Origin of the sequence: Pseudomonas sp. RL_5y_Pfl2_69 (assembly GCF_963970465.1) — a bacterium.
Classification (GTDB): Bacteria; Pseudomonadota; Gammaproteobacteria; order Pseudomonadales; family Pseudomonadaceae; genus Aquipseudomonas.
Map to the genome: position 1 here is coordinate 112,322 of NZ_CAXAOU010000013.1, position 55,378 is coordinate 167,699.

The 55,378-nt window shown below is 58.6% G+C and carries 56 protein-coding genes, 2 tRNA genes and 1 pseudogene (2 of these 59 cut by a window edge); 27 read left to right on the forward strand and 32 right to left on the reverse strand.

Features of this window, described 5'->3' with window-relative positions:
- The 3 genes from AACY07_RS20230 to AACY07_RS20240 all read right to left on the reverse strand — a co-directional run.
- Positions 1–329: the start of a TonB-dependent siderophore receptor gene (locus tag AACY07_RS20230; RefSeq protein ID WP_339477097.1), read on the reverse strand. The gene continues 2,110 nt to the left of window position 1, outside the view; only the first 329 of its 2,439 coding nucleotides appear in the window; the start codon lies at positions 327–329; its stop codon lies off the left edge, out of view.
- Positions 330–441: 112 nt separating this feature from the next.
- The gene (locus AACY07_RS20235) at positions 442–1,389 is read right to left on the reverse strand and encodes a FecR domain-containing protein (RefSeq protein WP_339477100.1); all 948 of its coding nucleotides are present in this window, start codon (positions 1,387–1,389) and stop codon (positions 442–444) included.
- Positions 1,389–1,889: a sigma-70 family RNA polymerase sigma factor gene (locus tag AACY07_RS20240; protein WP_339477102.1), complete on the reverse strand. Its 501-nt coding sequence runs from the start codon at positions 1,887–1,889 to the stop codon at positions 1,389–1,391. The genes AACY07_RS20235 and AACY07_RS20240 overlap by 1 nt, the downstream gene beginning before the upstream one ends.
- A 277-nt stretch (positions 1,890–2,166) precedes the next feature.
- Between AACY07_RS20240 and AACY07_RS20245 the strand changes: the two genes are divergently transcribed.
- Positions 2,167–2,364 carry a type II toxin-antitoxin system HicA family toxin gene (locus AACY07_RS20245; RefSeq protein ID WP_219262563.1) on the forward strand — a complete coding sequence of 66 codons (198 nt, stop codon included), beginning with the start codon at positions 2,167–2,169 and terminating at the stop codon, positions 2,362–2,364.
- Complete coding sequence (locus AACY07_RS20250; protein WP_219262562.1) at positions 2,361–2,771, forward strand: type II toxin-antitoxin system HicB family antitoxin; 411 nt, start codon at positions 2,361–2,363, stop codon at positions 2,769–2,771. The genes AACY07_RS20245 and AACY07_RS20250 overlap by 4 nt, the downstream gene beginning before the upstream one ends.
- 86 nt (positions 2,772–2,857) lie before the next feature.
- On the opposite strand, the gene AACY07_RS20255 is transcribed toward AACY07_RS20250, so the two are convergent.
- Positions 2,858–2,933, reverse strand: a tRNA-Thr gene (locus tag AACY07_RS20255).
- 61 nt (positions 2,934–2,994) lie between these two features.
- Entirely contained in the window at positions 2,995–3,921 is a 927-nt protein-coding gene (locus AACY07_RS20260; RefSeq protein ID WP_339477105.1) for a LysR substrate-binding domain-containing protein, read from the reverse strand.
- 75 nt (positions 3,922–3,996) lie between these two features.
- Between AACY07_RS20260 and AACY07_RS20265 the strand changes: the two genes are divergently transcribed.
- Positions 3,997–5,082 carry a tartrate dehydrogenase gene (locus AACY07_RS20265; protein ID WP_219262561.1) on the forward strand — a complete coding sequence of 362 codons (1,086 nt, stop codon included), beginning with the start codon at positions 3,997–3,999 and terminating at the stop codon, positions 5,080–5,082.
- A 140-nt stretch (positions 5,083–5,222) separates the two neighbouring features.
- On the opposite strand, the gene AACY07_RS20270 is transcribed toward AACY07_RS20265, so the two are convergent.
- Positions 5,223–6,587, reverse strand: coding sequence for a heavy metal sensor histidine kinase (locus AACY07_RS20270; RefSeq protein WP_339477108.1), 1,365 nt, complete (start codon positions 6,585–6,587; stop codon positions 5,223–5,225).
- Entirely contained in the window at positions 6,580–7,254 is a 675-nt protein-coding gene (locus tag AACY07_RS20275) for a heavy metal response regulator transcription factor (RefSeq protein ID WP_133079103.1), read from the reverse strand. Before AACY07_RS20275 ends, AACY07_RS20270 begins: the two co-directional genes overlap by 8 nt.
- Positions 7,255–7,389: 135 nt before the next feature.
- On the opposite strand from AACY07_RS20275, the gene AACY07_RS20280 reads away from it, so the two are divergent.
- Together AACY07_RS20280 and uraH are read left to right on the forward strand one after the other, a co-directional pair.
- Entirely contained in the window at positions 7,390–7,869 is a 480-nt protein-coding gene (locus tag AACY07_RS20280) for a GlcG/HbpS family heme-binding protein (RefSeq protein ID WP_339477110.1), read from the forward strand.
- 36 nt (positions 7,870–7,905) lie between these two features.
- Positions 7,906–8,316, forward strand: coding sequence for a hydroxyisourate hydrolase (gene uraH / locus AACY07_RS20285; RefSeq protein ID WP_019824778.1), 411 nt, complete (start codon positions 7,906–7,908; stop codon positions 8,314–8,316).
- Positions 8,317–8,421: 105 nt separating this feature from the next.
- Here uraH and AACY07_RS20290 read toward each other — a convergent pair whose 3' ends face one another.
- The 5 genes from AACY07_RS20290 to AACY07_RS20310 are packed head-to-tail and all read right to left on the reverse strand — an operon-like array spanning position 8,422 to position 12,607.
- On the reverse strand, positions 8,422–9,645 hold the full coding sequence (locus AACY07_RS20290; protein ID WP_339477114.1) for a methyltransferase: 1,224 nt from the start codon (positions 9,643–9,645) through the stop codon (positions 8,422–8,424).
- Positions 9,626–10,315, reverse strand: coding sequence for an ABC transporter permease (locus AACY07_RS20295; RefSeq protein ID WP_046810328.1), 690 nt, complete (start codon positions 10,313–10,315; stop codon positions 9,626–9,628). Before AACY07_RS20295 ends, AACY07_RS20290 begins: the two co-directional genes overlap by 20 nt.
- Entirely contained in the window at positions 10,315–11,007 is a 693-nt protein-coding gene (locus AACY07_RS20300) for an ABC transporter permease (protein WP_339477116.1), read from the reverse strand. The genes AACY07_RS20295 and AACY07_RS20300 overlap by 1 nt, the downstream gene beginning before the upstream one ends.
- A gap of 57 nt (positions 11,008–11,064) precedes the next feature.
- The gene (locus tag AACY07_RS20305; protein ID WP_019824783.1) at positions 11,065–11,820 is read right to left on the reverse strand and encodes an ABC transporter substrate-binding protein; all 756 of its coding nucleotides are present in this window, start codon (positions 11,818–11,820) and stop codon (positions 11,065–11,067) included.
- 13 nt (positions 11,821–11,833) lie between these two features.
- The gene (locus AACY07_RS20310; RefSeq protein ID WP_133079108.1) at positions 11,834–12,607 is read right to left on the reverse strand and encodes an ABC transporter ATP-binding protein; all 774 of its coding nucleotides are present in this window, start codon (positions 12,605–12,607) and stop codon (positions 11,834–11,836) included.
- Positions 12,608–13,150: 543 nt separating this feature from the next.
- Between AACY07_RS20310 and gabP the strand changes: the two genes are divergently transcribed.
- Positions 13,151–14,542: a GABA permease gene (gene gabP / locus AACY07_RS20315; protein ID WP_133079109.1), complete on the forward strand. Its 1,392-nt coding sequence runs from the start codon at positions 13,151–13,153 to the stop codon at positions 14,540–14,542.
- 92 nt (positions 14,543–14,634) lie between these two features.
- On the opposite strand, the gene AACY07_RS20320 is transcribed toward gabP, so the two are convergent.
- From AACY07_RS20320 to AACY07_RS20330, 3 genes and pseudogenes are all read right to left on the reverse strand, one after another.
- The gene (locus AACY07_RS20320; RefSeq protein WP_339477121.1) at positions 14,635–16,872 is read right to left on the reverse strand and encodes an ATP-binding protein; all 2,238 of its coding nucleotides are present in this window, start codon (positions 16,870–16,872) and stop codon (positions 14,635–14,637) included.
- A complete protein-coding gene (locus AACY07_RS20325; RefSeq protein ID WP_339477184.1) occupies positions 16,869–17,474 on the reverse strand; it encodes a biliverdin-producing heme oxygenase in 606 nt (201 codons plus the stop codon). Before AACY07_RS20325 ends, AACY07_RS20320 begins: the two co-directional genes overlap by 4 nt.
- A gap of 93 nt (positions 17,475–17,567) precedes the next feature.
- Positions 17,568–17,822, reverse strand: a pseudogene (locus tag AACY07_RS20330) (DUF1016 N-terminal domain-containing protein); the annotation flags it as partial.
- Positions 17,823–17,938: 116 nt separating this feature from the next.
- Here AACY07_RS20330 and AACY07_RS20335 point away from each other — a divergent pair.
- Positions 17,939–18,184 carry a DUF1272 domain-containing protein gene (locus tag AACY07_RS20335; protein ID WP_133079111.1) on the forward strand — a complete coding sequence of 82 codons (246 nt, stop codon included), beginning with the start codon at positions 17,939–17,941 and terminating at the stop codon, positions 18,182–18,184.
- Between the two features lie 153 nt (positions 18,185–18,337).
- Here the strand turns inward: AACY07_RS20335 and AACY07_RS20340 are convergent, their stop codons facing one another.
- Both AACY07_RS20340 and AACY07_RS20345 read right to left on the reverse strand, forming a co-directional pair.
- The gene (locus AACY07_RS20340; protein WP_339477185.1) at positions 18,338–19,261 is read right to left on the reverse strand and encodes an alpha/beta hydrolase family protein; all 924 of its coding nucleotides are present in this window, start codon (positions 19,259–19,261) and stop codon (positions 18,338–18,340) included.
- Complete coding sequence (locus AACY07_RS20345; RefSeq protein WP_133079113.1) at positions 19,258–19,728, reverse strand: hypothetical protein; 471 nt, start codon at positions 19,726–19,728, stop codon at positions 19,258–19,260. Before AACY07_RS20345 ends, AACY07_RS20340 begins: the two co-directional genes overlap by 4 nt.
- A gap of 176 nt (positions 19,729–19,904) precedes the next feature.
- Between AACY07_RS20345 and AACY07_RS20350 the strand changes: the two genes are divergently transcribed.
- Positions 19,905–20,231 (forward strand): hypothetical protein, encoded by a 327-nt coding sequence (locus tag AACY07_RS20350; RefSeq protein WP_133079114.1) that lies wholly within the window; start codon positions 19,905–19,907, stop codon positions 20,229–20,231.
- 141 nt (positions 20,232–20,372) lie between these two features.
- On the opposite strand, the gene AACY07_RS20355 is transcribed toward AACY07_RS20350, so the two are convergent.
- From AACY07_RS20355 to AACY07_RS20370, 4 genes are all read right to left on the reverse strand, one after another.
- Positions 20,373–20,448 (reverse strand) — tRNA-Phe (locus tag AACY07_RS20355).
- A 103-nt stretch (positions 20,449–20,551) separates the two neighbouring features.
- Positions 20,552–20,824, reverse strand: a complete 273-nt coding sequence (locus tag AACY07_RS20360; protein ID WP_003438557.1) for an oxidative damage protection protein — start codon at positions 20,822–20,824, stop codon at positions 20,552–20,554.
- Positions 20,821–21,888: an A/G-specific adenine glycosylase gene (gene mutY, locus AACY07_RS20365; RefSeq protein WP_339477126.1), complete on the reverse strand. Its 1,068-nt coding sequence runs from the start codon at positions 21,886–21,888 to the stop codon at positions 20,821–20,823. The genes AACY07_RS20360 and mutY overlap by 4 nt, the downstream gene beginning before the upstream one ends.
- A complete protein-coding gene (locus tag AACY07_RS20370; RefSeq protein WP_339477129.1) occupies positions 21,885–24,098 on the reverse strand; it encodes an AsmA family protein in 2,214 nt (737 codons plus the stop codon). The genes mutY and AACY07_RS20370 overlap by 4 nt, the downstream gene beginning before the upstream one ends.
- A gap of 288 nt (positions 24,099–24,386) precedes the next feature.
- Between AACY07_RS20370 and AACY07_RS20375 the strand changes: the two genes are divergently transcribed.
- From AACY07_RS20375 to AACY07_RS20405, 7 genes are all read left to right on the forward strand, one after another.
- The gene (locus AACY07_RS20375) at positions 24,387–26,048 is read left to right on the forward strand and encodes an OFA family MFS transporter (RefSeq protein ID WP_339477131.1); all 1,662 of its coding nucleotides are present in this window, start codon (positions 24,387–24,389) and stop codon (positions 26,046–26,048) included.
- Between the two features lie 229 nt (positions 26,049–26,277).
- Entirely contained in the window at positions 26,278–26,871 is a 594-nt protein-coding gene (gene hisB / locus AACY07_RS20380; protein WP_016783108.1) for an imidazoleglycerol-phosphate dehydratase HisB, read from the forward strand.
- Positions 26,871–27,509, forward strand: a complete 639-nt coding sequence (gene hisH, locus AACY07_RS20385) for an imidazole glycerol phosphate synthase subunit HisH (protein ID WP_339477133.1) — start codon at positions 26,871–26,873, stop codon at positions 27,507–27,509. The genes hisB and hisH overlap by 1 nt, the downstream gene beginning before the upstream one ends.
- The gene (locus AACY07_RS20390; RefSeq protein ID WP_219262553.1) at positions 27,509–27,766 is read left to right on the forward strand and encodes a DUF2164 domain-containing protein; all 258 of its coding nucleotides are present in this window, start codon (positions 27,509–27,511) and stop codon (positions 27,764–27,766) included. Before hisH ends, AACY07_RS20390 begins: the two co-directional genes overlap by 1 nt.
- A 39-nt stretch (positions 27,767–27,805) precedes the next feature.
- Positions 27,806–28,543 carry a 1-(5-phosphoribosyl)-5-[(5-phosphoribosylamino)methylideneamino]imidazole-4-carboxamide isomerase gene (gene hisA / locus AACY07_RS20395; protein WP_133079119.1) on the forward strand — a complete coding sequence of 246 codons (738 nt, stop codon included), beginning with the start codon at positions 27,806–27,808 and terminating at the stop codon, positions 28,541–28,543.
- Between the two features lie 10 nt (positions 28,544–28,553).
- A complete protein-coding gene (gene hisF, locus AACY07_RS20400; RefSeq protein ID WP_048400703.1) occupies positions 28,554–29,324 on the forward strand; it encodes an imidazole glycerol phosphate synthase subunit HisF in 771 nt (256 codons plus the stop codon).
- A 72-nt stretch (positions 29,325–29,396) separates the two neighbouring features.
- Positions 29,397–30,152, forward strand: a complete 756-nt coding sequence (locus tag AACY07_RS20405; protein WP_339477136.1) for a substrate-binding periplasmic protein — start codon at positions 29,397–29,399, stop codon at positions 30,150–30,152.
- Between the two features lie 43 nt (positions 30,153–30,195).
- Here AACY07_RS20405 and AACY07_RS20410 read toward each other — a convergent pair whose 3' ends face one another.
- The 4 genes from AACY07_RS20410 to gpmI form a co-directional block, all read right to left on the reverse strand.
- Positions 30,196–30,978 carry a divergent polysaccharide deacetylase family protein gene (locus AACY07_RS20410; RefSeq protein WP_339477137.1) on the reverse strand — a complete coding sequence of 261 codons (783 nt, stop codon included), beginning with the start codon at positions 30,976–30,978 and terminating at the stop codon, positions 30,196–30,198.
- A gap of 1 nt (position 30,979) precedes the next feature.
- Positions 30,980–32,296 carry a S41 family peptidase gene (locus tag AACY07_RS20415; RefSeq protein ID WP_219262549.1) on the reverse strand — a complete coding sequence of 439 codons (1,317 nt, stop codon included), beginning with the start codon at positions 32,294–32,296 and terminating at the stop codon, positions 30,980–30,982.
- Positions 32,297–32,331: 35 nt separating this feature from the next.
- Positions 32,332–33,618, reverse strand: coding sequence for a murein hydrolase activator EnvC family protein (locus AACY07_RS20420; RefSeq protein WP_339477140.1), 1,287 nt, complete (start codon positions 33,616–33,618; stop codon positions 32,332–32,334).
- Positions 33,619–33,813: 195 nt separating this feature from the next.
- Positions 33,814–35,349 (reverse strand): 2,3-bisphosphoglycerate-independent phosphoglycerate mutase, encoded by a 1,536-nt coding sequence (gpmI, locus tag AACY07_RS20425; protein WP_339477142.1) that lies wholly within the window; start codon positions 35,347–35,349, stop codon positions 33,814–33,816.
- A 148-nt stretch (positions 35,350–35,497) separates the two neighbouring features.
- Between gpmI and AACY07_RS20430 the strand changes: the two genes are divergently transcribed.
- Genes AACY07_RS20430 through secB form a run of 3 tightly spaced genes read left to right on the forward strand, consistent with a single transcriptional unit; the run spans position 35,498 to position 36,695 of the window.
- Positions 35,498–35,911 (forward strand): rhodanese-like domain-containing protein, encoded by a 414-nt coding sequence (locus AACY07_RS20430; RefSeq protein ID WP_133079126.1) that lies wholly within the window; start codon positions 35,498–35,500, stop codon positions 35,909–35,911.
- A 2-nt stretch (positions 35,912–35,913) separates the two neighbouring features.
- A complete protein-coding gene (grxC, locus tag AACY07_RS20435; RefSeq protein WP_133079127.1) occupies positions 35,914–36,168 on the forward strand; it encodes a glutaredoxin 3 in 255 nt (84 codons plus the stop codon).
- A gap of 41 nt (positions 36,169–36,209) precedes the next feature.
- A complete protein-coding gene (gene secB / locus AACY07_RS20440; protein WP_003438592.1) occupies positions 36,210–36,695 on the forward strand; it encodes a protein-export chaperone SecB in 486 nt (161 codons plus the stop codon).
- A gap of 58 nt (positions 36,696–36,753) precedes the next feature.
- Here the strand turns inward: secB and trmL are convergent, their stop codons facing one another.
- Positions 36,754–37,209 carry a tRNA (uridine(34)/cytosine(34)/5-carboxymethylaminomethyluridine(34)-2'-O)-methyltransferase TrmL gene (gene trmL, locus AACY07_RS20445; protein ID WP_133079128.1) on the reverse strand — a complete coding sequence of 152 codons (456 nt, stop codon included), beginning with the start codon at positions 37,207–37,209 and terminating at the stop codon, positions 36,754–36,756.
- Between trmL and AACY07_RS20450 the strand changes: the two genes are divergently transcribed.
- On the forward strand, positions 37,208–37,645 hold the full coding sequence (locus AACY07_RS20450; protein WP_133079129.1) for a hypothetical protein: 438 nt from the start codon (positions 37,208–37,210) through the stop codon (positions 37,643–37,645). The genes trmL and AACY07_RS20450 overlap by 2 nt on opposite strands.
- Positions 37,646–37,974: 329 nt before the next feature.
- On the opposite strand, the gene ntrC is transcribed toward AACY07_RS20450, so the two are convergent.
- The 4 genes from ntrC to glnA form a co-directional block, all read right to left on the reverse strand.
- Positions 37,975–39,408, reverse strand: a complete 1,434-nt coding sequence (gene ntrC / locus AACY07_RS20455; protein ID WP_133079130.1) for a nitrogen regulation protein NR(I) — start codon at positions 39,406–39,408, stop codon at positions 37,975–37,977.
- Positions 39,405–40,490, reverse strand: a complete 1,086-nt coding sequence (gene glnL / locus AACY07_RS20460; protein WP_339477147.1) for a nitrogen regulation protein NR(II) — start codon at positions 40,488–40,490, stop codon at positions 39,405–39,407. The genes ntrC and glnL overlap by 4 nt, the downstream gene beginning before the upstream one ends.
- Positions 40,491–40,871: 381 nt before the next feature.
- Positions 40,872–41,288 carry a cupin domain-containing protein gene (locus tag AACY07_RS20465; protein ID WP_339477149.1) on the reverse strand — a complete coding sequence of 139 codons (417 nt, stop codon included), beginning with the start codon at positions 41,286–41,288 and terminating at the stop codon, positions 40,872–40,874.
- Between the two features lie 175 nt (positions 41,289–41,463).
- On the reverse strand, positions 41,464–42,870 hold the full coding sequence (gene glnA / locus AACY07_RS20470) for a glutamate--ammonia ligase (protein WP_095035246.1): 1,407 nt from the start codon (positions 42,868–42,870) through the stop codon (positions 41,464–41,466).
- Positions 42,871–43,202: 332 nt separating this feature from the next.
- Here glnA and thiI point away from each other — a divergent pair, with 332 nt between their 5' ends.
- Positions 43,203–44,657, forward strand: a complete 1,455-nt coding sequence (thiI, locus tag AACY07_RS20475) for a tRNA uracil 4-sulfurtransferase ThiI (protein WP_133079133.1) — start codon at positions 43,203–43,205, stop codon at positions 44,655–44,657.
- A gap of 140 nt (positions 44,658–44,797) precedes the next feature.
- On the forward strand, positions 44,798–46,621 hold the full coding sequence (typA, locus tag AACY07_RS20480; protein ID WP_133079134.1) for a translational GTPase TypA: 1,824 nt from the start codon (positions 44,798–44,800) through the stop codon (positions 46,619–46,621).
- Positions 46,622–46,740: 119 nt separating this feature from the next.
- Here typA and AACY07_RS20485 read toward each other — a convergent pair whose 3' ends face one another.
- Positions 46,741–47,178, reverse strand: coding sequence for a YkgJ family cysteine cluster protein (locus AACY07_RS20485; protein WP_037031547.1), 438 nt, complete (start codon positions 47,176–47,178; stop codon positions 46,741–46,743).
- 266 nt (positions 47,179–47,444) lie between these two features.
- On the opposite strand from AACY07_RS20485, the gene AACY07_RS20490 reads away from it, so the two are divergent.
- The 4 genes from AACY07_RS20490 (at position 47,445) to AACY07_RS20505 (ending at position 52,220) form a co-directional block, all read left to right on the forward strand.
- Entirely contained in the window at positions 47,445–49,892 is a 2,448-nt protein-coding gene (locus AACY07_RS20490) for a glycogen/starch/alpha-glucan phosphorylase (RefSeq protein ID WP_339477153.1), read from the forward strand.
- A 224-nt stretch (positions 49,893–50,116) separates the two neighbouring features.
- A complete protein-coding gene (locus tag AACY07_RS20495) occupies positions 50,117–51,127 on the forward strand; it encodes a class 1 fructose-bisphosphatase (RefSeq protein WP_019821792.1) in 1,011 nt (336 codons plus the stop codon).
- Positions 51,128–51,374: 247 nt separating this feature from the next.
- A complete protein-coding gene (bamE, locus tag AACY07_RS20500) occupies positions 51,375–51,629 on the forward strand; it encodes an outer membrane protein assembly factor BamE domain-containing protein (protein WP_133079136.1) in 255 nt (84 codons plus the stop codon).
- A gap of 21 nt (positions 51,630–51,650) precedes the next feature.
- Positions 51,651–52,220 carry a lipocalin family protein gene (locus AACY07_RS20505; protein ID WP_339477157.1) on the forward strand — a complete coding sequence of 190 codons (570 nt, stop codon included), beginning with the start codon at positions 51,651–51,653 and terminating at the stop codon, positions 52,218–52,220.
- Positions 52,221–52,265: 45 nt separating this feature from the next.
- On the opposite strand, the gene AACY07_RS20510 is transcribed toward AACY07_RS20505, so the two are convergent.
- A complete protein-coding gene (locus AACY07_RS20510) occupies positions 52,266–53,654 on the reverse strand; it encodes a CYTH domain-containing protein (RefSeq protein WP_339477159.1) in 1,389 nt (462 codons plus the stop codon).
- Between the two features lie 156 nt (positions 53,655–53,810).
- Between AACY07_RS20510 and argE the strand changes: the two genes are divergently transcribed.
- Positions 53,811–54,953: an acetylornithine deacetylase gene (argE, locus tag AACY07_RS20515; protein WP_339477161.1), complete on the forward strand. Its 1,143-nt coding sequence runs from the start codon at positions 53,811–53,813 to the stop codon at positions 54,951–54,953.
- 134 nt (positions 54,954–55,087) lie between these two features.
- A protein-coding gene (argA, locus tag AACY07_RS20520) for an amino-acid N-acetyltransferase (protein ID WP_133079140.1) crosses the window boundary here: on the forward strand, positions 55,088–55,378 show its 5' portion. The gene runs 1,008 nt beyond the window's last position; only the first 291 of its 1,299 coding nucleotides appear in the window; its start codon is at positions 55,088–55,090; its stop codon lies beyond the right edge, outside the window.

Consider the following 55,378-nt stretch of genomic DNA (forward strand, 5'->3'; position numbering starts at 1 on the left):
CCGTTGCTCTGGCGCTGCGCTTGCAGCCCGCTGTTGGCGAGCAGGCGGTCCAGACCTTCCTCGACGCTGTATGAACCCTCAAGCCCGCCGGTGTTGAGGTGTCGGGCCTGTTCAGTGTCGAACGAAATAGTGACCCCTGCCTGTACGCCAAATTGGGTCAGTGCATTGCCCAGGGGGCCGGGGGCAATCTGATAAACCGTCTGGCTTTGCGCGCAGGCCTGAGTGGGCATCAGTGCCAGACCGGACAGGCTGGCAAGGGACGCACCCAGCACTGCCAGGCGAACAGCGCGCCTTATTTTAGGGGTGGCATGGAGGGGGAGCGGGGGCATTCGGTGATCCTTGCGTTGTCATGGCAGAATTTCGCTGTAGTCGCGACTTATGTCATTGACGGATGAGAATCGAAATCAGCAAGGTTAAAGTTCAAAACAATAGGGATTGAGCTTATGCCGGTTCGACACTGGCCCAGTAGCGAGTCAGGAAACGCACTTTCACCGGCAGGGTTTTACCTAGGTTCTCCAGTATCGTTTCGGTGTCATCGATACGAAACGCCCCCGAGATACGCAGGCCCTGAACGGACGAAGCGCAGCGCAGAACGCCCGGGCGATAACGTTCCAGCGCCTCGATAAAGTCGCCCAGGCGCCAGTCGTCCACGCTCAACATGCCCTTGACCCAGGCCGTTGAGGCAGCAGGCAAGCCCTCGATTGCATCCACGTCATCACGGTCGAAAGTGACTTGTTGCCCGGCCTCGAGGCGCACGGGCTGATCGCTGTGCCCGTGTGGACGAATCTCCACTGCCGATTGCTCTACGCCGACCCGCGTCTGTTCGGGCAACTGGCGAACACTGAACCGGGTGCCGAGGGCGCGCACGCTGCCGTCCTGGGTGTGGACGATAAATGGACGCTGGTCAGGGTCCTTGGCGGTCTGCACCAGAATTTCGCCGCGATGCAGGCGGATCAGCCGTTGTGTTGAATCGAAGTGGATATCCAGTGCGGTGTCGACGTTCAGTTCCACTTGCGAACCATCGTCCAGGCGCAGTGAGCGTCGTTCGCGGATGTGGGTGCGGTGCTCGGCAAGCATCGAGCGATACGGCACGTGCTCCGCCGCCAGCCATGAACTGCTGCCTGCGGCCAACAACAGGCCCACTATTTTCAGCACATCGCGGCGTTGAGCTTTCGCGGCATCGAGGCTAGAGAGGGCGGCTTCCTGGGGCATCATTGCCCATTGGCGCTGAAACCTTTCGAGCCGCGCCCAGGCCGCTTCATGTTGCGGGCTGGAGGTCAGCCAGGCTTGCCAGGCACGGGTGCGGGTCTCGTCGGCAGTACCGTCATTGAGCTGCACGTACCAGGTGGCAGCGGCCTCGAGCGCCTTGAGGTCCGGGGAAGGGGGCATCAACTGTCGACCAGCAACAGGCAGCGGGTCATGGCGCGAATCAAATGGTTTTTCACCGTTGTAACCGACACCATGAAGCGCTCGGCGGCGGCAACATAACTCAAGCCTTCGAGCTGCACGGCGAGGAAAATTTCCCGTGTTCTGGGGCCCAGTTCATCGAGCAGGCTGTCGATAGAAATCAGCGTTTCGATAATCGACAGGCGTATCTCGGGGGAAATATCCACAGGTTCGGGCTTGAGTGCCAGCGCCTGCAGATAGGCTTGCTCAATGGTGCGGCGACGAACCTTGTCGATCAACAGCGAGCGGGCAATCGCACTCAGATAACCACGCGGCTCACGAATGGGAATGTCATGACGTGCCGTCATGACCCGCAGGAACGTGTCCTGGGCCAGGTCACAGGCATCCGCCGTATTGCCCAGACGCACGCGCAACCAGCCCTTAAGCCAACTGTTGTGATCGCTGTACAACCGATGAAGCACTGAAGGGTCGAGCGCCGACATAATGAGGCAACCAAAATGTAATTGGTAATCGATCGCATTATTGTGATGGCAGAGTGTTTATGCAAGGGGGTTTTCTGTGGAGGGCGATGGCTGGCTGGATCCCGACTTGGTTTTACTCATTTTTCTGGGGACCCCCAAAAAATCTCCGAACAGGTGGGTTCACAACGTGTAACACCACGCCAAGGGACTTGCGCTTTTAAGTGTGTAGTGTGTGTATAAATAAATTGCACCATTGTTCGATGGTGTGTAGCGTACACACTAGTGCGGGGGTGGCTGAGTGCGAAGTCGTGAAGTTATCGAGTTGTTGGTGGCGGATGGATGGTTTGAGATAGCGGTCAAAGGAAGCCACCATCAGTTCAAGCATCCAGCCAAGGCAGGGCGGGTAACTGTTCCTCATCCCAAGTCTGAAATTGCGAAAGGGACGCTGCACAACATTCTAAAATCCGCAGGTCTCAAAGGAGAGTTACGGTCATGAAATTCCCAGTTGTAATACATAAAGATGCCGATTCCGATTTCAGCGTGACGGTACCTGATGTACCCGGCTGCTTTTCTGCGGGTGGCACTTTTTCAGAAGCGTTGGACAACGTGCAGCAGGCGCTGGCTTTGCATCTGGAAGGTGTTGTGGCGGATGGCGGCGAACTGCCCCAAGGCAAGGATGTGGATGCTCACCTTGAGAATCCGGATTATGTCGGTGGGATTTGGGCCGTGGTTGACTTCGATTTGACTCCTTATCTTGGGAAGTCGGTTCGATTCAACGCGTCATTACCTGAAAACCTGTTGCTGCGCATTGATGAGCGAGTCAGCAAGGATCACCGCTACGCATCGCGTTCGGGTTTTCTGGCCACAGCCGCATTGCGCGAGCTGAGTGTTCAGGGCTTTTGATCGTGGGAAAACGCTTTTAGCGAGCCTCCCAAATCCCGGAAACAAAAAAGGCCCACCTTTCGGTGAGCCTCTTTCGGTGTTGCGTATGGTGCCGGCACCAAGAGTCGAACTCGGGACCTACTGATTACAAGTCAGTTGCTCTACCAACTGAGCTATACCGGCGTTATGGGCGACGAGTATACCCGGATGTTTGAGCTTGTAAACCCCTGATAACAGACTATTTTCACGATTCGCGCCGAGGCTCGCTGAAGTACTGGCGCAAGTGCTCGACCGTGACCCGTACTTTCGCTGAATTGGCCAGCGGTGCAGCGTAAACGGCCCAGATATTTGCCTGTTGGCTGTAGTCCTGAAGAATGTGCACCAATTTGCCGTTTTCGAGGCTTTTGCGCACGTCCCACTGCGAGCGCAGCAAGATCCCACGACCGTCTATCCCCCATTGATGCACCACTTCACCGTGGTTGGCCGACAGGGCGCCGGTCACTTTCACGCTTTCTTCGCCCTCTGGTCCCTGCAAGCGCCAGAGCCCGAACGGATGGTCGCGCTCTTTGATGACCAGGCATTCATGGCCTGACAGTTCTGCCAACGTGCGGGGTTCGCCGTGGCGTTGCAGGTAGTCAGGGCTGGCGCAGAGCACGCGGGCGTTGTTGGCCAGCAGTTTGGCAATCAGGTTGGGCGCAATGTGGTCGCCGATTCGGATGTCCAGGTCGTAGCCTTCTTCAATCAAATCCACCAGACGGTCAAACATGTCGAAGCGGATATCCAGCGCCGGGTAGCGTTGCGACAGTGCTGAAAGCGCGGGGCCAACATGGCGTCGACCCAGCCCGAAACTGCTGACGATATGTAACTGTCCCCGAGGTTCCTGATGCAGTGCCGAGACTTCGTCGCTCATTTGCTCAACGGCATCAAAAATATGTAAAGCCCAGTGATAGACACGTTCCCCATCATCGGTGACGGCCACGCGACGGGTGGTGCGATGCAACAGGCGCACGCCAATACTGTGCTCCAGCAGTTGTATGCGCTTGCTCACATAGGCCGGTGAAACCCCTAACTCGCTGGCGGCGGCGGCAAAGCTGGAGCGCCGCGCCACGACCACGAATACCCGCAGGTCGTCGAGATTCGGCAGATTGTTCACGAATCGTGTCTTATCCATCAGCGTTTCACCTGATTATCTTTGCAGGCTCGCTTTATATCATGGGCTCACTTCTCCTCATCAAGAGTCAGCCCCATGAGCAAGACATTCAGAATTGCCGCCATCGCCGGTGACGGCATTGGTAACGAAGTACTGCCCGAAGGCCTGCGTGTTGTGGAGGCCGCCGCCAAAAAGTGGGACCTGAATCTGTCGATTGAAACCTTTGAGTGGGCCAGTTGCGATTACTACGAGCGTCACGGGCAGATGATGCCGGACAACTGGTTCGAGCAGCTCAAGGGCTTCGACGCCATCTTCTTTGGCGCCGTGGGCTGGCCGGACAAAGTGCCTGATCACATCTCGCTGTGGGGCTCGCTGCTCAAATTTCGCCGTGAGTTTGATCAATACGTGAACATTCGCCCGGTGCGGTTGTTCCCCGGCGTGGCATGCCCGCTGGCAGGGCGTGAGCCGGGTGATATCGATTTTGTAGTGATTCGCGAAAACACCGAAGGCGAATATTCCTCGGTGGGCGGGCGGATGTTTGAAGGCACTGAAAACGAATTGGTCCTGCAAGAGTCCGTGTTTACCCGACGCGGCGTAGACCGGATTCTTAAATACGCTTTCGAAGTGGCCAAGGAGCGTCCACGCAAGCACGTGACCTCGGCCACCAAATCCAACGGTATTTCCATCAGCATGCCGTACTGGGACGAACGCACTGAAGCGATGGCTGCACACTATCCACAGGTCAGCTGGGACAAGCAGCACATCGACATTCTGTGCGCCCGTTTCGTACTGCAACCCGACCGGTTTGATGTGGTGGTGGCGTCCAACCTGTTCGGCGACATCCTGTCGGACCTGGGGCCGGCCTGCGCAGGCACTATCGGTATTGCGCCTTCGGCCAACCTCAACCCGGAGCGTAACTTTCCTTCACTGTTCGAGCCGGTTCACGGTTCGGCGCCGGATATTTCCGGGCAAAACATCGCGAACCCGATCGCCATGGTCTGGTCGGGCGCACTGATGCTGGAGTTCTTGGGGAAGGGTGATGACCGTTATCAGGCTGCCCATGACGCCATTTTGCGCGCCATTGAGGATGTGATTGCCAGTGGTCCGAAGACGCCGGATCTGGGCGGCACGGCCTCGACTCAGGACGTCGGAAAAGCCATCGCCGCAGCCCTGGGCAACTGATCAGCCTGATCGCAGGGCTCAAGACTTGTGGGAGCGGGCTTGCTCGCGATGGTCTGGCGCTGGTTTACCTGACAGACCGCTGCGCTTGCATCGCGAGCAAGCCCGCTCCCACAAAAGCGTGATGTGCCCCAAAAAATCGGTTACAGGCTGAATCCCAGCTCAAACAACGTGCCGCTGGCATCGCTCACTACCCGCACCTGGCCGCCATGCAACTGCATGATCGAATGCACAATCGCCAGGCCCAGGCCGCCAGAGTCACCCGGTTGTGCCCGTGACGGGTCTGCCCGGTAAAAGCGGTCGAACAGTTTGTCGATATGTTGCGGATCGATCGCCGGGCCAAGGTTATGCACGCCAATCCAGCAAACCCCGGCCTCGTCGCGCCGTAGCAAGCGTACGGTCGAACCGGGCTGGGCATGGCGCACGGCATTGGCCAGCAGGTTGCCCAATGCCCGTTGCAGCAGTTGCTGATCGGCCATCAGCGACCCGCTGAGCTGATTGTCCAGGTGCAATTGACGATCTTCGGCCAGCGCCTCGAAATAATCACACAGCCCGTCACCCACCTCTGCAAGGTCCAGCACTTGCAGCTGCAACGGGCGCTGGCCGTGTTCGGCGCGGGCGAGAAACATCAGGTTTTCTGCCATGCGATTGAGCCGTTCATATTCTTCGATATTCGACGCCAGTACCTCCTGGTACTCGGTCGGGCTGCGTGACTGGTTCAGTGCCAGGCTGTTGCTTCCCAGCAAGTTGTGCAACGGCGTACGAATTTCATGGGCCAGGTCGGCGGAGAACTGCGACAACCGTGCAAAGCTGTCTTCCAGGCGCGCGAGCATGGCGTTGAGCGCCTGTACGGGCTCTTTGAGTTCGGCAGGTACGTTGTCAGCGGCCATGCGTTGATCAAGGCTGCGTGGGTCGATGCCAGCCATGGCGTGGGTCAGTTCGCGTAAAGGTGTGAGGCCGCGACGCAGCAGGAGCAGGCCAAGACCGAAAGCCAGCAAGGCACCCAATCCCACCGCGCCGTATAAACGCATGCGATAGCTGGCGAGCATTTGCTCACGCTCATCAAGACGCTTGCCTACGGTTACTCTCAAGGTTTCCCCGGCGGGACCTTGCGCCATCCCGGCCAGCAACACGGTAGTGCCTGCGGTTTTGATGTCCGAGCGCCGGGGAGCTTGTGCTTGAGCAATCGGCTGCACAGGGGGCAAGGCTTGTTGATGGGGGTTGATGGCAATGAGCGGGGTGCCGTCCTCGCGGTTGACCAGCAACACGCTGTCCAGGTTGCCCAGCATGTTTTGATACAGGCGGGGGCGTTCCTGCAGGGCTTCCAGGCTGTCGCTGTCATGCAACAGGGCACGGACCTGTTCAAGGCGCCCCAGCAAGGCCTGATCGTCACGAAACGCCAGTTCCGAGGCCAGTGAGCGATACAGAAACACTCCGATCACACTCAGTACCAGTGCGCAGGTCAGGGCAATCGCCAGCGCCAGACGCCAGGCGATGGATTTACTCATCGGGCGCTTCCAGCTGATACCCGACCCCGCGCACGGTGTGGATAAGTTTGGGCATATAGGGGTCGTCGACCTTGGCGCGCAACCGGCGCACGGCGACTTCGACCATATTGGTGTCGCTGTCGAAGTTGAGGTTCCAGACCTGGGAAGCGATCAAGGTGCGTGACAAGACTTCGCCCTGGCGGCTGGCCAGCAGTTGCAGGAGCGAGAACTCCTTGTTGGTCAGGCTGATGCGCTGGCCGCCCCGGCTGACGCGGCGGCGCAGCACGTCGATTTCAAGATCGGCGATGGCATACGACTCGGCTTCGCGCATGGGACCACGGCGCAGCAAGGTACGAACCCGGGCGAGCAGCTCGGCAAAAGCAAATGGCTTGAGCAGATAATCGTCTGCGCCCAATTCAAGGCCGCGCACGCGGTCTTCGATGGCATCCCGGGCGGTTAAAAACAGCACCGGCGTGGCGCCGCGCTGGCGAATCAGTTGCAGCAATTGCCAGCCATTGAGCCCCGGCAGCATCACGTCGAGGATGATCAGGTCGTATTCCTGCTGCTCGACAAAGTAACGGCCGTCCAGCCCGTTCAGTGCCACATCCACCGCAAAGCCTGACTCCTTGAGTCCCTTGGCCAGGAAATCTGCCGTCTTGGCTTCGTCTTCAACCACTAACAAACGCATCGCACACCTCGATCAATCGTCTGCACAGGCTAGGCGCCTTCGGGTGTGTTGCCTATTACAAACTTGTAATGCAACTGACGGAGTTCTGACGAGGGTCGCTGGTTAAGGTGGGCGCATTCGTACAGGAGCTAGCCAATGATGCTGAAAACCTTGTTGTTGTGGACTGCCGTTGGCGTTGCCGGCGTGGCCCAGGCAGCCCCGAATCTGGTGCGCCATGCCGATCTGGATCTGGTCACCGCCCGCCAGTTGGCGGATGCGGCCCTCAAGCACTGCACCGGTGCGCTGAGCGTGCTGGACCGTGGTGGCAACGTGCTGATGTCGATGCGTCCAGAGAGTGTTGGCCCGCACAACCTGCTGGCCAGCCAGCGCAAAGCCTACACGGCGCTGTCGACCAAAACCCCGACCCGTTTGTTTGCCGAGCGCGCACGCAGCAATCCTGAGGCGAGCAACCTTAATTCCATCGCCGAACTGTTGTTGTTGGGAGGTGGTGTGCCGCTGTTTGCCGAAGGCGAACTGGTGGGAGCCATTGGCGTGGCCGGTGCTGGCGGTGCGGAGCAGGACGAAGCCTGCGCAATAAAAGCGGCGCAACAGATTGGCCTGACGACTCAACGCTGAGTTGATTGTTTTTTAACCATTATTAGAGGATGACCGATGAAATCTTTGCGAATCACTTTGGCGGCTTTGAGCCTGAGCGCTGTGTCTAGCCTGACACTGGCCGCTGGCAACCCGTTGAGCGTACACGTGCTCAACCTTGAAAACGGCCTGCCGTCACCGGGGGTCAACGTGACCCTGGAAAAACACGTGGGTAAAGACTGGCAGCCGCTGGCTCAGGGCGTGACCAATGAACAGGGTCGTATTGGCGAACTGTTCCCGGCCAAACAAGCGTTCGAGGCGGGTGAATATCGGGTGGTGTTCAAGACCGGTGAGTACTTCAAGAAAGCTGGCCACGAGACGTTCTTCCCGGAAATTCCGGTGATTTTTGAAGTGAAAAACGCCGATCAGCATTACCACATTCCGCTGCTGCTCAGCCCGTACGGCTTCTCGACGTACCGCGGTTCGTAGGCCTGCAACAACCTGTGTGGGAGCGGGCTTGCTCGCGATGGGATCGTTGTGGTTTACCTGTCAGACCGCAGCGCCTCAATCGCGAGCAAGCCCGCTCACACAGGGTTATCCACAGCGCTGCGCAAGCACCATCAAATTACGCGGCGTCAGCTGGCTGTCGCAGAACTCGCCGACCTGTACTTCATAGCCGTTTTCCTTCAGGTACAGCGCTCGATCGAGCACCAGCCACACCTCCAGCGGGCGACGGAAAAGCCCGCGCACCAACTCCAGATTGCGCACCTGTGCCAGTCGTTTCCAGCCTGCTGCTTCCAGTGCCGACCAATCTTCCCTGCCGCTTGTGGATAAGTTCTTCAGCGCTGCCAAATCTTCGCAGTACTCGGCAAAGGGCTTGTTCAGCCAGGTACTCGGCAGCGAAGGTGTGGATAAATATTCATCGCACTGACGGTGCTGGCGCTGCCACAGATCAAAACCCAAACGCCGCGCCATCGACTCGTCGCGCAGGCGCCTAACACGGGCGCCAGCGGTCACGGTCTCGCTCATGGGCAGGCTCAGGTCCTCCAGTGACAGTTGCAAGTGCGAAGCCCTGGCGGCTGTGGATAACGGCTGATAGTGCGGCGCGCTGATGCGGTTGTAGCAGCAAGGCGACACGGCAAGTTGTCCACAGCCCGCCGCGCACGCCAGTTGCAGCAGGCGCACATGCAAATCGCCGCAGGCATGCAGCGCCACCGGGGTCATCCCGGGGGTGAGCTGCAAGGCCGCTTCGGGCGCGAGCACATCCTGTTGCACATGGCGCACGGCCAAGTGATGGCGCTGGCTGAGTTGCTGGCCGGACTCGATCAATGCCGGGTCATATTCCAGGCACGTCAGTTGTTGCCCGGGGCTTAGCACCCGACGACCCAAGTGGCCTTTGCCCGAGCACCAGTCCAGCCAGTGGGCGGGGATTTGCTTGAAGGTGAGGCTCTGGGCGAAGGCTTCAATCTGTTGCCACTTGCGTCCCGGCACGTCCACCTGCAAACGCTGGCTAGCGGGCGCAAGCGGCTGGGTGGGCAGGCGGTCAACCGAACTCAGGGCGAGGGAAGTCGCCGCCAGTTCAGGGAACGGCGCAGGGGCAGGCAAGTGTTGGGGGTGGTTGTGACTGGCTTCGGCGTCTTGCAACGAACGCTGGCGCAACCAGTGCGCCAGTTCGGGGTGTTGCGCTTCCCACGGCAGGTTCAGATGAGTGAATGGCCGTGGGCGCCACAGGTGCTGGTGGTCGTGCAAAAACCTGTCCAGCGCCTCAAAGCGGGCGAGCAGCGGCTCGCCCTCGTGGTCAGCGGCCCTGGCAGGCATCGACGCGCAACCAGCGCTCCAGCAGCTTGAACCCCTGGATCAGTACAAACGACATCAGCAGGTAGATCGCCCCTGCGGTCAGGAACATGTCCACGGTCAGGTAGTTGCGGGCGATGATGGTGCGCGTCATGCCGGTCAGTTCCAGCAGGGTCACGGTACTCGCCAGCGAGCTGGCCTTGAGCATCAGGATCACTTCGTTGCTGTATGCCGGCAGGCCGATGCGCGTGGCGCGGGGCAGGACGATATGCACCAGGGTCTTGAAGCGCGACATGCCCAGGGCCCGTGCAGCCTCGATTTCACCCGGCGGGATGGCCTGGATCGCGCCGCGCAGGATCTCGGCGATGTAGGCGGCGGTGTGCAGGGTCATGGTGATGATCGCGCACCAGAACGGACTACGCAGATACGGCCACAACGCGCTTTCACGCACCAGATCGAACTGTGCCAGGCCGTAATAGACCAGAAACAGCTGGATCAGCAGTGGCGTGCCACGGAAGAAAAAGATGTAGGCGTAAGGCAGCGAACGCACATACCAGAGTTTGGATGAGCGGGCGATGCCCAGGGGGATGGCCACGATCAGACCGGCGATCACCGAAATTGCAGTCAGCTCCAGGGTCAGTGTCGCGCCCTGCATCAGCTTGGGCAGCCATTTGAGGATTACTTCCCACTCCATTACGTCCTCCTCTCGAAGCCGCGCGCTGCGCGTTTTTCAAGCACGTGCATGGTGCCCATGGCCAGTACGGTCAGGCCCAGGTACATCACGGCTGCCACCATGTAGAAGGTGAACGGGTGTTTGGCGAAGGTCACGGCGTTTTGTGCCTGACGCATGATTTCTTCCAGACCGATGACCGACACCAGCGCGGTATCTTTCATCAGGATCATGAACAGGTTGCCCAGGCCGGGCAGGGCGATACGCCACATTTGTGGCAGAACCAGCTTGGTGAAGATCCGCGGTTTGGACAAACCCAGTGCCATGCCCGCTTCGCGGTGGCCTTTGGGGATGGCCAGAATGGCGCCGCGAAACACTTCGGTGGCATAGGCACCAAAGCACAGGCCCAAGGCGAGTACACCCGCCGCGAAGGCGCTCAGGGTGAGTTCGGGCATGCCGATGTATTCGCCGATGGCGCGCACCAGATTCACGCTGCCGAAGTAAATCAGCAACACCCAGAGCAGTTCGGGAACACCACGAACCAGGGTCGAATAGGCGCCGCCCAACCATCTAAGCGGTTTGTAGGGGGATGTTTTGGCCAAGGCACCGAGCAATCCGAGCACCAGGCCCAGACACAGCGCAGTAAGTGCCAGTTTGACGGTCATCAGCGCGCCAGCGGCAAGCGCCGGGCCGAATCCGTATAGATCGATAGTCATGGGGTAGGCAGGCTTTGCTAGGGACTGTCGCGCCCGCAGGCGCGACGGTCAGGCAGGTCAGTAGATGCTGAACGGGAAGTACTTGTCGTTGATCTTCTTGTACGTGCCGTCTTCAACGATTTGCTTGAGGGCCAGGTTCAGCTTGGCGCGCAGTTCGTTGTCGCCTTTACGCAGGGCAATGCCGACTTTGTCGTCTTCGTTGACCGGTTCACCCTTGAACTCGTAAGCCTGGCCAGCCGGGCTTTTGAGCCAGTCGTAGTTGGCGTACTTGTCTGCCAGCAAGGCATCTACACGGCCCGAAGTCAGGTCGAGGTAGGCGTTTTCCTGGGTGTCGTACAAGGAGATGGTCGCGTCGGTGCCCAGGTTGTCATCCAGCCAGGTTGCGGCCTGAGTTGAACGCTGGGTGCCCAGGGCCTTGCCCTTGAGGGACGCGATGTCGGTTTTGAAGTCGACTTTTTTCGGTGCGATGAACTGCTGCTTGTTGGAGTAGTACGGGTCGGTGAAATCGACCGCTTGCTTGCGTTCGTCAGTGATCGACAGCGAAGACACGATGAAATCGTATTTTTTGGCGTTCAGGGCCGGGATGATGCCGTCCCAGTCGGACGTGACGATCTCGCACTCGGCTTTCATCTTGGCGCACAGAGCCATCGCGATATCGGGGTCGAAGCCCACGACTTCGCCACTGGCGTTTTTGTTATTGAACGGTGGGTAAGCACCCTCAATCCCTACTTTGTACTTATCAACAGCCAGGGCGTTGGCGCTGAAAACCAGTGTGGCGGCAGCGGCCATGAGAAGCTTTTTATAGTTCTGCATTCGTGTTGCTCCGTTAGCGGTTGCTGGACATGAATTGTTTACAGCGCGCCGAAACCGGGTTGTCGAACACCTGTTCTGGCGACCCTTGCTCTTCGATCAGGCCCTGATGCAAAAACACTACTTCGCTGGACACCTGACGGGCAAAGCCCATTTCGTGGGTGACCAACAGCATAGTGCGACCTTCTTCGGCGAGCGCGCGGATCACACTAAGTACTTCTTGAACCATTTCCGGGTCAAGTGCCGATGTTGGTTCATCGAACAGAATGACTTTGGGCTGCATGGCCAGCGTGCGGGCAATTGCCGCGCGTTGTTGCTGGCCGCCGGACAATTCGGATGGATAGGCATGGCGCTTTTCGCCAATGCCGACCTTGGCCAGCAATGCTTCGGCGACTTCGATGGCCTCGGCCTTGCTCTGGCCCAGCACCCGACGCGGAGCCTCGATAATGTTGTCGAGGATGGTCATGTGCGGCCACAGGTTAAAGTTTTGAAATACAAAACCCAGTTCACTGCGCATGCGGTTGATCTGCTTGCCGTCGGCCGCGATCAGTTCGCCATTTTTGGCTTTCTTGAGTTTGAGCTCTTCACCGGCGACCAGGATCTGGCCGTCGTGGGGGTTTTCCAGCAGGTTGATGCAGCGCAACAGGGTGGATTTGCCGGAACCGGAAGAACCCAGGATCGAGATCACGTCGCCGTCGCGTGCGGTCAGCGAGATACCTTTAAGTACCTCAAGCTCGCCGTAGCGTTTGTGCAAGTTGCGGATTTCAAGCGCGGGCGTGGCCAAAGCCATGTGCGTTCCTCATTGTGTTCGGGTGCGATCCTGCTGTTGGGCGGCCTTCCTGGCGCAGGCCAAGCTAGCATAGGGTTGCAGAGGCAACCAGCCGCCCTGAAGACACAAAAGACGTGAGGGTGGCAGTTTGTCGCATCGCTACAGCAGAGTGTCGCGCCGACAACAACCGACCCCGTATTTCGCCGTTCGGCCAGACAGGTGTCGCTTAAAAAAGGTCGCGATGTTGCCAGCTTTGGCCCGGTGTTGGAAGCGCGAACCTACTAAAGGTTAAAGATGTGCACTGCTTTTGGGCCATATGGGCAATTTTGGGTATTTTTGGTGCGCCGAGAGCCTGGGAACTGAGTGTTACGGTAACAAATGGGCGAAAAGCCATTACGCTCAATGGGTTGCGGTGTGTGTTGCAAATCGTTGCAGCCCGCGGAAACCGTGCATTTGTCACATTCTGGCTCAGTTATTGCGTCAAAGATTCTAAACGCCCCGTTGGTTACTTTTTACGAAAGTCAACGCGGGTGCTCGGAATGGCTTCAATGAAAGGTAGTCCCAATGAGCAATACGCAATCCTCTAATGGTCTGGAACAAGGGCTTAAGCCACGGCATGTGACCATGCTGTCGATTGCCGGAGTCATCGGTGCCGGTTTGTTTGTCGGCTCCGGACACGCGATTGCCCAAGCAGGTCCAGCTGTGCTGCTGGCTTATGCCGCAGCAGGCACCCTGGTGGTACTGGTGATGCGCATGCTGGCCGAAATGGCCGTGGCATCCCCTGACACCGGTTCGTTCTCCACTTACGCCGACCGTGCCATCGGGCATTGGGCCGGTTTCACCATCGGCTGGCTGTACTGGTGGTTCTGGGTACTGGTTATCCCGCTGGAAGCCGTCGCCGCCGGTACCATCTTGCATGCATGGTTCCCTGACACGGCGATCTGGGTATTTACCCTGGTCATTACCCTGTTGCTGACGGTCACCAACTTGTTCAGCGTCAAGAACTACGGTGAGTTCGAGTTCTGGTTTGCCCTGGTCAAAGTGCTGGCGATCATTGGCTTCATTATCTTGGGTCTACTGGCGATTTTCGGCTTTCTGCCTACCAGTCAGGTCAGCGGTGTGGCGCATCTGTCCGATACCATCGGCTTTATGCCCAACGGCATGGGCGCCGTACTGGCTGCCATGTTGACCACCATGTTCTCGTTCATGGGGACTGAAATCGTCACCATCGCGGCGGCGGAGTCCAAGGATCCAAGCAAGCAAATCACCAAGGCCACCAACTCGGTGATCTGGCGCATTGGCTTGTTCTACCTCGTGTCGATCTTCATCGTTGTGGCCCTGGTGCCGTGGAACGACCCGGCGTTGGCACAGTTGGGCTCCTACCAGACCGTACTTGATCGCATGGGTATCCCGAATGCCAAGCTGATCGTTGATATCGTGGTATTGATCGCGGTAACCAGCTGCCTGAACTCGGCGCTCTATACCTCCTCGCGGATGCTGTACTCCCTGAGCAAGCGCGGTGACGCACCGGCTGCGGCCAAGCGCACCAATGCTGCGGGCACGCCTTACTGGGCGGTGATGATGTCCACCGGCGCAGCTTTTGTAGCGGTATTCGCCAACTACGTGGCTCCGGCTGCGGTGTTCGAGTTCCTGCTGGCCAGCTCTGGCGCCATTGCGCTGTTGGTGTACCTGGTGATTGCCGTGTCGCAACTGCGCATGCGCCAAAAGCGTACGGCTCTGGGCGAGAACATCTCTTTCAAGATGTGGCTGTTTCCGGGGCTGACCTACGCGGTGATCGTCTTCATCGTGGCTATTCTGACGATCATGTTGTTTCAGGAAGCCCATCGCGTTGAAATCATGGCTACCGGTTTGCTGAGCATTCTGGTGGTGTCGGCGGGCCTGCTGGTGGCACGTCGTCGTCGCATTGAGAAGTTGGGGGCAACGGTACTTAACTGAGGCCAGGACGGTTCTTGCGGTTGAGTCACCAAAAAAACCGCCATCCTTAGGGATGGCGGTTTTTTTATGGGCGTTGAATTTACTGAGTCCTGTCAGAGCATTCTTGACACGGTAAAGCGAAATTCGCTGCCTTCTCCCGGCGTGCTTTGCGCTACTAGCTGGCCGCCATGGGCCTTGATAATGCCCTGGGAAATGTACAGCCCCAACCCTGTGCCCAGCGCGTTGCCTTCTTTTGCTGTCCAGTATCGATCGAAGATGTGCGGCAACTGCTCGGGGGCAATACCCTTGCCTGAGTCCCGCACGCTGAAGACGATATCGTCGCCGTTGGACATGGCCACCACGCCGATTTTGCCTTGCGCCGGGGTGAACTTGATCGCATTGCCGATCAGGTTGGACAAGACCTGAAACAGACGCTCCGGGTCGGCATTGATTTTCAGGTCGGGTTCGGCGTGAAAGGTCAGCTCCACCGCTTTGTCCAGCGCCAGCGGCGCAAGCAGCGACAGTGCCTCTTCAAACATCTGGGTTACATCCAGCGGTTGCGGGCTGATGGTATAGCGCCCGGCCTCGATTTTCGAAGTGTCCAGCAGGTCATCAAGCAGCACGCTCATGCGGCTGCTGGCCTGTTGCATGGTGTCGATGGCCGACGTGATACGCCGCGAGGTGTGCGGGCCCTCGCTGCTGAAGGCCTTTTGCATCATGCCGCAGAGCATTGAAATGATGGTCATGGGGTTGCGCAGGTCGTGGGACACCACTGCCACCAGTTCGTCCCGTGCCCGTACAGCCTGTTGCTCTCGCAGCACCTGGCGCGACAGGTCGTTTTCCAGGGCCGAGCGGCGCAGGTCATTGGCGGCAAACAGATCACCGTGGCTCCATTGTGCAGAGATGCCGTCCATCTCGACCTTCCAGATTTCGAAAGAGGTGCGCGGGCTCAAGCGCAGGCCATTGCTGCCCGCTTCAAGGTTAAGCGGCTTGTTGGGGTCGCCGCTCCACTTGATGCTTTCTTTGACTTCACTTCGAAACCACAACACGGCGTTGTCCACAGGCTTGGGCAGGGTCATGGCCAGCAAGCCGCTGGCAATGTCCTTGTACTGCGCTGCCGGGGCATGGAGTGCGCTGAGGTTGTGGCTGGACAAGACTGGCTGGCCACTGTCCTTGAACCATTGGTACAGCCCGCGAATATCTTCTGAAGACGGGCACTGGCCATAACGGTGCAGCACCTTGTCTTCCAGGATGGCCACGCCGCTGGCACCGGTCAGTGCCATCAATGCTTCTGGCAGGTGCGCCAGGCCATCAAACACGGCTTCGGTGCTTTGCACCATTGCCTTGTTCAGACGCACCAGGGCATCCATTTTGGCTTCGCGTTGGCGGCTGATCTCCAGCGTCTGCAGGGCGCTGATTTGCAGGGACAGTACCTGGCCGATGGTTTGGCAGGCCATGCGCAGTTCATGGGGCACATGCAGTGTCTGGCGGTGCCCGCAACTGATCAGGCCCCACAGGCGGTCGCCGTCCATCAACGAAATGCTCATGGATGACAGCACGCCCATGTTTTTCATGTACTGGCAGTGAATCGGTGAAACGCTGCGCAATACGGCTCCGCTCAGGTCCAGCGCCTCGCCGGTGTCGGGGCGCAGTTCGGGAATCAGCGGTACTGGCTGGTAGTCGGCATTGGGAATGATGCGCAGCCAGTGGGTGCGGTAAAGCTCACGGGCTTGCTCCGGGATGTCGGAGGCCGGGAAAAACATGCCATTGAACAACTCCATCGCGGGAGAGGATGCTTCGGCAATGACCTGGCCGTGGCCTTCATCCTGGAAGCGATAGATCAGCACCCGATCGTAGCCCGTCAGCGCCTGAATTTCGCGAACGCAAATTTCATACAGCGCGGGGAGAGTCTTGGCGGATTGCAGGCGTTGCAGCATGCGGCTCAGGTTGCGCACTTTGTTCATCGTGCTGTGGATTTCTGATGCATCGGGCTTGAGCTCAAGCTCCAGCACCAGAATGCCCTGGTCGCGGTGCAGCAGGCCTTCGTATTCGCGCCCCAGCAGGCTCAAGGCCAACGGCGGCGCATCGGTCAGCGTGTCATGGGCGCCAGCCTGCTGTACCGCGTCAGCCGCTTCAGAGCCAGTAAGAGCGGCCAGTGGCAGCCCCAGCAGTGATTCGGCACTGTGGCCGAACATGGTCTGCACATTGCGACTGACTTGTTGAATGCGCAGGTCGGGCTGCGACAGTGTCACCAACAGGCCGTGGGGTTGAATGGCCCCGGGAAAGCGGATGGGTTCATCAGCACAATTGGCCAGCAAGCGTTCAAAGGCTTGAGGGTCCTGTGGATTCATAACAAAACCTCCTGTCGTTCGAGCCATTGCTCGAAGCAGCTAAACGTAGAGCAGGCGGCCTGTACGGCTTCGCCTCGCGCTTGAGCGTCGAGGGGTACGCTGCCCAGAAAATACATGAATGCCTTCCATTGCCGTCCTGTTGCTTCGCCGTAAACGTAAAGAAAAGCGCAGCCGTTGTGTGCATCAAGGCCCAGGCGTTCCGACATCTGCTTGCGCAGCACATTACCGCCCAGGGTTGCGCCTTCGAGCACATACAGCACACCCAGAACGCTGGCCGGGCTGGAGAGTGCGGGGAGGGTGTCGCACAGCGCGAGCGACTGGGTGTTGACCCCCAGAGCCTGCAGGTCCCGATGCAATGCGGGCGTCTTGAGCCGTGCATGCAGATCAAAGCCGGGTGTCATCCAGGGGCTGTGTTGCAGCCGATCTTCCAGCTCGTGATAGAACCCGTAGTAGGCGCTCAACAGGCGCTTATAGCGTTCGAGGTCGAGGGTGTCGCAGAAGAACGGCAGGCGTTTTTCAAGGGCGACATGAAGTGTTTGAGTGCCAGAACGCAGCGCGTTCAGAGCGGGCGATACCGCTGATAAAGTTTGGTCTTGTGGCATGCCTTGTAAGAGGGCTCCCTGTGTGCGCGAGAAGTCGACGCTCAAGATTGTAGGAGCTCATGGCATTAAAAAAGTGCAATTAATTTGCCGCTACAGGGCGCGGGAGGACCCGTTCAGCGTGGCGGTTTCGCTCATGTACCACTGGCGTGCAGGGTCGTTTTCAACCCGCAGCAGGGTGCGGAAATGGGTCGGGCTCAATTCGTGACGCAGTGCGTCACAGTTTGGAAGTGCCTGATAGAACAAGCGCATATACCGCAAATTTGAAGCATCAAAGCCTTTCCCGAATTCAGGCCGTCAGGGCCTTGGCCAGCGTGGCAGGAGTTGCTTGCCAAACTCGGCCCGTGCCGCGCATTGACCGGAGGGGTCAATGAGAATGTCACTGCCATTTTGTATTAGCAGTTGGTTTTTTGTGTGAAGCGTCTTAAATATAACGATGAAAACTACCGGTCCTATGTGAGGTGCTCATGCTCGAATTACGCCCCAGTTGCGAATGCTGTGATTGCGACCTGCCTCCTGATTCGGCACAAGCGCGGATTTGCTCATTTGAGTGCACCTTTTGTGCAACGTGCACGGAGCAGCATTTGGGAGGGCTGTGCCCCAATTGCGGCGGGGAGTTGATGGTGCGTCCGCGCAGGCCGGCCAACAAGCTGGCAAACAATCCGCCGTCCAGCGAGCGTGTGTTCAAGCCTGAAGGCTGTGCTGCGCGTTGATTGTCTGAAATCACTGCATCTGTCCAACTGGCAAATTGTGTCGCCTGCATCGCGGGCAAGCCGCTACCACAGGTTTTCCAATGCCCACACAACAGGGTGCTTGCTGGGTCTTCGTGGGAGCGGGCTTGCTCGCCATACAGGCGGTGCGGTCTTTCAGGGGGTGTTACTGATCACCTTTCCCGGCACATCCGTCGCCAATTCCCCTCGTTGCAACCACTGCAGGGCAATCGGCCATAAGCTGCTTTGAAAGCGGCTGTGAAAAAACGCGAAATGGCCGATGGCTGTTTCGCCGATGTCTTGCGGCTGGATGCGCAGATGCGTACGCGAGCTGGCGCTGAAGTAACCCAGCAAGCGTTCGATGGCGGCTACGGTGCCGAAGGGATCGTCACTCAGGCTGATGGCGAGGGTTTTGGCGGTAACGGAGCCAAAGGGCAGGGGTGCGAAGTTGCGCGCGCTGGGGAGGTTTTCGTAGCGTGTGCTCAAGGCGCTCCAGTCCTTGACCACGCCCGACGGGGTGTCTTCGAGCCAACCCAGGCGCTTGCCAGGGAAATAACCGCACACGCGGGTCAGCAATGGCATGACCCCGTGCCACTTGGCGAGCATCTGCCAGCGCTGTGCCGGCGCGTAGTCGCGCCAGTGAGCAAATTGCGCACCCACAGTCACCAGACGGCGAATAGCCTGCCCAGAAGCCATCAGGCCCGCTGCACAGCCGCCAAAGCTGTGGCCGACAACATCGATCGGCTGGCCGGGGTATTCACGCTGTGCACGCTTGAGGAGGGCTTCAGCGTCCAGCGCGCCCCAGTCCGACCACGTGGCTTCAAAACCGCGCAACGATCCGCTGCGCGAGGCGCCAATGCCGCGATAGTCGAACAGCATCACGTCCAGGCCGTGGTTGAACAGGTAGTGGGCAAACCGCGAGTAGTACAAGCAGCGCACCGAGGTGGCGGCGTTGATGATCACCACTGCGCGTGAAGTGTCTGGCGTGGGTTGGCGCCACTCGAAACCGCCCAGCAAGTAACCGTCAGCAGCAGGCTCGGTAAACGCCTGGCTGACAGGTTCGAGCAGGGCTGCTGTCAGTGCGCGCTCCGGGCGTTGCGCTCGGTCAGCAGGCGCGAGGCTTCGACGTAGGCTTTCTGGAATGCTGGCGTTTCGATCCAGGCCACGGCGCTGTCTTCGTCATCGCCATAGACGGCAATGCGGTACTCGATCAACAGGCCCATCAGGAAGTCAGTGGCAGGTTCTTCTTCCTCTTCCGAGATCACCAGTTCCAGTACCGGGTATTGCAGGAACACGGTGCACATCGTTTGCAGGCTGGTGGCCTCGGCGGCTTTCATGGCCTGGAACAAATCGTCGTAATCGGCGGGGTCAAAGCCGTTATCGAGGATGTCCTGGAAGTTGAACGTGCTGAGGTCGATTTTTACGTCATCGAACGGATTGTCGATCAGTGTGCCAGCCGAAGCTTTGCCCGGTTTGCCGATGCGGTTCTGCTTGGCTTTGGTCTTGGCCCGCTGCGCGTGCTTTTGCTGTTTCTTTGGCGTTGCCATGAACGTGTGTCCTTTACGGGCTAAGGGGGTATTGAACCTCAGGTTTTGGGGATCACCAAGCGAGGATCATGGATTGAACCAATTATCGGATGTGAAACCGGGCCAGCCCGGAACCTATCTCACCCGGTTCGCTCACATGTCAGACAACAAGCCAAACGTGTGGAATGCACCGAATCATGAAAATCACCTCACTGACCTTCCTGTGTCTGACCGCTTTTGCCGTTCAAGCGCACGCTTCCAGCTCCGATGCGTGGGCGACCTACGACAAGGACGTACTCGCCCGCTGCACCCACGCAAGCACCCTGAAAAAGGCGACCCCCATCGGCGCTCCTGCCCAGTTTGATGATCGGGTGGGCTACACCGCGATTCTGCTGCAGGGTCAATACCCGCAGAAACACATGAAAGGCCAGCGTGGCACTGAACTTTGCCTCTTCAACAAACAGTCCAAAGTGGCCTACGTGACCGAATGGGACTCGATCCGACCCGCCGGGAAGCCTCAGTAATGAGGGGCCGGGGTCAAGGCAAGGACGCAGTCATGGGTGAACGAACCCGGGCGCGTAGCTAAATCGCGGCCAAAAAAAAACCCGCACCAGGCGGGTTTTCTTTGTTTTGAAGTGATGTAAGCACCACATCAAAACTGAATGTGGTGCCCAGAGACGGAATCGAACCGCCGACACGGGGATTTTCAATCCCCTGCTCTACCGACTGAGCTATCTGGGCAACGGGGCGCATTAGAAGCCTTTTTCGATAACCCGTCAAACATTTTTTGAAAAATATTTAATTATTACCGTCGCTTACGGACCGAGCCCCGTAAAACCGGGGGTTATTCGGTCGGCGGAACGTAGCCTTCAGCTTGTGCATATTCTTCACCGCTGAAGAATTTATCCATTTCGCCCTGCAAATATTTTCGATCTTCAGCGTTCATCATGTTCAAGCGCTTTTCGTTGATCAGCAATGTCTGGTGTTTTTGCCAATCAGCCCAGGCCTTGGCCGAAACATGATCAAAAATGTCCTGGCCTTTGGCGCCCGGAAACGGAGCGCGCTCAAGGGCAGGCAGTTCTTCTTTGTACTTGCGGCAGATGATGGTGCGGGTCATGAGGACTCTCCAGCGTTCAATAGGTCGGCTGCGCGTTTGAGCAGCTTCTTGACCGGGGCAGCAAGGCCCAGGCGCGGCGGGGTGGCGAGGTTATACCAGAGCCAGTCGGCCTCGGCCACGTGATGGTCGGACTCCTTGACGTGGATCAGCCAGGGTTCGATGGCCAGTTGAAAATGACTAAAGGTATGGGTCAGGCCCGCCAGTGGGTGCTGCGCGCCCAGGGTCAGTGAATGTTGCAGCGCCAAATGCTCGATATCTTGAAGGTCATCGAGTTCGGGCAGGCTCCACAGTCCCCCCCACAAACCGCTCGACGGGCGACGATAAAGCAGGATCGCCCCATCGGCGTTCGCCAGCATTGGCATCAAGGTGCGCTTCAGCGGGACGGTTTTGCGCGGTTTGGGGATCGGGTAGCGCGTCTCAAGCCCCAGCAAGTGTGCCTGGCAGCCGCTTTCGAGCGGGCACAGCAAGCAACTCGGTTTGCTGCGGGTGCAGAGTGTGGCGCCCATGTCCATCATGGCCTGGGTGTAGGCGTTCACGCGATCGTGGGGGGTAAAGCGCTCGGCGGTGGCCCACAGCTGTTTGGCGACCTTGGGCTCGCCGGGGTAGCCCTCTTGCGCCGTATAGCGCGCAAGCACCCGCTTGACGTTGCCGTCGAGGATCGGTGCCCGCAGGCCCATGCTCAGGCTGGCAATCGCTCCGGCGGTGGACAAGCCGATGCCGGGCAGTTCAACCAGCTTTTCAACGTCGCGGGGGAATTCGCCGCCATGTTCGGCGACAACGATTTTGGCGGTCTTTTGCAAGTTGCGCGCACGGGTGTAATAGCCAAGGCCGGTCCACAGGTGCAGCACTTCGTCTTCCGGGGCGGCAGCCAGTGCCTGGACCGTTGGCAATGAGGCCATGAAGCGGTCGAAGTAGTTCAGCACGGTGCTGACCTGGGTTTGCTGCAACATGATTTCCGAGACCCACACCCGATACGGCGTGATGCCCTGTTGCCAGGGCAGGTCATGGCGGCCGTGGTGGTCATACCAGTCCAGTACCGCCGTTGAAAATTGCTCGTTTCTCATCGGTTGAACAGCCCCTTGAGGGCGTTTTTGAGTTCAGGGCTGACTTTGTCGCCGAGCTTCTCTTCAAGCTTTTCGCTGAGTTTGTTACCCGCCACTTTGGCGGCGACCTTGCCCAGGCCTTCTTTGTCCAGGCGGCAAGCCTTGGCGCCCAGTTCCAGCGGGCCACGGCAGCGCAATGGCAGCTCGATGCCGACAAAGTTCTTGCCGACCTGGCAGGCCGGGTCCGGCATGGCGCGGGTGTCGCCTTCGATGATGATGCCGATGCGGTAGTCCATGCCCAGAACGCGCAGGTCAATGTCGCCATCGCCTTTTACGCTCAGGCCGGGCATGCGCACGACCATGTCCGGATTGCTGGCTACGCCGTTACGGAACACCAGGCTGCCCTTGAGCTCCTTGAACGGTGTGTCTTTGCCCAGCGGTGCGCCACTCAGGGTTTTGCGATTAAGGGTGGAGATACCTTTGCACAATTGCTGTTCGAGGTTGGCATTGAGCAGTACGCCGTCATTGAGCACAAAGTTGGCCGTGCCGTTGAGGCTCGAAATCAGCGCGCTCTGGCTGTTGCCGCTGCCCGTGACGTTGCTGTTGAGGGTCAGCAGGCCGGTCACAGGTGGTTTTTGACCCTGGCTCTGCAGGATTTTTTCAACCGGGACATTGGTGATGCGGGTCTGCAGTTTGATCACCGGCAGTATCGGTTGTACGTCCAGGCTGCCGTTGGCTGCAAAGCTGCCTTTGTAGAGATTGCCGCTCAGGTTTTCGAGGGTCAGCACGCCAGCCTTGCTGTTGGCCTTGAGCGCGGCATTCTGGATGGGCAGTTTGCTGAGGGTCAGTTGGCCAAAACTGATGTCGGCATTGAGGTCCAGGGTCTTGAGGCGAGCCACTGGAATGATTTTGGTCGTGCTCCAGCCGCTTTTGGTCGGTGCGTCCGGCAGGGGTGTATCGCCCGATGCGGCCAGTGCGTTGGCTTCGCCACCCTGTACTTCAGTCTTGCGGGCGACACTGGCGCTATTGGCTTCGGCTGACGGTGGCGGCATGTAGCGATCAGCGTCGAACGTGTCGCCTTTGAGCTGGATGCGAACGGCCTGTTTGGCAAAGTCCTCAATGGCGATGAGCCCGGTGAAGGTGCTGTCATCGACTTTAAGGTTGAGTTCGTCAAAGGTCACGCTGGTCGGTGTGCCTGACAGGCGGCTGACCAGTTCGACTTTGCTCAGGCTTTCGGGAGCCATCGCAGGCAGCGGGTGCCCGATGCTGTCCAGGAATCTGGCCAGGTCAAGCTGGGCGATGGACAGGCCGCCGCTGATTTGCGGGTTGTCGCTCAGGTTGTTGACCTTGAGTTCACCCAAAGCCCGAAGTTGGTTGGCGGATAGCTTCAGGCTGCTCCATTCGGCGACGTTCGCCGCCAGATCAACCAGAATTTGCCCTTGCGCGGCAAACGTCATGGTTTTGCCTTGCAGCGGCTCACCCGAGGCTTCGCCCGTGACTTTCATGTCTTCAAACTGATAGCGCTTGAGTACGCGGTCAAAACGCAACTTGCCGTCGACTTCGGTCTTGACCCGCATCACGGGCTGGTTGGTGCCCAGGAAGGCGGTCAGTTTGACCGGGATGCTGGTGGCTTCGTGAACCGGGCCGGTGCTGAGCTGGATGCTCTCAGCGCTGAATTGTTTACCGCTTTGCTCGTCGTTGTACTCAACCCGTGCATTGTTCACGGTCAGGCTGTCGATATCGAGCTTGAGCGGCTGGCTGACGCTTTCGGGCTTGCTGGCCGGGGCGGGCTCAGTGCTGGCGGTTGCGGCGGTGTCAGGGGTCGTTGCTGGCTTGCCGATATCCTGCCAGTTGCCGTGACCGTCCTTGTTGCGGGTCAGGCGCAGGTTCAGGCCTTCGACACGCACATCGCTCATTTGCACTTCTTTGCGCAACAGCGGCAGCACACGCACGGACAAACCGAGCATTTGCAGATCGGCGAAAGGCTGGGCAGGCGCAGCCAGGGTTGCCACGGTGGCGTCGTGCAGCTCCAGACCTAGCCAGGGGAAGAGGCTCCAGCCGATGTCGCCATTGAGGGTTAGCTCAATGTGGGCTTTGTCACGGGCTATCTGGCGGATCTCGTCTTTATAGTCGTTGGGATCGAACAGATGGCTGAGGGCAAAGCCCAGGGCCACGATGATCAGCAACAATCCGAGAAGCACCAGACCCAGGATTTTGCCGAACGCTTTCATGGGCGAGTCCTTGTAAGTCTGAATGAAGGTGAGTTTTTAATTTAGCCGCAGAGTATAGCGCCACGAGCAGATGGACTGGGCGCCGATAGTGGCGGATCAGTGGGTCGGATAAAGACCGCATCAGGTTAGGCCCTGACCGGCGTTCAAGTGGTAATCTTCGCCTGTTTTCCGGGCCTTCTGCGGCGTAATGCCACATCTCGATCCAATAAGAACGACTGTTCGCCGCAAGGCGCCAAAGTCAGGGTCGAGCGTGCCCGCAAACGACTTCATTAACTGGGGGAAACACTCATGAGTACCAGCACCGCTGCGGGCAGTCCTGCTTCACAGCCTGCGTTCCTGTCCAAGGAGCGCATCATCGCCAAACCCGGCTTCAACCGTTGGCTGGTCCCGCCAGCCGCATTGGCCATTCACTTGTGCATCGGCATGGCCTATGGCTTTTCGGTGTTCTGGTTGCCGCTGTCCAAAGCCCTGGGCGTGACCGCTCCCGTAGCGTGTGCGCCGGACATGAGTTTTATCGCACAAGTATTTTCGTCGCAATGCGACTGGCCGATTTCGATGCTCGGCTGGATCTACACCCTGTTTTTCATCTTCCTCGGTTGCTCGGCAGCCGTATGGGGTGGATGGCTTGAGCATGCCGGGCCGCGCAAGGCCGGTGTGGTGTCGGCGCTGTGCTGGTGTGGTGGCTTGCTGATTTCCGCGCTGGGGATTTATACCCACCAGATCTGGCTGATGTGGCTGGGTTCGGGGGTCATTGGCGGTATTGGCCTGGGGTTGGGCTATATCTCGCCGGTGTCGACGCTGATCAAGTGGTTTCCGGACAAGCGTGGCATGGCCACGGGCATGGCGATCATGGGGTTTGGGGGCGGTGCAATGGTGGGCGCTCCCCTGGCGGCAGCGTTGATGAACCATTTTGCCGGGCCTGACGGCGTGGGCGTGTGGCAGAGCTTCGTGGCAATGGCGGCGATCTACTTCGTCTTCATGATCGGCGGTGCCTTGTCGTACCGCGTTCCGCCCACCGGCTGGAAGCCTGAGGGCTGGAAAGCTCCCGCGAAAAAGGCGGCCAACGCGATGATCACCCAGCGCCATGTGCACGTCAGCGTGGCCTGGAAAACACCGCAGTTCGCCCTGGTGTGGCTGGTGCTGTGCCTGAACGTCTCGGCCGGTATCGGTATCCTGGGCATGGCTTCGCCATTGTTGCAGGAAGTATTCGCAGGCAAGTTGTTGGGCAATGACCTGACATTCAGCCAGCTGGATGCTGGGCAGTTGGCGCAAATTGCGGCAATTGCGGCCGGCTTCACCGGTTTGTTGAGCCTGTTCAACATTGGCGGGCGATTCTTCTGGGCCTCGTTCTCGGATTACCTGGGGCGCAAAAACACCTACTTTGTGTTCTTCGCACTGGGGTTTGCGCTGTACGCGATGATCCCGAACCTCGGTCATCTGGGTAACGTTTCGCTGTTTGTGGCAGCGTTCTGCATCATCTTGTCGATGTACGGCGGCGGTTTTGCCACGGTACCAGCGTATCTGGCAGACCTGTTCGGTACGCAAATGGTCGGTGCGATCCACGGACGCCTGCTGACGGCCTGGGCGGCCGCGGGCGTGCTGGGGCCGGTGTTGGTCAACTATCTGCGCGAGTATCAGCTGAGCATCGGGGTTGAGCGTGCGGCAGCGTATGACATCACCCTGTACATCCTCGCAGGGCTGCTGGTGCTGGGCTTTATCTGCAACTTGCTGGTGCGTCCGGTGGCAGACAAATACTTCATGACCGACGCTGAACTGGCTGCTGAGCAGGCGCTGGGCCATGACAAGGGTGCGGATGCCAGCACTTCGCTTGAGTGGAAAGCGGCACCGGGTAGCCAGCCATTGGTTATCGCGGCCTGGCTGGCCGTGGGCATTCCTTTGTTGTGGGGTGTTTGGGTGACGGTGCAGAAGACGGCGGTGTTGTTTAACTGATCCAGCGGCGCCTTTGTAGTCGCTGCCGAAGGCTGCGATAAGGCCCGAAGGGCCTTCCTGCAAGCTTGCAAGCGCGAGCCCTGCGGGCTCGATCGCAGCCTCCGGCAGCGACTACAAAATCTGCAGTAGCCGTCACTCCGTCACCCCGCATCACCCTTAATGTTTCTGTTTGCCAGACCCGTGCCTATAATGGCCACCTTTTTCGCCCAATGATTTTGCGGAGCTGGTGATGGCCGAACGTAAGGCGTCAGTCGAGCGCGATACTCTGGAAACCCAGATTAAAGCCTCGATCAACTTGGATGGTACCGGTAAGGCCCGATTTGATATCGGCGTTCCTTTTCTTGAGCACATGCTCGACCAGATCGCCCGACATGGGTTGATCGACCTGGACATCGAGTGCAAAGGCGACCTGCATATCGACGATCACCATACCGTCGAGGATGTTGGCATTACCCTGGGTAAAGCCTTCAGCGAAGCAGTCGGCGATAAAAAAGGCATGACTCGCTACGGTCACGCTTATGTCCCGCTGGATGAAGCGCTGTCACGTGTGGTCATCGACTTTTCCGGTCGTCCCGGCCTGCAAATGCATGTTCCCTACACCCGCGCCACCGTCGGCGGCTTCGACGTTGATCTGTTCCAGGAGTTCTTTCAGGGCTTCGTGAACCACGCCAACGTCAGCCTGCACATCGACAACCTGCGCGGCACCAACACCCACCACCAGATCGAAACCGTGTTCAAGGCTTTTGGCCGCGCGTTGCGCATGGCTGTTGCGCTGGATGAGCGTATGGCCGGGCAAATGCCTTCTACCAAGGGCGTGCTCTGATGCAGACAGTGGCGGTTATCGATTACGGCATGGGTAACTTGCACTCGGTGGCCAAGGCGCTTGAGCATGTGGGCGCCGGTCGAGTGCTGATTACCAGCGACGCCAGCGTGATTCGCGAAGCCGACCGCGTGGTATTTCCGGGTGTGGGCGCGATTCGCGACTGCATGGCGGAAATCCGTCGCCTGGGTTTTGACTCGCTGGTGCGTGAAGTCAGCCAGGATCGTCCGTTCCTCGGCATTTGCGTGGGCATGCAAGCCTTGCTCGACAGCAGTGAAGAGAACGGCGGCGTTGACTGTATTGGCCTGTTCCCGGGTGCCGTGAAGTTCTTCGGCAAGGACCTGCATGAAGACGGCGAGCACCTCAAGGTGCCGCACATGGGCTGGAACGAGGTGCAACAAAAAGTGGATCACCCGCTGTGGCACGGCATCCCCGACCTGGCGCGTTTTTACTTTGTACACAGCTACTACATTGCGGCGGGCAATCCCCGCCAGGTAGTCGGTGGCGGGCATTACGGCGTCGATTTCGCCGCAGCGCTGGCTGAGGGCTCGCGCTTCGCGGTGCAGTTCCACCCGGAAAAAAGCCATACCCACGGCTTGCAGCTGCTGGAAAACTTCGTGGCCTGGGATGGTCGCTGGTAATGGCGCCTCGCAAGAAGCCGCCGATTCTCACGCTCACCCCCGAGCAAGAGAACGAAGCCAACAGCAAGATCAAACGCTTTATGGAAGACCGCTTCGAGCTGGACCTGGGTTCGTTCGAAGCGGCTGAAATCCTTGAGCTGTTCACCCGCGAAATCGCGCCGCATTACTACAATCGCGCGATTTTCGATGTGCAAACGCACCTCAAAGAGAGGTTCGAGAGCATCGAAAGCGACGTGTGGGCGCTCGAGAAGAACTGATTTCCGAGTCTCAGACTCCCGAATTTGAAGGTTTGCCACATGCTGATTATTCCCGCTATCGATCTTAAAGACGGTGCTTGTGTACGCCTGCGTCAGGGCCGTATGGAAGATTCCACGGTGTTCTCCGATGACCCGGTGGCCATGGCCGCCAAATGGGTAGAAGGCGGTTGCCGCCGTCTGCACCTGGTCGACCTGAACGGTGCGTTCGAAGGCCAGCCGGTCAACGGTGACGTAGTGACGGCCATTGCCCGCTTGTACCCGCAGTTGCCGATCCAGATCGGCGGCGGCATTCGCTCCCTGGAAACCATCGAGCACTACGTCAAGGCAGGCGTGAGCTACGTGATCCTGGGCACCAAGGCAGTCAAGAACCCTGAGTTCGTGGCCGAGGCGTGCCGTGCGTTCCCGGGCAAGATCATTGTCGGCATGGATGCCAAAGACGGCTTCGTGGCCACCGACGGCTGGGCTGAAGTCAGCACCGTGCAGGTCATCGACCTGGCCAAGCGTTTCGAAGCGGACGGCGTGTCGGCCATCGTTTATACCGACATCGCCAAAGACGGCATGATGCAGGGCTGTAACGTCAGCTACACCGCTGCATTGGCCGCTGCTACCAGCATCCCGGTCATCGCCTCGGGCGGTATTCACAATCTGGGTGATATCAAGGCCCTGATGGATGCCAAGGCTCCGGGCATCGTGGGTGCCATTACGGGTCGTGCAATCTATGAAGGCACGCTGGATGTGGCTGAGGCGCAAGCCTTCTGCGACAGCTACAAGGCCTGAGGAGAGACCCATGGCGCTGGCCAAACGCATCATCCCTTGCCTGGACGTGGATAACGGCCGGGTTGTAAAGGGCGTCAAGTTCGAGAACATTCGCGATGCTGGCGACCCGGTAGAAATCGCCCGTCGTTACGACGAGCAGGGTGCTGACGAGATTACCTTTCTCGACATCACCGCCAGCGTCGATGGCCGCGACACCACGCTGCATACCGTTGAGCGCATGGCCAGCCAGGTGTTCATTCCGCTGACCGTGGGCGGTGGCGTGCGCTGCATCCAGGACATTCGCAACCTGCTCAATGCCGGTGCGGACAAAGTCTCGATCAATACCGCTGCGGTGTTCAACCCGGAGTTTGTGGGCGAAGCGGCGCAGCATTTTGGTTCGCAATGCATTGTGGTCGCGATTGATGCGAAGAAAGTCTCTCAGCCGGGCGAAACCCCGCGCTGGGAAATTTTCACCCACGGCGGGCGCAAGCCTACCGGGCTCGATGCAGTCGAATGGGCCATGAAGATGGAAGGCCTGGGCGCTGGCGAGATCCTGCTGACCAGCATGGACCAGGACGGCATGAAAAACGGTTTTGACCTGGGTGTGACACGTGCCATCAGTGATGCGCTGGGTATTCCGGTGATCGCCTCGGGCGGCGTTGGCAACCTGCAGCATCTGGCCGACGGCATCCTTGAAGGTCACGCCAGTGCGGTGCTGGCGGCGAGTATTTTCCACTTTGGTGAATACACGGTGCCAGAGGCCAAGGCGTACATGGCCGAGCGCGGGATCGTGGTTCGCTAAACCCAAAGGCTACTGGACAGCATGGCGTGCCCACGGCACTCTTGAGCACGCCATGGATTTAGGTCGCCAGTCATGTTTAAACGCTTTTTGCTCGTTCTCGCCGGTTCCACCCTGTGGCTGGCGAGTACCGCTTCTGCGGCTGATGCGTCGCACTCTTCGATCGTGCTGCTGACTGAAAACTTCCCGCCGTACAACATGGCAAAAAACGGCAAAAACTTTGCGCAAAACGAAAATATTGAAGGCATCGCCGTCGATATTCTGCGTGAAACCTTCAAACGTGCCGGTATCCCCTACAACATGACCCTGCGTTTCCCTTGGGAGCGTATCTACCACCTTGCCCTCGAAAACCCCGGATACGGCGTGTTTGTCACAGCCCGCGTGCCCGAGCGTGAACAGCTCTTCAAGTGGGTCGGCCCGCTTGGCCCGGATGACTGGGTGTTGCTGGCGCGAGGGGACAGCCCGATTACCCTGACCTCGCTTGAGCAGGCTCGCCAGTACAGAGTGGGAGCTTACAAAGGTGACGCCATTGCCTTGTCCCTTGAGAAGCAGGGGTTGGCGCCGGTGATTGTGTTGCGCGATCAGGACAACGCCAAAAAGCTGCAGGCCGGGCAAATCGACCTGTGGGCCACAGGTGCCCCGGCAGGGCAATTCCTGGCGCGTCAGGTAGGCATTTCAGGGTTCAAGACGGTGTTGCGCTTCAATCAGGCCGAGCTGTTTCTGGCGTTGAACAAAGACGTGCCGGATGAGGTGGTGAGCAAGCTGCAGAAGGCGCTGGATGAGTTAAGGGCTGAAGGCGTGGTTGAGAAGATCCGCGCGAAATATCTCTAGTCCGCACCCTAATCCCTGTCGTAATTGATGTGCAGTGCGGGCTTCAGCGATAAACCCCGTCCTTCCCGTGCCCGACCATGGCCTTGTTGCTGCGTACGCCGATCATTTGCCGGATGTCGATCCAGTCAATTCCCTGGGCCTTGAGCTTGGGCAGTTCACGTTCAAGCACGGCAAGGGTTTGCGGATAAGGGTGGCCGATCATCACCGCCGAGCCTTGTTTGTGGGCCAGTTTGATGGCGGTTTCCAGTTGCGTGGTGATGGCTTGCTCGGTACGGACATCATCGAGAAAAACATCACGGGACACGCTGGCCAGCCCGATTTTCTGCGCCTCGGCTGCCGCAACGGTCTGCGCGCTGGTGCGACTGTCGACAAAGAATTTGTGGCGTTGCTGCAAGTTGCCCATCAGCCAGGCCATCGCTTGCGGCTGTGAGGTCATGCGGCTGCCCATGTGGTTATTGATGCCACTGGTGTAGGGCACGGCCTTGAACGCGGCGTTGAGGCGCTTTTCAAGTTCGTCGACAGGCAGGTCCGGGTGCCAGGCAAAGGGCCCGGTGGCCGGGTCCATGGGCATGTGCAAAATGACGATCTTGCCGGCCTTGTAGGCCTCGCGGGCAAATTCTGCCGCATGGGGGGTGTCAGGCATCACGGCCGCAGTGACCGGGCCGGGCAAGGCCAGCACGCGGCGATCCCGTGGCAGGTTTTGCCCCAGGTCATCGATGATCAGGCTCAGGTAAGCCTTGTGCGGCGCGGCTTGCTGGCTGGCCGGTGTCCCATGGGCGACACCGGCCAGGCAGCAGAGCAGGGCGAAGACTAGAGAAAGACGCACCTCAATTGCCGCGTGTAATGCTCAAACCCTTGAGCAGGCTCAGGGCCTGGCTCAGCTGGAAGTCATCATCCTGCGGCATTGGCTTGGCTTTGGGGTTGGAGCCGGACGGTTTGTCGGCGCCGCCATTGCCATTGCCAAGGTGACCTTGCAGGTCGGCTTCCTTGTAGTACTCGGTGTCTTGTTCGCGAGTGATCTTGGCGCGGCTGACTTCAATGTCCGGGACAATGCCCTGGGCCTGGATCGAGCGTCCGTTCGGGGTGAAGTACAGCGCCGTGGTGATTTTCAGCGCGCGGTCGTTGTTCAGTGGCAGCACGGTTTGCACCGAGCCTTTACCGAAGCTGGTGGTGCCCATGACCACGCCGCGTTTCTGATCTTGCAGGGCGCCGGCGACGATTTCCGATGCCGAAGCGCTGCCGCCGTTGATCAACACCACCAATGGAACGCCTTCGCTCAGGTCCTTGCCGGTGGCCGAGAAGCGCAGCTCCGAGTTCGCGATGCGGCCCTTGGTATAGACGATCAGGCCTTTGGTGATGAAGTGATCGACCACTTCAACCGCCGATTGCAGCACGCCACCCGGGTTGTTGCGCAGGTCGAGGATGATGCCCTTGAGTCGCTTGTTGCCGTTTTCCCTGCGCAGTTTGGACAGTGCCGAGGCCACTTCTTCGCCGGTCTTGACCTGGAACTGGGTGATACGGATGTAGCCGTAACCGTCTTCCAGCAGTTGGGCCTTGACGCTCTTGACCTGGATATTGGCCCGGGTAAGGGTCACGTCAAACGGCGTGCCGCCATTGCGCACCAGGGTCAGGGTGATTTTCTGACCGATCTTGCCGCGCATTTTATCTACGGCTTCGGTCATGCTCAGGCCGCGTGTGGGCTGACCATTGATCTTGACGATAAAGTCGCCCGCCTGAATGCCGGCCTTGCTGGCAGGGGTGTCGTCGATCGGTGAGACGATCTTGATGTTGCCGTCTTCGGTGCCGACTTCGATGCCCAGCCCGCCGAATTCGCCGCTGGTGCTTTCCTGCAGTTCGGCGAAATCTTCGGGGCCAAGGTACGCAGAGTGCGGGTCAAGGTTGCTGAGCATGCCTTTGATGGCATTCTCCAGCAGGGTTTTGTCGTCCACCGGCTCAACATATGCAGCCTTGATCCGATCCATGACCTCGGCAAATGTACGCAGCTCCTCCAGAGGCAGAGGCGCCTTGGCGCTGGCAGCGGCGCCGGCTGGCGCGATGGTTGGCTCGGCAGCAAATGCCATTGGCGAGCCGATCACCAGAGCGATCGTCAGGGCCAGCGAGTTGAGGCGGGACAAATGCGGCATGTTGAGCGAACTCCTACGTATTAAAGGTGATGGACTCATCCCTGAGTGCGACACCATTGTGCAGGGTCGCTTGGGCGGCCCTGCTGACGAATAGCGAAATACAGTGCTGGTGTGGCTTGCCCGCCGCTGTTGCCCACGGTGGAGATCACTTCGCCAGCTTTAACGATGTCTCCGGCAGACTTGAGCAGCGTCTGATTGTGGCCGTACAGGCTTAAGTAACCATTACCGTGGTCCAGAATGACCAGCTGGCCTGCGCCGCGCAGCCAGTCGGCAAACACCACGCGACCACCGTGAACCGCGTGCACCTGGCTGCCGGCACTGGCGCTGATCATCACGCCGTCCCACTTGGTGCGCGAATCATCGCCACGGGTTTCACCGAAGCGTGCCAGCAATCGACCATCAACTGGCCATGGAAGTTTGCCCCGGGCCTGAGAAAAAACACCGCCGTAGGAAGCACCGGCACTGGACACCAATGCGCCCGGTGTTGACTGGACCGGTTTGCGCGGGGCGTCGGTGACCACCGATTCAGCCTCGCGCTGGCGCTTCTTCTCGGCTTCCTGCTGGGCGATCAAGGCTTTTTGTCGCGCCTGTTCGGCTTCGCGGGCCTGGCGGGCGAGGGTTTCCTCGATGGTCTTGAGGACTTTAGCCAGATCGGCCTGATCCTGCTCGCGTGCCTGCAATTTTTGATCGCGGTCCTTTACGTCGGTATTGAGCTTGGCCAGAACTTGCTGGCGCTCTGCGCGGACCTTGTCGAGTTCGGCGCGCTGGGTGTCCAGGCTGCTTTTCTGAGTCAGCAACTGAGCCTGTTGCAGATTGATATCGGCTTCGACATTGGCCAGTTGGCGCAGGGTTTCGTTGAAACCCTTGAGCTGCTCCAGGCGGGCCTGGCTCAGGTAATCGTAATAGGTGAGGGTTCGGGCGAACTTCTCGGGGTTTTGCTGGTTGAGCAGCATTTTCAGGTATTCCTGACGCCCGCCCTGATAGGCGGCGCGGGCCTGAATGGCGATCAGGCGTTGCTGTTCAAGTTTTGCGCTGTGGAGTTTTTTTTTCTCGCTATCTAGGCGCAGCAGCTCGCCTTCACTCTTTTTTAGTTCTTGTTGCAGGGTTTCTACCTGCTTCTCCAGCTTGCCGATTTCGGTTTCGGTGCCGCGCAGGTCTTTCTGCACGCCGGATTTTTCTTCCTGGAGCTTGCCCAGGAGCTTTTTCAGCTCGCTGATATCCTGACGCGTGGCGTCAAGCTGCTGTTGGGTTTGCGCGCGCTCGTCGGCAAACGCCGGTTGGAGCAGGCATGCGAGGGTCAGGGCTATAAGGGCGCGAAGCATGGGGCGGGCGACACCTGGGGAACGGGACGGCCTAGTATGCCCGCCCTCGTCACCTATAAGAAATGGATGAAGGTGAAATTGTAGCCGTTGATCCTGTGGGAGCGGGCTTGCTCGCGATAGCATCACCACGCACTGCCTGATGCACCGCGTTGCCTGTATCGCGAGCAAGCCCGCTCCCACAGGCATTGCGTTGTTTTATGCGTCGACCAGAATCGATTTGCCGGTCATCTCTTGCGGCTGTGGCAGGCCCAGCAGTTTGAGCATGGTTGGCGCCACGTCGGCCAGCACGCCGCCTTCGCGAACCTTGAGCGCGCGCTTGCCGACGTAGATGAACGGGACAGGCTCGCAGGTGTGTGCGGTGTGAGCCTGGCCGGTGGTGTCATCTGACATCTGCTCCACGTTGCCGTGGTCAGCCGTGATCAGGGCTTCGCCGCCGACTTTGTCCAGGGCCTGGACAATCCGGCCTACGCAGGCATCCAGGCACTCAACCGCTTTGACGGCTGCGTCGAAGACACCGCTGTGCCCGACCATGTCGCCGTTGGCGTAGTTGACTACGATCACGTCATAACGCTGGTTCTCGATGGCATCGACGATGTGGTCGGTGACTTCGGGAGCGCTCATTTCAGGCTGCAGGTCGTAGGTGGCGACTTTTGGCGATGGCACCAGAATCCGCTCTTCACCCGGGAACGGCTCTTCACGCCCGCCCGAAAAGAAGAAAGTGACGTGGGCGTATTTTTCGGTTTCGGCAATGCGCAGCTGGGTTTTGCCGTTTTTGGCCAGGTAATCGCCGAGCACGTTTTCCAGGCTGCCGGGGGCAAATGCGCTTGGCGCCGGGATGCTGGCCGCGTATTGGGTCAGCATCACAAAGCCGGCCAGTTTTGGCTGGCGGGCGCGCTCGAACGCGTTGAAGTCGTCTTCAACGAATACGCGGGTCAGTTCCCGGGCGCGGTCGGCACGGAAGTTCATGAAGACCACGGCGTCGCCGTCTTCAACCTTCACCGGCTCGCCCAGGGTGGTGGCTTTGACGAACTCGTCGCTTTCACCACGGGCGTAAGCGGCGTCCAGACCTTCCTGGGCGGTAGCGGCGTTGAACTCGCCCTTACCGTCGACGATCAGGTTGTAGGCCTGTTCTACGCGGTCCCAGCGATTGTCGCGGTCCATGGCGAAGTAACGGCCAATCAGACTGGCGATACGGCCTTTACCCAGATCCTTGAAGGCTTCGTCCAGCAGCTCGATGGACGATGAAGCGCTTTTTGGCGGTGTGTCGCGGCCATCGAGGAAGGCGTGCAGGTAGATTTTTTCTGCGCCGCGTTTAAACGCCAGCTCGGCCATCGCGATCAGGTGGTCCTGATGGCTGTGAACGCCGCCATCCGACAACAGACCCAGAATATGCACGGCCTTGCCTGCGGCCACAGCCTTGTCGACGGCGGCGCAAAGGGTCGGGTTTTCAAAAAACTCGCCGTCACGGATCGATTTGGTGACGCGGGTGAAATCCTGATACACCACGCGGCCGGCGCCCAGGTTCATGTGGCCGACCTCGGAGTTGCCCATCTGGCCGTCTGGCAGACCGACATCCATGCCTGAACCTGAGATCAGGCCGTTCGGCATGCTCGCGCAAAGACGATCCAGCACCGGTTTCTTGGCCGAATAAACGGCGTTGTATTCGTGACTTTCACTGTGACCGAAGCCATCCAGGATGATCAGGACCAAAGGTTTAGGCGTGGTAGTCATAGATCCCACTCGTGGCTGGTTTATAAGAAGGTATGAAGAGGACGCGCAGTTTAAAGCGAAGTTCATGTGGCGTCACCGCCGGGCGGGGTTTGGCCGACCAAGGTGGCTGTGTATACTGGCCCACATTTTACGACCCTGGAACCTTCTGATGGTTGATCACCTGATTACATTTGCCACTGCTCACTACCTGCTTGTAGGCGCGTTTGTCATCCTGTTGGCGCTATTGATTGCTCACGAAATCAGCCGTGGCGGGCGCAGCATCAGCACTGGCGAACTGACCGGCCTGGTCAATCGCGACGAAGGTGTGGTGATTGATATTCGCCCGGTTAAAGACTTTGCCGCCGGCCACATCGTGGGTGCCCTGAACATCCCGCAAGACAAGCTGATGGCGCGCATTGCCGAGCTGGACAAGCACAAGGGCAAAACCATTATTCTGGTTGACGCTGCCGGTCAGCACTCGGGCTCCCACGCCCGTGAGCTGCTCAAGGCCGGTTACAACGCAGCCAAGCTGTCTGGCGGTATCTCCAGCTGGCGCGCTGACAACCTGCCAGTGGTGAAGTAAAGATGTCCAAGGTCATCGTTTACTCCAGCGACTACTGCCCTTACTGCATGCGAGCCAAGGCTCTGCTTGAGAACAAGGGCGTTGCCTTCGAAGAAATCAAGGTCGATGGCAAGCCACAGGTACGTGCCGAGATGGCTCAGAAGGCGGGTCGTACGTCGGTCCCGCAAATCTGGATTGGTGACAAGCATGTTGGCGGATGCGATGACCTGTTTGCTTTGGAGCGCGCAGGTAAATTGGATACGCTGCTGAACGTCTGACTCTCATTCTCTATAAGCCCCAAGATCAACAAGGATCTGTGATGACTGACCAACAGAACACCGCTGCTGTTAGCGATGAAGACACCGCTCCACAATTCTCCCTGCAGCGCATCTATGTGCGCGACCTGTCGTTCGAGGCCCCAAAAAGCCCGGCGATCTTCCGTCAGCAGTGGGAACCGAGCGTTGGTCTGGACCTGAACACCCGTCAAAAACCGCTGGAAGGCGACTTCCACGAAGTGGTTCTGACCTTGTCGGTTACCGTGAAAAACGGTGACGAAGTGGCCTTTATCGCTGAAGTGCAACAGGCTGGCATCTTCCTGATCAAAAACCTTGATCCGGCGTCGATGAACCACACCCTTGGCGCGTTTTGCCCGAACATCCTGTTCCCGTATGCCCGTGAAACCCTGGACAGCCTGGTAACTCGCGGCTCGTTCCCTGCGTTGATGCTGGCTCCGGTGAACTTCGATGCCCTGTACGCGCAAGAATTGCAGCGCATGCAGGAAGAAGGCAGCCCGACTGTTCAATAAACAGCCGATGCCAAAAAAAAGCGCCTGAGGGCGCTTTTTTTGTGTGTGGGAGGTGTGTTTACTTGAAACCCAGCTGGCGCCAGGCTTCGTACACGGCAACCGCCACGGTGTTGGACAGGTTCAGGCTACGGCAGCCTTCGCGCATCGGCAGTCGCAGGCGGTGATCGCCGTCCAGCGCGTCGAGCACCTCTGGCGGCAAACCACGGCTTTCAGGACCGAACACAAAGGCATCGCCCTCGGCAAACTGCACGTCGTGAAAGGGCTTCGAACCTTTGGTGGTAAAGGCGAACAGGCGTGGATGCCCCAGGCTTTCAAGGCAACTGGCCAGGTCGGCATGACGCTTGAGCGGCGCATACTCGTGGTAGTCGAGGCCGGCGCGGCGCAAGCGCTTGTCGTCCAGCTCAAAACCGATAGGCTCGATCAAATGCAGGTGGCAGCCGCTGTTGGCGCACAGCCTGATAATGTTGCCGGTATTCGGCGGAATTTCTGGTTGAAAAAGGATGACGTGAAACATGCACGGCTCCGAACTTAAAGATGGGCAGCATTCTACGCCTGAAGAGGACCCGCGACCGAAACTATGGCCACGGGTTTTAGGTTCTTTGGCGATAGTCGGTGTGATGGTAGGGATGATGATCGGTCGTTTGACTGCGCCCACCCCGGTAGAACTGCAACAGGTGGACGTGCTGGCGAACGGGTTGGTGGTGTGGTTCAGCGATGAGCCCAAGCTGCATGGTGAGCTGGTTGATGGCACTCTGGGGGTGTTGTTCGATGCCAAGGGCAAGCCGCAAAACGGCCAGTTAATGCTTAACGGCAAGAATGTGAACTGGCGGGTGCGGGATACGGACGCTGGTTTGCTGCTGACGGTGGTGGCAGCCCGTGCCTTGCAAGGCGACTGGGCCGGTGCGCCGCAGGATGGGCGCTGGCGTTTGCAGGTGAACCTGCGCGAGTAATAAAAGAGGGAATTCCAGCCTGCCTGTACCGGGTTCCCCAAAAGCGGTGTGCGCGTTGATGCAACAGGCATCAAGGCTGCGGGTGTAAAAGTGGGGAGTCTTGACCTGCCTGTATCAAGGTCCCCTAAAGCGGTGTTGCTTGTAATAGGTATTGCAGGGCGCGTGCCAATTTTTGTTTTTCTGTAGAAATTGCCTGATGAAAACGCAAAAGCCCCGGAATCCGGGGCTTTTGCGCATAACGCTCTCGCTAGGCTGAAAGCATTGATCTAGAGCTGTGCACGATATTGGGGCGGGTTGCTTTTGAGTGGTGCGGTCAGATCGAGCGACCCTCAGGCCTCGTCGCCATCATCCTCGTCGCCATCGATCTTCATGCCCAGTTCCTTGATCTTGCGGGTCAAGGTGTTGCGGCCCCAGCCCAGCAGCACGGCAGCGTCCCGACGACGGCCCGCAGTGTGCTTGAGTGCCGTCTCGATCATGATCCGCTCAAAGGTAGGCACCGCACTGTCGAGCAAGTTGGACTGACCACGGCCCAGTGCCTGATCCGCCCACTGGCGTAGCGCCTGCTCCCAGTTGGTGACTGGAGAGGTGTCTTGCTGCAGGTTCAGCAGCTCCGGCGGCAAGTCGCTGATGTGCACTTCGCGACCCGAAGCCATCACTGTGATCCAGCGACAGGTGTTTTCAAGCTGGCGAACGTTGCCTGGCCACGGCAGGTTCTTGAGGTACTGCTCAGTCTCGGCCTTCAGCAGCTTGGGTTCTACCGACAGCTCTTGTGCGGCGCTGCTCAGGAAGTGGCGGGCCAGGGTCGGGATGTCTTCGCGACGGTCCGACAGGCGCGGGATGTGGATGCGAATCACGTTCAGGCGGTGGAACAGGTCTTCGCGAAACTTGCCGGCCTGGACCAGGGTTTCGAGGTTCTGGTGGGTGGCGGCAATGATCCGCACATCAACCTTGACCGGGGTGTGTCCGCCAACACGGTAGAACTCGCCATCGGCCAGAACCCGCAGCAGACGGGTTTGGGTATCGGCAGGCATGTCGCCGATTTCATCCAGGAACAGAGTACCGCCATCGGCCTGTTCAAAGCGACCCCGGCGCAGGTTTGCAGCTCCGGTAAAGGCGCCTTTTTCATGGCCGAACAGCTCGGACTCCATCAGGTCCTTGGGGATCGCGGCCATGTTCAACGCGATAAATGGCGACGCGGCACGTGGGCTGTGGCGGTGCAGGGCGTGGGCCACCAGCTCCTTGCCTGTGCCTGATTCGCCGTTGATCAGAACCGTGATGTTGGAGTGGCTAAGGCGGCCAATGGCCCGAAACACCTCTTGCATCGCCGGCGCTTCGCCGATGATTTCAGGTGTTCTGGCCAGTGCCGGGGGGGCGGCCAGGCCTTGTTGTTCCTGGGCGTGCTGATTGGCACGCTTGACCAGTGACACGGCTTCATCGACGTCAAACGGCTTGGGCAGGTATTCGAATGCGCCACCTTGATAGGAGGCCACTGCGCTGTCCAGGTCGGAATGAGCGGTCATGATGATGACGGGCAGGCGCGGGTGCTGTTCGCGAATTTTGGCCAGCAAGTCCAGGCCGCTTGAGCCGGGCATGCGGATGTCCGAAATAATGACGTCGGGCTGCTGGCGAGCCAGACGGCTCATCACCCCATCGGCGCTGTCGAAACTTTGTGTGGTCATGCCTTCCTGTTGCAAGGCTTTTTCCAGGACCCAGCGGATAGAACGGTCGTCGTCGACGATCCACACGGTTTCACTTCGGCTCATGTCGATGCGGCTCCTTGTTCCAGTGGTAGAAAGATCGAGAAGAGTGTGTGGCCGGGGTGGCTTTCACACTCGATCAACCCCTGGTGCTGACTGATGATGTTCTGCGTGATGGAAAGGCCTAGCCCGGTGCCATCTGGGCGCCCGCTGACCATCGGGAAGAACAGGGTGTCTTGCAGCTCGGCCGGAATGCCCGGCCCGTTGTCGATAATTTCGATTTTGGTGACCAGCCGATGACGCACGTGGCCAATGGTGAACTGGCGCATGGCGCGGGTACGCAGGCTGATACGCCCCAGCCGCAGCTCGTTTTGGCTGCCGATGGCTTGCATCGCGTTGCGCACGATGTTGAGGACGGCCTGGATCATTTGTTCACGGTCGATCAGCAGGTCGGGCAGGCTCGGGTCATAGTCGCGCACCAATGTGATGCTGCCCTGAGTTTCGGCTTCAACCAGGCTGCACACTCGCTCCAGCACTTCGTGGACATTGGTCATGGACAGCGAAGGCAGCTTGTTGGAGCCCAGCATGCGGTCGACCAGATTACGCAGGCGGTCGGCTTCTTCGATGATCACGTTGGTGTAGTCACGCAGGTTTTCGTCCGGTAGCTGACGGGCCAGCAACTGAGCAGCCCCACGAATGCCGCCCAGAGGATTCTTGATCTCGTGGGCCATGCCGCGTACCAGCATCTTGCTGGTTTCCTGCTTGGACAGCTGGGCTTCTTCTTTGGTGATGCGCAGCAAGCGGTCACGGGGGTGGACTTCGAGCAGCAGCATCGTGCCGCCATTGCTCAAGATGGGGGTTACGGCGTAATCCACCGTGAGGTTCTGGCCTGTCAGCGAGGTCAGCATGGCTTCGCGCTTGGTAAACGGATGCGCTTGCTCAACGGCCTGGCGTAGCGAATGCAGGGCCTCGGTGGACTCTGTAAAAAGCTCACTGATGAATTGCCCGTGACTGCGTTGACCGCTGATTGCCAACAGCATCTCTGCCGCCGGGTTCATGTACTCAAGGCGCAGATCGGCATTCAGTAACAGCGTGGCGGTGGTCAGGTTGTCGAGTAACAGTCGGTGCAGGGCGTCACTGATGGTCATGGGCCGATCCCGGATTGCGTGCGCGGGTGAGGCGCTGGTGCAATGAAAATGCAAAAACCAAACCAAGGCTCTGAAAAGAAGCATTAAACGCCTGAAATAGGCGCCTGAAACCTGTTCAGACAACGCAGCCGGGCGGTGTGCAGGTGTTTTTGAACCAAATTGGGCTGGCTAATGCACGATCAAACTATAGTCGCACCAATATAGTGCAATTTTGATGAATGGATTCAGTTGCTCTGAAATGAGCCGGGGATGCCTGATTGGCGCGTTGAGGGTGGTGAGTCTGTGGCAGTCATTGTGTCGTCGCTGGCGAAGGCTGCGCTCGTCGCAAGGTCCTGCGGCCCTTGTCGCAGCCTGCGGCCAGCGGCTACAGGTTTGGTGTTGTCAGTGAGACAGTGCCATGCCAGGCGCGCCGGCATAGAACACGATCAGTTCAACGGGGGCCTTGCCGCTGATACCTCGATGTGAGGTGTTGACCACCTCGGGCAAAACCTGGCCAGGCTTGAGCGTGGTTTTGTGGATGCCGTCTTCGGTTTCGACCATCAGTTCGCCGGACACCAGGTAGGCGAGGTTGGGCATGGGGTGGCTGTGCCATTTCAGCGTGGTGTTGGCCGGGAGCGTGATCTTAACCACGGTGAATTCCGGCTTGGCGTCCGGATAGCGATAAGCCGCCCCATCCCAGGACTTGTCAGCCTTGAGCAACTGCTCGACCTTGACCTCGGTGGGGGTGTTTTTACAGCCCAGCAGTATCAGGCAGGCGCAAGTCAGGAACAGGGGTTTGAGGGCCATGAAAGGGTGCATGTCAGTCTCCGTTGGTTTGAGTGGCCTAAAGCTACCGATCACTCATCAAGGTGGCTGTCAGGTGCTGGCATGAATCCAGAGGCCCTGATCCTGTGCTCGCGTAAGACGTCGCCCACAAAAAAGCCTCCCGTAGGAGGCTTTTTCGAATCACGCCGCTTGCGCGGGCGTCACGGGATTAGCAGCTGTAGTACAGCTCGTATTCCAGTGGGTGTACGAAGGTACGAACCTGGATTTCTTCTTCGCTTTTCAGGGCGATGTAAGCGTCGATGAAGTCGTCGCTGAAAACGCCGCCTTTGGTCAGGAACGCACGACCTTTGTCCAGCTCTTCCAGGGCTTCTTTCAGGCTGCCGCAAACTTGTGGGATCTCTTTGGCCTCTTCAGGCGGCAGGTCATACAGGTTTTTGTCAGCTGCGTCGCCAGGGTGAGTCTTGTTCTGGATACCGTCCAGACCAGCCATCATCAGTGCAGCGAAGCACAGGTACGGGTTGGCCGCTGGATCCGGGAAACGTGCTTCGATACGGCGAGCTTTAGGGCTGGACACGTAAGGAATACGGATCGAAGCGGAACGGTTGCGAGCCGAGTAGGCCAGCATTACCGGAGCTTCGAAACCTGGTACCAGACGCTTGTAGGAGTTGGTAGCCGGGTTGGTGAAGCCGTTCAGTGCCTTACCGTGCTTGATGATGCCGCCGATGAAGTACAGAGCGGTGTCGGACAGGCCGGCATAGCCTTCGCCTGCGAAGGTGTTCTTGCCATCTTTGGAGATGGACATGTGAACGTGCATACCCGAGCCATTGTCGCCGTACAGAGGCTTAGGCATGAAAGTAGCGGTACGGCCGTAGGCGTCTGCCACGTTGTGTACGCAGTATTTCAGGGTCTGAACTTCGTCAGCCTTTTTCACCAGGGTGTTGAACTGCACGCCGATTTCGTTCTGGCCGGCAGTTGCCACTTCGTGGTGGTGTACTTCGATAACCAGGCCCATTTCTTCCATGGCGTTGCACATGGAGGTACGGATTTCGTGGTCATGGTCGAACGGCGGAACTGGGAAGTAGCCACCTTTGACGCCTGGACGGTGGCCTTTGTTGCCGCCTTCCACGTCCTGGTCGGACATCCACGAACCTTGTTCGGAGTAGATTTTGAACATGGAACCGGAGATATCGGACTTGAACTTCACTTGGTCGAAAATGAAGAACTCTGGCTCCGGGCCGACGAAAACGGTGTCGCCGATACCGGTGGACTTCAGGTATTCCTCGGCACGGGTAGCGATGGCGCGTGGGTCGCGGTCATAGCCTTGCATGGTCGAAGGTTCGATGATGTCGCACACCAGGATCAGCGTAGGCTGTTCGGTGAACGGGTCCAGAACGGCAGTGCTGTCGTCTGGCAGCAGGATCATGTCGGACGCTTCGATGCCTTTCCAGCCAGCAATGGAGGAGCCGTCGAACATTTTGCCGTCGGTGAAGAAGTTTTCATCCAGCGCATCACGGGCCGGCATGGTCACGTGGTGCTGAGTGCCTTTGGTATCAGTGAAGCGCAGATCAATCCACTTGACGTCATGATCTTTGATGAGTTGAACCGACTTCGACATAGTGTCCTCCGGGGTGGCTTAGGGCGGGTAGTGGAATGCCCTTAATAAGTGGTTGATGCCGGCGCGAATACTCTGCCAAGGCAACCTGCCTCACAAGGGAGCAAATTGCATGCCAGTGCCCCGACTTGGGTTTAATGCCCCAATCTCAAGCAGGTTAGAGACGAAGACTACCGATTAGGCGCACTTATCGCACTCAAATGAAGCGATTAAAGGCATTTATGTCCCATTTTGGTGCGTCGAAAACCGTTTGTACGATAACTGGTTAAACCTTGAACAATTTCCGCTATAATCCGCGCCCCCCTTTTTTGGCAGGCTGCTCGCGCGCTGTTTTCATGAAACTAATCGTTAAAGTCTTCCCCGAAATCACTATCAAGAGCCGTCCGGTTCGGATGCGTTTCGTCCGTCAATTGGCTAAAAACATCCGTGCTGTGCTCCGCGATCTGGACCCGGCTGTGGTGGTGACGGGCGTGTGGGACAACATCGAACTGCAAACGCGCGTCAGTGATCCTAAAGCCTTGAAAGAAATGACCGAACGCCTGAGCTGCATGCCGGGCATCGCGCATTTCCTGCAAGTTGACGAGTACCCGCTGGGCGACTTCGACGACGTCGTTGAGAAGTGCAAATTGCACTTTGGCGATGCGCTGGCCGGCAAGATCTTTTCCGTGCGTTGCAAACGCGGTGGCAAGCACCCATTTACCTCGATGGAAATCGAGAAATACGTCGGCAGCAAGCTGCGTCGTGAGTGCGGGGCGGCCGGAATTGATCTGAAAAAGCCGGAAATTGAAGTGCGCTTCGAAATTCGCGACCAACGGTTGTTTGTGATTCACAGCCAGCACGACAGCATAGGCGGCTTCCCGCTGGGCTCTCTGGAACAGACCCTGGTGTTGATGTCCGGCGGTTTCGATTCCACCGTCGCGGCCTACCAGATCATGCGTCGCGGCCTGATGAGCCACTTCTGCTTCTTCAATCTGGGCGGACGTGCCCATGAACTGGGCGTGATGGAAGTCGCGCACTTTATATGGAAGAAGTACGGCAGCTCCCAGCGTGTGCTGTTTGTCAGCGTTCCGTTCGAAGAAGTTTTGGGCGAAATTCTCGGCAAAGTCGATAACAGTCATATGGGCGTCATTTTGAAGCGTATGATGTTGCGCGCTGCGACCCGTATTGCCGAACGTCTCGAAATTGAAGTGCTGGTGACGGGTGAAGCGATTTCCCAGGTGTCGAGCCAGACGCTGCCCAACTTGTCGCTGATTGACTCGGCTACCGACAAACTGGTGTTGCGTCCGCTGATTGCGAGCCACAAGCAGGACATCATTGATCAGGCGGTTGAAATCGGTACGGCCGATTTTGCCAAGCACATGCCTGAATATTGCGGGGTGATTTCGGTCAACCCCAAGACCCACGCCAAACGCAACCGCGTGGAGTACGAAGAACAACAGTTCGATATGGCCGTGCTCGAGCGAGCGCTTGAGCGGGCCAAAATGGTGCCGATTGATCGAGTGATCGAGGAATTGGGCCAGGACTTGCAAGTCGAAGAAGTCAGCGAAGTGCTGGCGGGCCAGATCGTGATCGACATCCGTCACCCGGATGCTCAGGAAGATCAACCGCTGGAACTGGCTGGCATCGAAGTACAAGCGTTGCCGTTCTATGCACTGAACAGCCGCTTCAAGGAACTGGATGACACTCGTCAGTACCTGTTGTATTGCGACAAAGGCGTGATGAGTCGCCTGCATGCTCACCATTTGCTCAGTGAGGGACATGCCAATGTGCGCGTTTATCGACCGAGCTAAGAGCCCGGGGCTGTATGCCTGTGGCCTGCGTCACCGGCCCCCCGACGCCACCGTCAAGCTGTAACGGCTTGCACGGACTCTACTGTTAATCGCTGCCTGGACTCAGTCAGCACACCGAATCCTCTGATCGAGATACACAAGTGATCGAAAATCTACGTAACATCGCCATCATTGCTCACGTTGACCACGGTAAAACTACCCTGGTAGACAAACTCTTGCGTCAATCCGGCACTCTGGAGCGCAACGAGCTCAACGACGAGCGCGTGATGGACTCCAACGACCAGGAAAAAGAGCGCGGCATTACCATTCTTGCCAAGAACACCGCTATTAACTGGAACGGCTACCACATCAACATCGTGGACACCCCGGGCCACGCCGACTTCGGCGGCGAAGTTGAACGCGTAATGTCGATGGTTGACTCCGTTCTGCTGCTGGTTGACGCTCAAGACGGCCCTATGCCGCAAACCCGTTTCGTGACCAAGAAGGCTTTCGAAGCCGGCCTGCGTCCAATCGTGGTGATCAACAAGGTTGACCGTCCAGGCGCGCGTCCGGACTGGGTTCTGGATCAGATCTTCGACCTGTTCGACAACCTGGGTGCTACCGAAGAACAGCTGGACTTCAAAGTAGTTTACGCCTCGGCCCTGAACGGTATTGCTGGTCTTGACCACACCGACATGGCTGAAGACATGACCCCGCTGTACCAGTCGATCGTCGACAACGTACCGGCTCCAAAAGTTGACCGTGACGGTCCATTCCAGATGCAAATCTCGGCACTGGACTACAACAGCTTCCTGGGCATTATCGGCGTTGGCCGTATCGCTCGTGGTCGCGTCAAGCCAAACACCCAGGTTGTGGCTATCGATGCCGACGGCAAGCGCCGTAACGGTCGTATCCTGAAGCTGATGGGTCACCACGGTCTGCACCGTATCGACGTTGACGAAGCAGCTGCCGGCGACATCGTCTGCATCAGCGGCTTCGACCAGCTGTTCATCTCCGACACTCTGTGCGACCCACTGAATGTTGAAGCGATGAAGCCGCTGACCGTTGACGAACCTACCGTTTCGATGACCTTCCAGGTTAACGACTCGCCGTTCTGCGGCCGTGAAGGCAAGTTCGTAACCAGCCGTAACATCAAAGAGCGTCTGGACAAAGAACTGCTGTACAACGTTGCTCTGCGCGTTGAAGAAGGCGACACCGCTGACAAGTTCAAAGTGTCTGGCCGTGGTGAGCTGCACTTGTCCGTACTGATCGAAACCATGCGTCGCGAAGGCTTCGAAATGGGTGTTGGTCGTCCGGAAGTGATCATCCGCATGGTTGACGGCGTTAAGCACGAACCGTACGAAAACGTAACCATCGACCTGCCAGAAGAATCCCAGGGTTCTATCATGGAACAGATCGGTATCCGTAAAGGCGATCTGACCAACATGGTTCCGGATGGCAAGGGTCGTGTTCGTCTTGAATACAACATCCCTGCACGTGGCCTGATCGGTTTCCGTAACGAGTTCCTGACTCTGACTTCGGGCGCTGGCATCCTGACCTCGATCTTCGACCGTTACGACGTGATGAAGTCGGGCGACATGTCCGGCCGTCAGAACGGCGTTCTGGTTTCGGTTGCTACCGGTAAGGCTCTGACTTACTCGCTGGAAACCCTGCAAGCTCGCGGCAAACTGTTCCTGGGTCACGGTGAAGACGTGTACGAAGGTCAAATCGTCGGCATCAACAGCCGCGACAACGACCTGGGCGTTAACCCAACCAAAGGCAAGAAGCTCGACAACATGCGTGCTTCGGGTAAAGACGAAACCATCGCTTTGGTTCCGCCTATCCGCTTCACTCTGGAGCAAGCTCTGGAATTCGTACAGGAAGATGAACTGTGCGAAGTAACGCCTAAGTCCATCCGTCTTCGTAAGAAGATCCTGGGCGAAAGCGAGCGTACCCGCGCTGCGAAGAAATCCGGTAACAACTAAGTTATTTAGTTAGCCGTAAAAAAACGCCCCCGACCTTGCGGTCGGGGGCGTTTTTTTATGTCCGGGTTTTAGACGTTTACCTGTAGCCGCAGCCAGCGGCAGCGGCTACAGGTGATGCCTTAGAAAACCATCAACTTCTCGCTGCTGTTCTTGCGCTCAACGGCTTTAGGCACGTAGGCGCAATAACCAGGGCGCGGGCCCACTCGCGGGTGGTTGCGGCAGGTGTCCGGGCGGATTTCATAGATGGTGCACATCCGTGACTTGCGATCCAGATACAGGCAGTCGTTGTTGCTCATGCGCTGCAACGTGAAAATCCCGGACTTCTGGTTGAAGCGCTCCACGATCCCTTCTTTTTGCAGGCGCTTGGCGATGTTCTTCGGTGGGTCGCCCATCTCGAATTCATCGACGATGCCGATGCGGATCAGGTCTTTGATCTTGACCTCGACCGGCAACGTGCAGCAACTGGAAATGCAGGAGCCGCACATGGGCGCGGAGTATTTGGCCCAGGTATCGAGACGGTCGATTTCCGCGGCGGCGATCAGGTTGGACTTCATCAGGCTTGTATTCCAGCGTGCATCAGGGCGCGCGATCATACCGGTGTTGATGAATGTGTGAACAACCATTTGCCGGTTTTTCGATCAGGGCCATGTTTTAAAGCATTCAACGGCGTATTCGCCTCGTTTTGGGGCATCGTACATTTCGTCAGTTTTATTTAAACAATCATCCAAAAAAATCTTTAACCAAGTCACTTTGTTTCTGTCCAAGCGTCTAGGCTGACACCATTCGTTCTTCAAATCGCCCTATCTCGATTGAGGTTGTATCGATGTCCCAGGAACCGCTTGTTCGTGACGCACAGGTGGCGGCTTTCCGTGCCGCTGTAGTAGCCAAACTGACTTACGCGGTGGGTAAGGACCCGGAACACGCGTTTGACCATGACTGGTTTGAAGCTATTGCTCTGGCCGCCCGCGACCATATGGTCGAGCACTGGATGGACCACACGCGCCAGATTTATCGCAAGGACCAGAAACGGGTGTACTACCTGTCGCTGGAATTTCTGATCGGCCGCTTGCTGTATGACAGCCTGAGCAATCTGGGGCTGCTGGAGGTGGCCCGCGAAGCACTGACCGAGCTTGGGGTCGACCTGGAGCGTATCCGCCTGCTGGAGCCGGATGCGGCGCTGGGCAACGGCGGTCTGGGCCGGTTGGCCGCCTGCTTTATGGAAAGCATGTCGACCCTGGGCATTGCGGCTCACGGCTACGGCATCCGCTACGAGCACGGTCTGTTTCGCCAGAGCATTGTCGACGGCTGGCAACAGGAGCAGACCGAGAACTGGCTGGACTTCGGCAACCCCTGGGAGTTCGAGCGTGCCGAGGTGTTGTACTCGGTCGGCTTTGGCGGTTCGGTCGAGACCAAACAGGATGAGCAGGGCCAGCTACGCCAGATCTGGTGGCCGGGCGAGACCGTACGGGCCATTGCGTATGACACCCCCGTAGTGGGTTGGCGCGGGGCCAGTGTCAACACCTTGCGCCTGTGGCGGGCGAGGGCGCTGCACGATTTGAACCTGGGCCGGTTCAACGCGGGCGACCATTTGGGCGCAGTGGCTGAAGTGGTGCGGGCTGAAAGCATCTCTCGCGTGCTGTACCCGGCTGACAGCAACGAAGCGGGGCAAGAGCTGCGCCTGCGCCAGGAGTTCTTCTTTGTATCGGCCTCGCTGCAGGACCTGCTGCGTCGTCATCTGCACGTGCATGACACGCTGTTGAACCTGGCCGAGCATGTCTCGATCCAGCTCAATGACACCCATCCCTCGATTGCCGTTGCCGAGTTGATGCGCATTCTGGTCGATGAACACGGCATCGAGTGGCACGCGGCGTGGCAGGTCACGGTCGATACCCTGTCATACACCAACCACACACTGCTTCCCGAGGCGCTCGAAACCTGGCCCGTTGGCTTGATGGAGCGCCTGTTGCCGCGCCATATGCAGATTATTTATCTGATCAACGCGCACCATATCGATGCGTTGCGGGCCAAGGGCATTCACGACTTTGACGTGCTGCGTGCGGTTTCGCTGATTGAAGAGGACCACGGGCGGCGAGTGCGCATGGGCAACCTGGCCTTCCTGGGTTCCCACAGCGTGAACGGGGTGTCCGGGCTGCACACTCAGTTGATGCGCAGCACCGTGTTTGCCGAACTGCACAAGCTCTACCCTGATCGGATCAACAACAAAACCAACGGTGTCACCTTCCGCCGCTGGCTGTTCCAGGCCAACCCACCGTTGACCTCGATGCTGGTGGATGCGCTGGGGGCCGATGTCCTTGATGAAACCGAGTACAAGCTGATCAAGCTGGAGCCTTTTGCCGAGCGTGCCGATTTTCGCAAACGTTTCGCCGAACAGCGCCTGCAAAGCAAATGCACCCTGGCGGCGCTGATTTATGAGCGTTTGGGTATCGTGGTCAGCCCTGAAGCGATGTTCGATGTGCAGGTCAAACGGATTCACGAGTACAAGCGCCAGCTGCTCAACCTGATGCACACCGTGGCGCTGTACCAGGCCATTCGTGCCGAGCCGGGTAATCACTGGGTGCCACGGGTGAAAATTTTTGCCGGCAAGTCGGCGGCCAGTTATGAACAGGCCAAACTCATCATCAAACTGGCCAACGACATCGCCCGTACCGTCAACAATGACCCCACCGTGCGTGGTTTGCTCAAGGTGGTGTTTATCCCCAACTACAACGTCAGCCTGGCCGAAAGCATCATTCCGGCGGCGGATCTGTCCGAGCAGATATCCACTGCAGGCTACGAAGCATCGGGCACCAGTAACATGAAATTCGGCCTTAACGGCGCACTGACCATCGGCACGATGGATGGGGCCAACGTGGAGATGTGCGAGCGGGTCGGGGCGGACAACATGTTCATCTTCGGGCTCAGTTCGCAGCAGGTTGAAGCGCGCAAACACAATGGCGAGTTCCACGCGGCGCCGGATGTGGCCGCATCCCATCGGCTCAATGATGTGCTGCAGGCGATTCGCGGCGGGGTGTTTTCACACGATGACCCGGCGCGCTACACCGGGCTGGTGGACTCACTGATCGAGTACGACCGGTTTCTGGTGTGTGCGGATTTCGATGCTTATTGGGATGCGCAGATGCGCGTGGAACACCTGTGGCAGGACAAGGACGAGTGGTGGCGCAAGGCGGTGCTGAACACGGCGCGCATGGGCTGGTTCTCATCGGACCGCACCATTCGTGAGTACGCCACCGACATCTGGAAAGCGCTGTAGAACGTTTCACAGACTGTGGGAGCGGGCTTGCTCGCGATTGAATCGACGCGGTTTGGCTCAAATCCGCATCGCATGCATCGCGAGCAAGCCCGCTCCCACGGGGGTTGTTGGTGGCTGTTTTGGAACCCGCTCTGTCGGTTCTGAGTCTGATTAGAAGATTTGCACGGCAACACGCGCTAAACTGCGCGGGTTTTTCGCCCCCTCCCCATTGTTCGGAGCCTTACATGTCCCGCGTTACCCTGAGTCGCTATTTGATCGAGCAGACCCGCAGCAACAACACGCCTGCTGATTTGCGTTTCCTCATCGAAGTGGTGGCGCGTGCTTGCAAAGAGATCAGCCACGCCGTGTCCAAAGGCGCCCTGGGTGGTGTTCTGGGCAGCATGGGCACCGAAAACGTACAAGGTGAAGTGCAGAAGAAACTCGACGTGATTTCCAACGAGATCCTGCTCGAAGCCAACGAATGGGGCGGTCACCTGGCCGGCATGGCGTCCGAAGAAATGGACAATGCCTACCAGATCCCGGGCAAGTACCCGAAAGGCGCCTACCTGCTGGTATTCGACCCACTGGACGGTTCGTCGAACATTGATATCAACGCTCCGGTCGGCACTATCTTCTCTGTGCTGCGTTGCCCGAACGAATACCTGACCCAGAATGAGCCGTTGAACGAAAAGGCCTTCCTGCAGCCAGGCACCCAGCAGGTAGCTGCCGGCTATGCCATCTACGGTCCTCAGACCATGCTGGTATTGACCCTGGGCGACGGCGTCAAAGGCTTCACCCTGGACCGTGAAATGGGCAGCTTCGTTCTGACCCACGAAGACATCACCATTCCTGAAACCACCCAGGAATTTGCCATCAACATGTCCAACCAGCGTCACTGGGAAGCTCCGGTCCAACGCTACGTAGACGAGTTGCTGGCGGGCGAAGAAGGTCCGTTGAACAAGAACTTCAACATGCGTTGGGTGGCCGCGATGGTTGCCGACGTACACCGTATCCTGACCCGCGGTGGCCTGTTCATGTACCCGCGCGACAGCCGTGAGCCGTCCAAGCCGGGCAAGCTGCGCTTGATGTACGAAGCCAATCCGATGTCGTTTCTGGTTGAACAGGCGGGCGGTGCGTCCACTGACGGCCATCAGCGCATCCTCGATATCCAGCCTGAAGGCCTGCACCAGCGTGTAGCGGTGTACCTGGGCTCGAAAGAAGAAGTGGCGCGCATTACCGATTACCACAAAGCCTAAGCACGCCTCACTGCCCCCTCCTGTGGGAGCGGGCTTGCTCGCGATAGCATCGACACGGTCAATCAGTTGAACCGGGTTGCATGTATCGCGAGCAAGCTCGCTCCCACTGGCGTTTCAGATCATTGTCTTTGCCTGACTTATCCCCCTCGCCAAACAAATCCCTGCACCCTGCGGGAACCACCCTGCGCTTTTCTCTTCTAAGCTTGCATCAGGCATCTATGCCGACCTTTCCATGCAGGAGCTTTCCATGAAGTTGCGTACTTTGGCGGTGTTGTCGTTCTGCGTATTGCTGGCGGCGTGCAGCAAGATCAATCAACAAAACTACTCAAAACTGTCGGCAGGCATGACCAAGGCTGAGGTTGAACAGCTGCTGGGCAGCCCGACCGATTGTTCGGGTGCATTGGGGGTGTCGAGCTGCACCTGGGGCGATCAGAAGAGCTTTATCAGCGTGCAATACGCGGGCGATAAAGTGCTGATTTTTTCGGGGCAGGGTCTGAAGTAATACCGCTCAGGAGCGTTCGCGATGAAACGTCTTTTAGTCAGCCTGGGGGCCGCACTGTTGCTGGCCGGGTGCGCGGGTTCCAGCAGCGATTCGCTGGCGCCCAACACCGTTGCAAGCGTCGATCTCAAGCGCTATCAGGGCACCTGGTATGAGTTGGCGCGCTTGCCGATGTTCTTCCAGCGCAACTGTGCGCAGTCCGAAGCCCATTACAGCTTGAAGCCTGACGGCAACGTAGCGGTGTTGAACCGCTGCCGCACAGCAGAGGGCAAGTGGGAAGAGGCAAAGGGCACGGCAACGCCGCAGGTGGCGGGTAAAACCGACAAGCTGTGGGTCGAGTTCGACAATTGGGTATCAACAGTACTGCCGGGTGTCACCAAGGGCGACTACTGGGTGTTGTACCTGGGGGACGACTACAGCACGGCGCTGGTGGGCAACCCCGACCGCCGCTATTTGTGGTTGTTGTCGCGCAAACCGCAGGTTGATCAGCAAACCCGTGATGAATTGCTCAGCAAGGCTCAGCAGCAGGGCTACGACACGTCACGTTTGATCTGGCGTACGCCGGATGCACAGATGCCCAAAGACACCCAATAAACAAAAACGCCCCTCAGTTGGCACCAAGGGGCGTTGGCTGGGCGCTTAGGCGCGCAGCAGGGTCTTCCATGCGCGGTTCTGGTACACGGCGATGGCTTGCTGCTTACGGGCATTGAGCAACTCGTCGTTGTGCTCTGCGTCGTCAGTGATTGGCAGGTTGGCCAATTCCTGCAGCTTGTTCATCTCGCCGTACAAACGGTCCAGTTCCGGAATTTCCAGCACGTTACGCGCCAGACGCAACCAGGCCTGAATGCGCTCAATGCGCGGCAGTTGCTCGGCCAGATCTTCGGGTTGCTGCTGGTAGCGGTTCAAGCGCAAGGCAATCGCCTCATCCGACAACAAGCGCGGCAGCCAGCTGTGCAGTTGTGCGGCGCCTTGACGGTTGCCACGGGTGGTGCCGCGATCAACGGTCCAGCTGCGCGCCATCAACCAGCGTGAAGTGTTCAGTGAGAACTGGCCCCAGCGCGGGTCTTCCAGCTCTTCAAGGAACTGCTCAGGCGCGGCTTTACGAACGTCTTCGTCGTCCTGGCCGATCTGAACCAGCGGGCGCCAGTCTTCAAGCAGGGCATCCAGCGCAGCACGCAAGGTGCTGGTGGACTGGCGTGGAGCGGCTTGACCCAGGCTGCTGACCAGCGCGCGCAGGTCAATCAACTGCTGAACCCAGTCCTGCAGCAAACGCCAGTGGCCATTGAAACGGTACTGCTCGGCCAGACGCTGGCTGTTGCCCAGCAAGTGCCAGGCCAGGGCGGCGAAGGCATCGTCCAGTGGCGTCTCGGGTGTCAGCTCTGGGGCGGGCAGGTTGACGCTGTAGCTGTTGGCGTCGAACAGGCGATAGCCACGCTCGGCCTTGCTGATGTCACAAGGCATCAGGGCCAGCTTCTCGGCCAGTTCTGCCGCCAGTTCCAGCAGGGCAGATGGCTCTCCTTCGCGCAGTTCGAGTTCCAGTTCGCAGATCTCTTCTTTCTGCTTGCCGGCAATCACGTGACCCAGGTCCAGGGCCGCTTCGATGACCACTTTGGCCTTGCCGCGACCCCAGGAGATTTCAGCGCGTTCACGTACGAAATCAGTGGTGAAGATTGGCTTCAGGGTTTTTTTGTCCAGCTCGGCCAACTCTTCTGGCCAGCATTCGCCGTCGAGCTTCTTGATGTCGAGCTTGGCTTTCGGCAGGTTCCAGTCGTACTCGTTACGCTCGGACAAACCGGCGATGCTTTGGCCGCGGGTCTTGAGGGTCTGAATCACGTCTTCGCCATCGCGGCGCAGGCGCAGGGCAACCTTGGCCTTGGCCAGATCGCGCTCAGGCGTGTCGAAGTACTGGTTCAACAACTCACGGCTTTCCCAGCCACTTTTGTTGCGCTTTTTCAGCAAGGGGTGCTCGCGCAGGGCGGCGAGGGTTTCGCGGCTGACGCGGAGTTTGATTTCGGTTTCTTTCTGCATGGCCGGAAAATCCAGGATCGGTGCGCAGCCGGGAAAAGTGTGGCTGCCAAGGCCGTGCAGTGTACAGGACAAGCCGCCCCGGCGCGCCGAACGGGTTTATTCTGCGCAGCAGATGGCTCTATGATGGGCCTCGCCCCGCCAACAGGAAGTCAGCGCATGCCTTTACCTTCCATGAAAGAGCAGTTCGCTGCCTTGATCGCCACACCGTCGGTCAGTTGCACCCAGCCTTATCTGGATCAGTCCAATCGCGGGGTGATCGATTTGCTGGCCACCTGGCTGAGCGAGCTGGGCTTTAGCTGCGATATCCAGCAGGTCAGCCCCGGCAAGTTCAACTTGCTCGCCACCTTCGGCAGCGGTCCCGGAGGACTGGTGTTGGCCGGTCACAGCGACACCGTGCCCTACGATGAAGCGCTGTGGCAGACCGATCCACTCAAGCTGACAGAAGTGGATAACCGCTGGGTCGGCCTTGGCAGTTGCGACATGAAGGGTTTTTTCGCGCTGGTGATCGAAGCGGTGCGCCCGTTGCTCGATCAACCGTTCAAGCAGCCGCTGCTGATTCTGGCCACGTGCGACGAAGAGACGTCGATGGCTGGCGCCAGGGCGCTGGTCGAAGCCGGCAGGCCGCTGGGCCGTGCCGCGGTGATTGGCGAGCCGACCGGACTCAAGCCGATCCGCATGCACAAGGGGGTGATGATGGAGCGCATCGAGATTCTCGGGCGCAGCGGCCACTCATCCGACCCAAGCCTGGGGCACAGCGCCCTTGAAGCCATGCACGATGCGATCAGCGAACTCAAAGGCCTGCGTCAGCAGTGGCTCAACGAATACCGCAACCCGCAGTTCAGCGTGCCGCAGCCGACCCTGAACTTTGGCTGTATTCATGGCGGCGATAACCCTAACCGGATTTGCGGGCAGTGCTCGCTGGAATTTGACCTGAGACCGTTACCGGGTATGGACCCCAACGAGCTGCGGGCCATCATTCGCAGCAAGCTGCAACCTTTGGCCGAGCGCCATCAGGTGAAAATTGATTTCGCGCCCATCGCAGCCGGAGTGCCGCCATTCGAACAGGACGCCGATGCAGAGCTGGTACGGGTGGCCGAGCGACTCACCGGCCATCGCGCGCAAGCAGTGGCGTTTGGCACCGAAGCGCCTTATCTTCAGCAGCTTGGCTGCGAAACGCTGGTACTGGGCCCGGGCGACATCGCCTGTGCGCATCAGCCGGGGGAATACCTGGAAATGTCACGTTTGCAGCCGACCGTGCGTCTACTGACTCAACTGGTCGAACACTATTGCCTGAAATAGTGGCGATCCCCTTTGCTTTTCACACAAGGAGAACACGCGTGTTGCCGACCCTGTTTCGACGATAACCATCAGCCCGATGTGCGTTTGCTGTTTTAGCCCTTTTTTAGGCGATTTATTTTTTACAGGCTTTGGTTATGCACGATTACGTTAACTGGTTGCGTCACGCGTCTCCTTACATCAATGCCCACCGCGATTGCACCTTTGTCGTCATGCTCCCCGGCGACGGTGTGGCGCATCCCAATTTTGGCAATATCGTCCACGACCTGGTGCTGTTGCACAGCCTGGGCGTGCGGCTGGTGCTGGTTCACGGCTCGCGTCCGCAAATCGACAGCCGCCTTGAAGCCCGTGGTCTGGTGCCGTACTACCACAACGGCATGCGCGTCACCGACGCCTCCACCCTGGAATGCGTGATCGACGCCGTGGGG

Bases quoted from the DNA above. Each gene is read 5' to 3' on its own strand.
- AACY07_RS20235 (WP_339477100.1), bottom strand. From the start codon at position 1,389: ATGCCCCCTTCCCCGGACCTCAAGGCGCTCGAGGCCGCTGCCACCTGG.
- AACY07_RS20240 (WP_339477102.1), bottom strand. From the start codon at position 1,889: ATGTCGGCGCTCGACCCTTCAGTGCTTCATCGGTTGTACAGCGATCAC.
- AACY07_RS20250 (WP_219262562.1), top strand. From the start codon at position 2,361: ATGAAATTCCCAGTTGTAATACATAAAGATGCCGATTCCGATTTCAGC.
- AACY07_RS20260 (WP_339477105.1), bottom strand. From the start codon at position 3,921: ATGGATAAGACACGATTCGTGAACAATCTGCCGAATCTCGACGACCTG.
- AACY07_RS20265 (WP_219262561.1), top strand. From the start codon at position 3,997: ATGAGCAAGACATTCAGAATTGCCGCCATCGCCGGTGACGGCATTGGT.
- AACY07_RS20270 (WP_339477108.1), bottom strand. From the start codon at position 6,587: ATGAGTAAATCCATCGCCTGGCGTCTGGCGCTGGCGATTGCCCTGACC.
- AACY07_RS20275 (WP_133079103.1), bottom strand. From the start codon at position 7,254: ATGCGTTTGTTAGTGGTTGAAGACGAAGCCAAGACGGCAGATTTCCTG.
- AACY07_RS20280 (WP_339477110.1), top strand. From the start codon at position 7,390: ATGATGCTGAAAACCTTGTTGTTGTGGACTGCCGTTGGCGTTGCCGGC.
- uraH (WP_019824778.1), top strand. From the start codon at position 7,906: ATGAAATCTTTGCGAATCACTTTGGCGGCTTTGAGCCTGAGCGCTGTG.
- AACY07_RS20290 (WP_339477114.1), bottom strand. From the start codon at position 9,645: ATGCCTGCCAGGGCCGCTGACCACGAGGGCGAGCCGCTGCTCGCCCGC.
- AACY07_RS20295 (WP_046810328.1), bottom strand. From the start codon at position 10,315: ATGGAGTGGGAAGTAATCCTCAAATGGCTGCCCAAGCTGATGCAGGGC.
- AACY07_RS20300 (WP_339477116.1), bottom strand. From the start codon at position 11,007: ATGACTATCGATCTATACGGATTCGGCCCGGCGCTTGCCGCTGGCGCG.
- AACY07_RS20305 (WP_019824783.1), bottom strand. From the start codon at position 11,820: ATGCAGAACTATAAAAAGCTTCTCATGGCCGCTGCCGCCACACTGGTT.
- AACY07_RS20310 (WP_133079108.1), bottom strand. From the start codon at position 12,607: ATGGCTTTGGCCACGCCCGCGCTTGAAATCCGCAACTTGCACAAACGC.
- gabP (WP_133079109.1), top strand. From the start codon at position 13,151: ATGAGCAATACGCAATCCTCTAATGGTCTGGAACAAGGGCTTAAGCCA.
- AACY07_RS20320 (WP_339477121.1), bottom strand. From the start codon at position 16,872: ATGAATCCACAGGACCCTCAAGCCTTTGAACGCTTGCTGGCCAATTGT.
- AACY07_RS20325 (WP_339477184.1), bottom strand. From the start codon at position 17,474: ATGCCACAAGACCAAACTTTATCAGCGGTATCGCCCGCTCTGAACGCG.
- AACY07_RS20335 (WP_133079111.1), top strand. From the start codon at position 17,939: ATGCTCGAATTACGCCCCAGTTGCGAATGCTGTGATTGCGACCTGCCT.
- AACY07_RS20345 (WP_133079113.1), bottom strand. From the start codon at position 19,728: ATGGCAACGCCAAAGAAACAGCAAAAGCACGCGCAGCGGGCCAAGACC.
- AACY07_RS20350 (WP_133079114.1), top strand. From the start codon at position 19,905: ATGAAAATCACCTCACTGACCTTCCTGTGTCTGACCGCTTTTGCCGTT.
- AACY07_RS20360 (WP_003438557.1), bottom strand. From the start codon at position 20,824: ATGACCCGCACCATCATCTGCCGCAAGTACAAAGAAGAACTGCCTGCC.
- mutY (WP_339477126.1), bottom strand. From the start codon at position 21,888: ATGAGAAACGAGCAATTTTCAACGGCGGTACTGGACTGGTATGACCAC.
- AACY07_RS20370 (WP_339477129.1), bottom strand. From the start codon at position 24,098: ATGAAAGCGTTCGGCAAAATCCTGGGTCTGGTGCTTCTCGGATTGTTG.
- AACY07_RS20375 (WP_339477131.1), top strand. From the start codon at position 24,387: ATGAGTACCAGCACCGCTGCGGGCAGTCCTGCTTCACAGCCTGCGTTC.
- hisB (WP_016783108.1), top strand. From the start codon at position 26,278: ATGGCCGAACGTAAGGCGTCAGTCGAGCGCGATACTCTGGAAACCCAG.
- hisH (WP_339477133.1), top strand. From the start codon at position 26,871: ATGCAGACAGTGGCGGTTATCGATTACGGCATGGGTAACTTGCACTCG.
- AACY07_RS20390 (WP_219262553.1), top strand. From the start codon at position 27,509: ATGGCGCCTCGCAAGAAGCCGCCGATTCTCACGCTCACCCCCGAGCAA.
- hisA (WP_133079119.1), top strand. From the start codon at position 27,806: ATGCTGATTATTCCCGCTATCGATCTTAAAGACGGTGCTTGTGTACGC.
- hisF (WP_048400703.1), top strand. From the start codon at position 28,554: ATGGCGCTGGCCAAACGCATCATCCCTTGCCTGGACGTGGATAACGGC.
- AACY07_RS20405 (WP_339477136.1), top strand. From the start codon at position 29,397: ATGTTTAAACGCTTTTTGCTCGTTCTCGCCGGTTCCACCCTGTGGCTG.
- AACY07_RS20415 (WP_219262549.1), bottom strand. From the start codon at position 32,296: ATGCCGCATTTGTCCCGCCTCAACTCGCTGGCCCTGACGATCGCTCTG.
- AACY07_RS20420 (WP_339477140.1), bottom strand. From the start codon at position 33,618: ATGCTTCGCGCCCTTATAGCCCTGACCCTCGCATGCCTGCTCCAACCG.
- gpmI (WP_339477142.1), bottom strand. From the start codon at position 35,349: ATGACTACCACGCCTAAACCTTTGGTCCTGATCATCCTGGATGGCTTC.
- AACY07_RS20430 (WP_133079126.1), top strand. From the start codon at position 35,498: ATGGTTGATCACCTGATTACATTTGCCACTGCTCACTACCTGCTTGTA.
- grxC (WP_133079127.1), top strand. From the start codon at position 35,914: ATGTCCAAGGTCATCGTTTACTCCAGCGACTACTGCCCTTACTGCATG.
- secB (WP_003438592.1), top strand. From the start codon at position 36,210: ATGACTGACCAACAGAACACCGCTGCTGTTAGCGATGAAGACACCGCT.
- AACY07_RS20450 (WP_133079129.1), top strand. From the start codon at position 37,208: ATGCACGGCTCCGAACTTAAAGATGGGCAGCATTCTACGCCTGAAGAG.
- trmL (WP_133079128.1), bottom strand. From the start codon at position 37,209: ATGTTTCACGTCATCCTTTTTCAACCAGAAATTCCGCCGAATACCGGC.
- ntrC (WP_133079130.1), bottom strand. From the start codon at position 39,408: ATGAGCCGAAGTGAAACCGTGTGGATCGTCGACGACGACCGTTCTATC.
- glnL (WP_339477147.1), bottom strand. From the start codon at position 40,490: ATGACCATCAGTGACGCCCTGCACCGACTGTTACTCGACAACCTGACC.
- AACY07_RS20465 (WP_339477149.1), bottom strand. From the start codon at position 41,288: ATGCACCCTTTCATGGCCCTCAAACCCCTGTTCCTGACTTGCGCCTGC.
- glnA (WP_095035246.1), bottom strand. From the start codon at position 42,870: ATGTCGAAGTCGGTTCAACTCATCAAAGATCATGACGTCAAGTGGATT.
- thiI (WP_133079133.1), top strand. From the start codon at position 43,203: ATGAAACTAATCGTTAAAGTCTTCCCCGAAATCACTATCAAGAGCCGT.
- AACY07_RS20490 (WP_339477153.1), top strand. From the start codon at position 47,445: ATGTCCCAGGAACCGCTTGTTCGTGACGCACAGGTGGCGGCTTTCCGT.
- AACY07_RS20495 (WP_019821792.1), top strand. From the start codon at position 50,117: ATGTCCCGCGTTACCCTGAGTCGCTATTTGATCGAGCAGACCCGCAGC.
- bamE (WP_133079136.1), top strand. From the start codon at position 51,375: ATGAAGTTGCGTACTTTGGCGGTGTTGTCGTTCTGCGTATTGCTGGCG.
- AACY07_RS20505 (WP_339477157.1), top strand. From the start codon at position 51,651: ATGAAACGTCTTTTAGTCAGCCTGGGGGCCGCACTGTTGCTGGCCGGG.
- AACY07_RS20510 (WP_339477159.1), bottom strand. From the start codon at position 53,654: ATGCAGAAAGAAACCGAAATCAAACTCCGCGTCAGCCGCGAAACCCTC.
- argE (WP_339477161.1), top strand. From the start codon at position 53,811: ATGCCTTTACCTTCCATGAAAGAGCAGTTCGCTGCCTTGATCGCCACA.